This window comes from Bacteroides ovatus (assembly GCF_001314995.1).
GTDB classification, from domain to species: domain Bacteria; phylum Bacteroidota; class Bacteroidia; order Bacteroidales; family Bacteroidaceae; genus Bacteroides; species Bacteroides ovatus.
In genome coordinates this window covers 3629729-3687399 of sequence record NZ_CP012938.1, presented here as the reverse complement: position 1 = coordinate 3687399, position 57671 = coordinate 3629729, and the positions used below count along the sequence as shown (strand labels likewise).

The 57671-nt window shown below is 37.9% G+C and carries 48 protein-coding genes and 2 pseudogenes (2 of these 50 running past the window's edge); 26 read left to right on the top strand and 24 right to left on the bottom strand.

Annotation, left to right across the window (positions count from 1 at the left end; all coding sequences use genetic code 11):
• From Bovatus_RS14555 to Bovatus_RS14505, 11 genes are all read left to right on the top strand, one after another.
• Positions 1 to 2059 carry the 3' portion of a SusC/RagA family TonB-linked outer membrane protein gene (locus tag Bovatus_RS14555; protein WP_004296571.1) on the top strand. It extends 1022 nt beyond the left edge of the window, so the window shows 2059 of its 3081 coding nt (coding positions 1023–3081); its start codon lies beyond the left edge, outside the window; the stop codon is at positions 2057 to 2059.
• Positions 2060 to 2072: 13 nt separating this feature from the next.
• On the top strand, positions 2073 to 4151 hold the full coding sequence (locus Bovatus_RS14550) for a RagB/SusD family nutrient uptake outer membrane protein (protein ID WP_004296570.1): 2079 nt from the start codon (positions 2073 to 2075) through the stop codon (positions 4149 to 4151).
• A 24-nt stretch (positions 4152 to 4175) separates the two neighbouring features.
• Complete coding sequence (locus Bovatus_RS14545) at positions 4176 to 5240, top strand: DUF4973 domain-containing protein (RefSeq protein ID WP_004296569.1); 1065 nt, start codon at positions 4176 to 4178, stop codon at positions 5238 to 5240.
• A gap of 150 nt (positions 5241 to 5390) precedes the next feature.
• Complete coding sequence (locus Bovatus_RS14540) at positions 5391 to 7259, top strand: hypothetical protein (protein WP_004296568.1); 1869 nt, start codon at positions 5391 to 5393, stop codon at positions 7257 to 7259.
• 50 nt (positions 7260 to 7309) lie between these two features.
• On the top strand, positions 7310 to 9037 hold the full coding sequence (locus Bovatus_RS14535; protein WP_004296567.1) for an endonuclease/exonuclease/phosphatase family protein: 1728 nt from the start codon (positions 7310 to 7312) through the stop codon (positions 9035 to 9037).
• Positions 9038 to 9368: 331 nt separating this feature from the next.
• Entirely contained in the window at positions 9369 to 12080 is a 2712-nt protein-coding gene (locus Bovatus_RS14530; RefSeq protein ID WP_004296566.1) for a glycoside hydrolase family 2 protein, read from the top strand.
• A 98-nt stretch (positions 12081 to 12178) separates the two neighbouring features.
• A complete protein-coding gene (locus Bovatus_RS14525) occupies positions 12179 to 13324 on the top strand; it encodes a glycoside hydrolase family 130 protein (RefSeq protein ID WP_004296565.1) in 1146 nt (381 codons plus the stop codon).
• A gap of 14 nt (positions 13325 to 13338) precedes the next feature.
• The gene (locus Bovatus_RS14520) at positions 13339 to 16269 is read left to right on the top strand and encodes a glycoside hydrolase family 2 protein (protein WP_004296564.1); all 2931 of its coding nucleotides are present in this window, start codon (positions 13339 to 13341) and stop codon (positions 16267 to 16269) included.
• Between the two features lie 11 nt (positions 16270 to 16280).
• Complete coding sequence (locus Bovatus_RS14515; RefSeq protein WP_059365520.1) at positions 16281 to 17384, top strand: glycoside hydrolase family 88/105 protein; 1104 nt, start codon at positions 16281 to 16283, stop codon at positions 17382 to 17384.
• Between the two features lie 174 nt (positions 17385 to 17558).
• Entirely contained in the window at positions 17559 to 19592 is a 2034-nt protein-coding gene (locus Bovatus_RS14510) for a hypothetical protein (RefSeq protein WP_052587852.1), read from the top strand.
• Positions 19593 to 19611: 19 nt separating this feature from the next.
• On the top strand, positions 19612 to 21003 hold the full coding sequence (locus Bovatus_RS14505; RefSeq protein ID WP_004296560.1) for an FAD-dependent oxidoreductase: 1392 nt from the start codon (positions 19612 to 19614) through the stop codon (positions 21001 to 21003).
• A 479-nt stretch (positions 21004 to 21482) separates the two neighbouring features.
• On the opposite strand, the gene Bovatus_RS14500 is transcribed toward Bovatus_RS14505, so the two are convergent.
• Both Bovatus_RS14500 and Bovatus_RS14495 read right to left on the bottom strand, forming a co-directional pair.
• Positions 21483 to 23009 (bottom strand): sensor histidine kinase, encoded by a 1527-nt coding sequence (locus Bovatus_RS14500; protein ID WP_370445263.1) that lies wholly within the window; start codon positions 23007 to 23009, stop codon positions 21483 to 21485.
• A gap of 125 nt (positions 23010 to 23134) precedes the next feature.
• Positions 23135 to 23755 (bottom strand): annotated as a pseudogene (locus Bovatus_RS14495) (ATP-binding protein); the annotation flags it as partial.
• Between the two features lie 138 nt (positions 23756 to 23893).
• Between Bovatus_RS14495 and Bovatus_RS14490 the strand changes: the two are divergent.
• The gene (locus Bovatus_RS14490; RefSeq protein ID WP_004296556.1) at positions 23894 to 25732 is read left to right on the top strand and encodes a recombinase family protein; all 1839 of its coding nucleotides are present in this window, start codon (positions 23894 to 23896) and stop codon (positions 25730 to 25732) included.
• Positions 25733 to 25826: 94 nt separating this feature from the next.
• Here Bovatus_RS14490 and Bovatus_RS14485 read toward each other — a convergent pair whose 3' ends face one another.
• The 16 genes from Bovatus_RS14485 to Bovatus_RS14415 all read right to left on the bottom strand — a co-directional run bounded on the left by Bovatus_RS14485 (position 25827) and on the right by Bovatus_RS14415 (position 34539).
• Positions 25827 to 26084, bottom strand: coding sequence for a hypothetical protein (locus Bovatus_RS14485; protein WP_004296555.1), 258 nt, complete (start codon positions 26082 to 26084; stop codon positions 25827 to 25829).
• A gap of 330 nt (positions 26085 to 26414) precedes the next feature.
• A complete protein-coding gene (locus Bovatus_RS14480) occupies positions 26415 to 26690 on the bottom strand; it encodes a hypothetical protein (RefSeq protein ID WP_004296554.1) in 276 nt (91 codons plus the stop codon).
• Between the two features lie 83 nt (positions 26691 to 26773).
• Entirely contained in the window at positions 26774 to 26998 is a 225-nt protein-coding gene (locus tag Bovatus_RS14475) for a hypothetical protein (RefSeq protein ID WP_004296553.1), read from the bottom strand.
• A gap of 88 nt (positions 26999 to 27086) precedes the next feature.
• Positions 27087 to 27269 carry a hypothetical protein gene (locus Bovatus_RS14470; RefSeq protein ID WP_004296552.1) on the bottom strand — a complete coding sequence of 61 codons (183 nt, stop codon included), beginning with the start codon at positions 27267 to 27269 and terminating at the stop codon, positions 27087 to 27089.
• 37 nt (positions 27270 to 27306) lie between these two features.
• A complete protein-coding gene (locus Bovatus_RS14465) occupies positions 27307 to 27537 on the bottom strand; it encodes a hypothetical protein (protein WP_004296551.1) in 231 nt (76 codons plus the stop codon).
• A 40-nt stretch (positions 27538 to 27577) separates the two neighbouring features.
• Complete coding sequence (locus tag Bovatus_RS25520; RefSeq protein WP_004296550.1) at positions 27578 to 27736, bottom strand: hypothetical protein; 159 nt, start codon at positions 27734 to 27736, stop codon at positions 27578 to 27580.
• A 51-nt stretch (positions 27737 to 27787) separates the two neighbouring features.
• Positions 27788 to 28240, bottom strand: coding sequence for a hypothetical protein (locus tag Bovatus_RS14460; protein ID WP_004296549.1), 453 nt, complete (start codon positions 28238 to 28240; stop codon positions 27788 to 27790).
• 15 nt (positions 28241 to 28255) lie between these two features.
• Positions 28256 to 28462 (bottom strand): hypothetical protein, encoded by a 207-nt coding sequence (locus Bovatus_RS14455; protein ID WP_004296548.1) that lies wholly within the window; start codon positions 28460 to 28462, stop codon positions 28256 to 28258.
• Positions 28463 to 28465: 3 nt separating this feature from the next.
• Positions 28466 to 28684: a hypothetical protein gene (locus tag Bovatus_RS14450; RefSeq protein ID WP_004296547.1), complete on the bottom strand. Its 219-nt coding sequence runs from the start codon at positions 28682 to 28684 to the stop codon at positions 28466 to 28468.
• Between the two features lies 1 nt (position 28685).
• The gene (locus Bovatus_RS14445) at positions 28686 to 28868 is read right to left on the bottom strand and encodes a hypothetical protein (RefSeq protein WP_224440837.1); all 183 of its coding nucleotides are present in this window, start codon (positions 28866 to 28868) and stop codon (positions 28686 to 28688) included.
• Positions 28869 to 28940: 72 nt separating this feature from the next.
• Positions 28941 to 29555, bottom strand: coding sequence for a hypothetical protein (locus Bovatus_RS14440; RefSeq protein WP_004296545.1), 615 nt, complete (start codon positions 29553 to 29555; stop codon positions 28941 to 28943).
• Positions 29556 to 29590: 35 nt separating this feature from the next.
• Positions 29591 to 30664 (bottom strand): penicillin-binding transpeptidase domain-containing protein, encoded by a 1074-nt coding sequence (locus tag Bovatus_RS14435; protein WP_004296544.1) that lies wholly within the window; start codon positions 30662 to 30664, stop codon positions 29591 to 29593.
• A gap of 19 nt (positions 30665 to 30683) precedes the next feature.
• The gene (locus Bovatus_RS14430; protein ID WP_004323044.1) at positions 30684 to 31013 is read right to left on the bottom strand and encodes a hypothetical protein; all 330 of its coding nucleotides are present in this window, start codon (positions 31011 to 31013) and stop codon (positions 30684 to 30686) included.
• Between the two features lie 24 nt (positions 31014 to 31037).
• On the bottom strand, positions 31038 to 31511 hold the full coding sequence (locus Bovatus_RS14425) for a hypothetical protein (RefSeq protein ID WP_004296542.1): 474 nt from the start codon (positions 31509 to 31511) through the stop codon (positions 31038 to 31040).
• Positions 31512 to 32543: 1032 nt separating this feature from the next.
• Positions 32544 to 33131, bottom strand: a complete 588-nt coding sequence (locus Bovatus_RS14420; RefSeq protein WP_004296539.1) for a tyrosine-type recombinase/integrase — start codon at positions 33129 to 33131, stop codon at positions 32544 to 32546.
• A gap of 391 nt (positions 33132 to 33522) precedes the next feature.
• Positions 33523 to 34539 carry a DUF3871 family protein gene (locus Bovatus_RS14415; RefSeq protein ID WP_004296538.1) on the bottom strand — a complete coding sequence of 339 codons (1017 nt, stop codon included), beginning with the start codon at positions 34537 to 34539 and terminating at the stop codon, positions 33523 to 33525.
• 1413 nt (positions 34540 to 35952) lie between these two features.
• On the opposite strand from Bovatus_RS14415, the gene Bovatus_RS14405 reads away from it, so the two are divergent.
• The gene (locus Bovatus_RS14405; RefSeq protein ID WP_004296535.1) at positions 35953 to 36360 is read left to right on the top strand and encodes a hypothetical protein; all 408 of its coding nucleotides are present in this window, start codon (positions 35953 to 35955) and stop codon (positions 36358 to 36360) included.
• 201 nt (positions 36361 to 36561) lie between these two features.
• Here the strand turns inward: Bovatus_RS14405 and Bovatus_RS14400 are convergent, their stop codons facing one another.
• Positions 36562 to 37374, bottom strand: coding sequence for a hypothetical protein (locus Bovatus_RS14400; RefSeq protein WP_004296534.1), 813 nt, complete (start codon positions 37372 to 37374; stop codon positions 36562 to 36564).
• Positions 37375 to 37851: 477 nt separating this feature from the next.
• Positions 37852 to 38031, bottom strand: coding sequence for a hypothetical protein (locus Bovatus_RS14395; protein WP_225483792.1), 180 nt, complete (start codon positions 38029 to 38031; stop codon positions 37852 to 37854).
• 259 nt (positions 38032 to 38290) lie between these two features.
• Between Bovatus_RS14395 and Bovatus_RS25515 the strand changes: the two genes are divergently transcribed.
• The 3 genes from Bovatus_RS25515 (at position 38291) to Bovatus_RS14380 (ending at position 40114) form a co-directional block, all read left to right on the top strand.
• Complete coding sequence (locus Bovatus_RS25515) at positions 38291 to 38452, top strand: hypothetical protein (protein ID WP_154653420.1); 162 nt, start codon at positions 38291 to 38293, stop codon at positions 38450 to 38452.
• A 656-nt stretch (positions 38453 to 39108) separates the two neighbouring features.
• Positions 39109 to 39354 carry a hypothetical protein gene (locus tag Bovatus_RS14385; RefSeq protein ID WP_004296531.1) on the top strand — a complete coding sequence of 82 codons (246 nt, stop codon included), beginning with the start codon at positions 39109 to 39111 and terminating at the stop codon, positions 39352 to 39354.
• Between the two features lie 64 nt (positions 39355 to 39418).
• Complete coding sequence (locus tag Bovatus_RS14380) at positions 39419 to 40114, top strand: hypothetical protein (RefSeq protein ID WP_004296530.1); 696 nt, start codon at positions 39419 to 39421, stop codon at positions 40112 to 40114.
• Between the two features lie 399 nt (positions 40115 to 40513).
• Here Bovatus_RS14380 and Bovatus_RS14375 read toward each other — a convergent pair.
• The 4 genes and pseudogenes from Bovatus_RS14375 to xerD all read right to left on the bottom strand — a co-directional run.
• Positions 40514 to 41437 (bottom strand): annotated as a pseudogene (locus Bovatus_RS14375) (YifB family Mg chelatase-like AAA ATPase); the annotation flags it as partial.
• Between the two features lie 13 nt (positions 41438 to 41450).
• Positions 41451 to 42521 carry a TlpA disulfide reductase family protein gene (locus Bovatus_RS14370; RefSeq protein WP_004296528.1) on the bottom strand — a complete coding sequence of 357 codons (1071 nt, stop codon included), beginning with the start codon at positions 42519 to 42521 and terminating at the stop codon, positions 41451 to 41453.
• Between the two features lie 112 nt (positions 42522 to 42633).
• The gene (locus tag Bovatus_RS14365) at positions 42634 to 44328 is read right to left on the bottom strand and encodes a tetratricopeptide repeat protein (protein ID WP_004296527.1); all 1695 of its coding nucleotides are present in this window, start codon (positions 44326 to 44328) and stop codon (positions 42634 to 42636) included.
• 135 nt (positions 44329 to 44463) lie between these two features.
• Positions 44464 to 45423 (bottom strand): site-specific tyrosine recombinase XerD, encoded by a 960-nt coding sequence (gene xerD, locus Bovatus_RS14360; protein WP_004296526.1) that lies wholly within the window; start codon positions 45421 to 45423, stop codon positions 44464 to 44466.
• Positions 45424 to 45496: 73 nt separating this feature from the next.
• Between xerD and aroQ the strand changes: the two genes are divergently transcribed.
• From aroQ to Bovatus_RS14310, 10 genes are all read left to right on the top strand, one after another.
• The gene (gene aroQ, locus Bovatus_RS14355) at positions 45497 to 45916 is read left to right on the top strand and encodes a type II 3-dehydroquinate dehydratase (RefSeq protein ID WP_004302531.1); all 420 of its coding nucleotides are present in this window, start codon (positions 45497 to 45499) and stop codon (positions 45914 to 45916) included.
• Between the two features lie 38 nt (positions 45917 to 45954).
• Positions 45955 to 47412, top strand: coding sequence for a pyruvate kinase (pyk, locus tag Bovatus_RS14350; RefSeq protein WP_004296524.1), 1458 nt, complete (start codon positions 45955 to 45957; stop codon positions 47410 to 47412).
• A gap of 18 nt (positions 47413 to 47430) precedes the next feature.
• A complete protein-coding gene (locus Bovatus_RS14345; protein ID WP_004296523.1) occupies positions 47431 to 48069 on the top strand; it encodes an O-methyltransferase in 639 nt (212 codons plus the stop codon).
• Between the two features lie 17 nt (positions 48070 to 48086).
• Positions 48087 to 48419 carry a 30S ribosome-binding factor RbfA gene (gene rbfA, locus Bovatus_RS14340; RefSeq protein ID WP_004296522.1) on the top strand — a complete coding sequence of 111 codons (333 nt, stop codon included), beginning with the start codon at positions 48087 to 48089 and terminating at the stop codon, positions 48417 to 48419.
• Between the two features lie 17 nt (positions 48420 to 48436).
• Entirely contained in the window at positions 48437 to 49663 is a 1227-nt protein-coding gene (locus Bovatus_RS14335) for an FtsX-like permease family protein (protein ID WP_004296521.1), read from the top strand.
• 145 nt (positions 49664 to 49808) lie between these two features.
• On the top strand, positions 49809 to 50360 hold the full coding sequence (locus tag Bovatus_RS14330; RefSeq protein WP_004296520.1) for an RNA polymerase sigma factor: 552 nt from the start codon (positions 49809 to 49811) through the stop codon (positions 50358 to 50360).
• Positions 50361 to 50514: 154 nt separating this feature from the next.
• Positions 50515 to 51630 carry a FecR family protein gene (locus Bovatus_RS14325; RefSeq protein ID WP_004296519.1) on the top strand — a complete coding sequence of 372 codons (1116 nt, stop codon included), beginning with the start codon at positions 50515 to 50517 and terminating at the stop codon, positions 51628 to 51630.
• 151 nt (positions 51631 to 51781) lie between these two features.
• Positions 51782 to 55171, top strand: coding sequence for a TonB-dependent receptor (locus Bovatus_RS14320; RefSeq protein ID WP_004296518.1), 3390 nt, complete (start codon positions 51782 to 51784; stop codon positions 55169 to 55171).
• Between the two features lie 11 nt (positions 55172 to 55182).
• Positions 55183 to 57129 carry a RagB/SusD family nutrient uptake outer membrane protein gene (locus Bovatus_RS14315; RefSeq protein ID WP_004296517.1) on the top strand — a complete coding sequence of 649 codons (1947 nt, stop codon included), beginning with the start codon at positions 55183 to 55185 and terminating at the stop codon, positions 57127 to 57129.
• A gap of 32 nt (positions 57130 to 57161) precedes the next feature.
• Positions 57162 to 57671 carry the 5' portion of a SusE domain-containing protein gene (locus Bovatus_RS14310; RefSeq protein ID WP_004296516.1) on the top strand. 1131 nt of this gene lie beyond the right edge of the window, so 510 of the gene's 1641 nt are visible here — the first part of the coding sequence; the start codon lies at positions 57162 to 57164; the stop codon falls past the right edge of the window.

Sequence of the window (57671 nt, the reverse complement as noted above, 5' to 3'; positions counted from 1 at the left end):
TGACAAAAGCCTTAAGGATTATAATACAAACGCACATTTCAGAAAATGGACGTACCGTATGAATGTGGATATTGATATTACGAAAACGACTCTGTTAAAGGTCGGGGTATCCGGTTCTTTGCGTAAGCAGAATGATACAGGTAGTGGTACAGATAATTTGTGGACTGTATTGATGGGATATAATTCCATCATGATGCCGGCAGAATATTCGGATGGAAAAATTCCGGGATGGTCAGATAAGGATGATAATATGAATCCTTGGGTAATGACTACACAATCCGGATATAATGAAAGTTGGAAGAATAATATTCAAACCAGCCTTACGCTGGAACAGAAACTGGATTTTATAACCAAAGGATTGCGTTTTGTAGGTAGATTCGGATATGATACGTATAACTCCAATTGGATTAAACGTTATAAATCTCCGGCTGCTTACAAGGCCGACCGTTATCGTCAACCGGACGGAACATTGAATTTCACGAAAATCAGAGACGAGAAAGTGATGTCGCAATCTTCCAATTCGGAAGGAGAAAAGAGAGAGTTCTTTGAATGGGAATTGCACTATAGTCGTGCTTTCAAAACTCATCATGTTGGAGGTGTACTGAAGTATACGCAGGCTTCTAAGATTTTTACTCAAAATATAGGTACAGACTTGAAGAATGGTATTCCTTATCGTAATCAGGGAATAGCCGGACGTTTCAGCTATAACTGGAATTATCGTTATTTTATTGATTTTAATTTCGGATACAACGGTTCGGAGAATTTCCACAAAGACCATCGTTTCGGATTCTTCCCGGCTATCTCCGGTGCATGGAACTTGGCTGAGGAACCATTCATGAAAAAGATTGCCGGAAAATGGTTGAATATGTTGAAAATCCGTTATTCTTATGGAAAGACAGGAAATGATGCTTTGTATGAAGGTAATAAAAGAGTCCGTTTCCCCTATTTGTATTCGATAGCAACCGATAATAATGTTTATCATTTTGAAGATATTGGGACTGGTGAAAAATTGTGGAATGGAAAATATTACTCAACAGTGGCTTCTCCTGCTATTTCGTGGGAAGTTGCTACTAAACAAGATTTGGGTATTGACTTTTCTCTCTTTAATGACAAACTGACCGGAGAGATTGACTACTTTAAAGAACGTCGTGACGGTATCTATATGACTCGTTCTTATATCCCTTACGAAGTGGGAATTGATAATGCTTCGAAAGCAAATGTCGGTATTGTAGAAGCAAAAGGATTTGATGGTCATTTTGCATTCAAACAGAAACTCGGTAAGGTGAATTTTACGTTACGTGGTAATATTACTTACAGTAAGAACAAGGTGATAGAAAAAGATGAAGAGAACACCATTTACGAATATAAGCTAGCCCAAGGGCATCGTGTCAATCAGGCAAGAGGACTTATTGCTCTGGGATTGTTTAAAGATTATGAAGAAATCAGAAATAGCCCGAAGCAAACTTTTGGTGAAGTGATGCCCGGTGATATTAAATATAAAGATGTCAATGGTGATGGTATAATTGACTCACAAGACCGGGTAGCTATTGGTGCTACTACTCGTCCTAACTTGATATATGGCTTTGGCTTTTCGGCCAAATGGAAAGGGTTGGATTTCAATGCTCATTTCCAAGGAGCAGGTAAGTCGTCTTTCTTTGTCAAAGGTACAACTGTCTTTATGTTCCAAGGTGGTGATGGCTGGGGAAATGTTTTGAAAGAAATGGCAGAAAGCAACCGTTGGATTCTGGGTGAGAATGAAGATCCGAATGCAGAATTCCCCCGTCTGACTTATGGTGATAATAAAAATAATTATCAAGAGTCTAATTATTGGTTGAGAGATGGCTCTTATCTTCGTCTGAAGACATTGGATATCGGCTATACCTTTCCGAAAGCTTGGGTTAATAAGATTCATTTGAATCAAGTACGTGTTTTCTTTATCGGAACCAACTTGCTGACATTCTCTTCGTTTAAATATTGGGATCCGGAATTGGGCAGTTCGGACGGAAAGAAATATCCGTTGAGCAAGACGCTTTCGTTAGGCGTATCAGTTAATCTATAAACAAGAACAGAATATGAAGAAACTTATAATAAATTTAGGTTTTATATTAGGAGTGAGTACCATGGTTGTCGGATGTACCGATTATTTGGACTCAGACTACCTTTTCGAGGAACGTGTTAACATTGAAAATGTGTTTCAGAGTAAGGACTATACCAATGAATGGTTGGCAAAGGGATACGCTTATATGAATCACGATTATCTGCAACAAGTGAACAGCAAGAAGAACACTAGTTTCAATTTTGCAGATGATATGTACTACATAGATTTGAATTATGTAGATTGGAAGGGTGGAAACTATACGGAAAAAGGATTAGGTAGTGGAAACAGTTTGTATATATGGCAGGCCGCTTATCAAGCGATTCGTCACATTTCCATTTTCATTCATAATGTGGATGGAAATAAAGAGCTTACTGAAGCTGAGATTACTGATATGAAAGGACAGGCTCATTTCCTGCGTGCATATTTCTATTGGATGCTGATTCGTTCATTCGGTCCGGTGCCCATTGTCCCAGATGAAGGGGTCGATTATACGAAAGAGTATGATGATATCGCTTATCCTCGAAATACGTATGATGAATGTGCAGATTACATTGCCGAGGAATTGGTGAAGGCGGCTACGATGTTGGACGACGAGCGAGACGTACAAAATATTGTGCGTCCTACACGTGGTGCAGCATTGGCACTTCGTTCACGTGTGCTTTTATATGCAGCAAGTCCTTTATATAACGGACAAGCACCATCAGAGGTGATCGATGCATTGGTTGATAAGAGCGGGCGTAAGTTGCTGTCTGATACATACGACAATCGGAAGTGGGCAAGAGCTGCTGCTGCTGCTAAGGATGTAATGGAATTGAAACGGTATCAATTGTATGTTGCTTATAAAAGAGAAAGTGATGATATGGCTTACCCGACAACTATTACTCCGCCGGACGATAATGGAACTTTCCATTCTCAGGATTGGCCTTACGGTTGGAAAAATATTGATCCGTTCGAATCATACCGTTCTTTGTTTGATGGAGAAGTGGGTGCATACAATAATGACGAAATTATATTTACCAGAGGTGTCAATCAGGGTGCTGAGAATATCAGGGTAATGGTTATCCATCAGTTGCCCCGTTCACAAGGAGGCGGATATAACTGCCATGGCATGACACAGAAACAATGTGATGCTTATTATATGAAAGATGGTAGCGATTGTCCGGGTATGAATTCTATGTATAAGGGTATGGAAGGATATACCGACCCAAGCCGTTACAATGAACAGCCACGTGTTTCAGGGGTGGTTGAAACGTCTGAATTGTCTAATTATCCTGAATTAGGTCCATTGGGAAAAGGTGTTTCTAAACAATATGCGAACCGTGAACCTCGTTTCTATGCATCAGTAGCCTACAATGGTAGTGTATGGCATATGTTGAATGCAAGTGCAGAGGATAAAGAAGAAACGAACGTTCCTATTTTCTACTACAGAGATGCTCAAGATGGTTACAAAGCAGGTACCAATTATTTGAGTACAGGTATTGGTATTAAGAAGTTTGTACATCCGAAGGATTTAGCAGATTCTGAGAAATCGTATGACGTAAGTCGTGTAGTTCAAAAGTACGCTCCGGACATTCGATATGCAGAGATTCTGTTGAATTATGCAGAAGCACTGAATGAGGTCGAGGGTTCTTATGAGATTCCTTCTTGGAATGGCGAGACTATGTATACTATCACACGTTCGGCAACAGCTTTAAAGGAAGGTATTCAGCCTATTCGTATTCGTGCTGGATTGCCAGATTATGAGGTGTACGATGATGTAAAGAAGTTTCGTTTTAAAGTAAAACGAGAACGTCAGATTGAGCTATTTGCGGAAGGTCATCGTTTCTTTGATATTCGTCGTTGGTGTGATGCTCCAGTTGAAGAGGCTCTTCCCATTTATGGTTGTAATATCTATTTGACTTCGGAAAATCCAGATAGTTTTCATACACCGATAGAAGTCGCTTCGTTGCCTACTATGTTTACTACGAAGATGTGGTTTTGGCCAATCCATCACAATATAATGAAACGAAATATGTGGATGATTCAGAATCCGGGCTGGAAAGATCCGGAATAAACCTACTAAATTTGGATAGAAAATATGAATAATATATGTAAATTATTGATTGGCATGATGGCGGCAGTATGTTGCACTTCATGTAACAATGAGTGGGAAGATGAACAATTCAAACAGCTGGCATCTTTCAAAGCAGAGATTAATAATGAAGGAGTAACTTCTACTTATGTACGCTACAAACCAGGAGGAGTGGTGACTTATCAGCTTCCGGTTTTGTTGAGTGGTTCAACCATGAATACACAGGCAAGAACTATTCATGTAGCACTTGATAAGGATACTTTGGATGTGTTGAATCAGGAACGTTTTGGTGAACGCCGTCGGGAACTTTTTTACCATTTGTTGGATCAACAATACTATTCCATACCGGAAACTGTAGAAATGCCTGCAGGTGAATCTGAAGCACTGTTACCTATTGATTTTACGCTAGGAGGGCAGAACAATGCGAAACCGTTGGATATGTCGGATAAATATATTCTACCATTGACTATTCAAGACGATCCATCTTATAACTATCAGGTGAACAACCGTCTGCATTATCGGAAAGCATTGTTGAATATCATTCCGTTCAATGATTACTCCGGTTCGTATGATGGTAGCCTATTAAAGATTTTTTTGGAGAATCAAAAGGATAATTTCATGTTAGCTACCCATAAAGCTTATGTGTATGACGAGAAGACCATTATGTTTTATATGGGAGTTCGTGATGTGAATTACATGGACCGTAAATACTATAAATTATATGTAGAGTTTACAGATGAACCGCTGAATGAAGGAAGTGAGTTGAAGAAGAAACTGAGATTATGGACCGATAACGGGGGAGAGGATGGCAATAACTTTAAAATTCTCTTGCTGGGCGAAGGAGACGACAAATTTAAGGAAGCTCCTTATTATACGATTGTCGAAGAGAATGATCCTGTGAAGCCTTACTTGAAGCATATTTATATCACTTTGTCTATGGGATACTCATTTGAGGACTATACACTTAGCCCGGGTAACCGTATGAAGTATAGAGTAGAAGGTACATTAAGTATGCAACGTGACTTGAATACGTTGATTCCGGACGAAGACCAACAAATCGAATGGAATTGATGGGTTGTTGATTGATGAATATAATATTGAGAGGCAGTGTTCAAATTTGGGATTGGGTACAGCCTCTCAAGTTTTTTAGAACTATAAAACAATTTATTAATGGTTTAGTCAGCTCTTTTGGGATAAGGAGCGTAATTAATTTGTTTACATATGAAAAACTACAAAATTCTAAAGAATATTTATATATGTCTGGCTTTGTTGTCAACTGTTTTATTAGTTGGTTGTTCGAAAAGTGATGAAACCCCAGCCCCCGAGGAACAGCCTTTAGGCAAAGGAAAAATAACGTTTAATGTGCATACTCCCGGGGCATTCCTTACAAGGGCAGTAGGTGTAGGTGACGAAAATGGAGGCACTAATGACAAAATAGCCTTTTATCAATTTAGCAGAGAAGGTAAGTATGAACAAAGGTATGTCTTAAATTATGCAGCTGCTTCTGTAGGTGCAAACGGTGATACAAGGTCATATACTGTTGAATTAACTTCTTCGACTGGAGGAGAAAAGAGATTCATCATTGTGGAGAGTGAGAATGAGAGCAATTTCCCTAATATGAGTGCAACAAATACAATCGATGAACTACTAAATAGCAAAACTGTTGCCGAAAGTGGTAAGTTGAATCCTCCATTTGTTATGTCTAATGTCAAAACAGATGGTAAGGAGTATGTAACAGTTGCCGATGTAGAATCTTCCAATAATCAGGTTGATGTAAAACTTAAAAGACGTGTAGCTAGATTTGATTTGTTGAATGATCCAACAGAATCGGGATTAGTGATCGATAAGGTATATATTAAGAATAGATACACTCAAGGATTCATCGGTGACGTAAGTGGTAATGCAGGCAATATATCTTCTGATGTTTTGGAAATACCGGCAGCTGATTTAGCTAATGACGGAAAGAGTTTCTATCTTTATCCGACTCAGTTGACTTCAACTCTTGAGCAGAATGAAAAAACAGTTGTATGGGCTACCACTAAACTTGCCAATACCAATACGGAAGGGCCGACTCTTTATCTGAATCTTACTGCTGATATCAATGTGGAGGCCAACTATCTCTATCAGCTTAATACGAAAAAGATAGCCGGTTCTACAGGCTTTGACATCTCAGTAGAAGAATGGAAAGACGGTACTTCAATTGATTGGGTGACGATTGAAGACGGAATCTCTGTAATGGATGACAAGGCTACTGTCATTGCTGGTACAGATATTAAAGGGACTTATGTAAAGATTGCAGCTGACGCTACAATGCCATATACTATAAAACGTGTCGTTACAGATTATAGCTCAGCAGCATTGGACGCTGCGTATGACGGAAGCCTACCTAAATGGCTTACCATTTCTTCATCTACTAAAGATGCAGGTAGCGGTCTTTATCGTCATGAGATTATTTACACGGTGACTGCACATCCTGAGAAGACAAGTCAGTTTGCTATCACACATCTTAACGGAGCCGTTTCAGATGAGAACTTGTTGGTAATCGGGTTTGCCGATCCGTATCCAGGCACTCCGCTTCCTTGTCTATCGTGGGAAGAGAAGCTCTATTCGCCAGTGCACTGTCGTCAGTCCACCTATCTTGTCCATAATACAGTAGATAAGGCTTATTTCTGTGGAACTGAAGGATATACGTTTAATACTCCTATGAAAGGTAAAACGGGTAATGAGGGGGCGAAGAATCTTTGTCCCGAGGGTTGGACAGCATTGAATGATGCAGAGGCAAAAGATTATATTTTGTGGGTAGGACAGCATCTTAAATCACAAGTGGCAGAGGCTTTATATACTTACTGTTGGTTCGATAAAGACGATGAGGCTACTAATTTGCGTATATTGGGGGGATACCCATACGATAGAGCTACTCCCAATGTGAAAGACTTAGCTTGTTATGGTACGTGGCCGAACGTAGCTTGGGTGAACATCAAACTGCCAGGTCTTACTATAGCGGGACAGACATTTAACGATGAATGGACAGTGAAGAAGGATTACGGAATCCCCTACAGATGTATCCGTGATAAAGCCGGTTGGGAATAATTATATGGATTCTTGAAAGGATATATATTCAATGATTAAATTTGTAAGAAATGCTAAAGAATACTTTATTTGTGATTCTTCTAATGATTTCCAGCTTATTCACGGCTTGTGCTGAAGGATATGTAAGTGATGTGCAGAAGGAGGATGACACAAAAGAAATACGTTTCAGTCTGAATATGGAGGGAGGGCTAACGATGTCCTCCACCAGGGCTTCTGTGTCTTTGGACGGAATGAAATGGAAAATATTCTGTTTTGACGATCAATATAATTATCTGTTTGACAAAACAGGAAGTATAGGGGATGCAGCAAATGAAATAAAGGTTTCTGTAATTAAAGGCGTCGTTTATCGATTCCTGTTTTTGTGTACCACAGCTGATAAATTCCCAGAGTTGGCTTCCGGTAAGACTTATTGGGATTTAGAAGCGTATGCTCCTCAATTGCCGTTAGCTGATCCGATGGCGATGCTTGTCAGTAGAGGCAATGAAAAAGATGGTACACTTCGTGTAGCTGCTGCGTCTGCATCGGTGCAGGTTACTCTTGCTCCGCGTGCATCTAAGATCGTTTTGCAAAAGGATCCGGATACAGCTTCGGATATTACAGTGAATTCCGTGACTTTTGCGGATGCCGCTTCTTCTGTTCCTTATGTTCATATCGAACCTCAACATTACAGTGAATATGAGAATCTTCCGGTAGCAACCCGAAAGACCTATCAGTGTGTACCCCAAGAGGATGTATGTTATATGCTTCCGGATATGTGCGCCGAAACCTTTGGAGTGAATGCTACGCTGCATATCACTCATCCGATTTCTGGAGAACAGGACGTACGGGTAACGGTACCAGTGGGGCTTGCGTTGAATGTAGGCAGTGGAAAGACTTACTATATTGAAATGTCTGCTGATGCAAATGGAAAAGTTGCTGCTACTTGGGCAACACGTGTAGCACCCAAAACGTTGAAACTTGCTACACAAAACTTATGGGGTAAATCGACTTCCGTTGTGTTGGATTACTTCAATAGAATTGATGTGGACGTGCTTTGTGCGCAGGAATGCAGTAATCTCTCCGAATCTGATATACAAGCACAGGGGCTTTACGTTCATACTCACTCCAACAATAGGCAGGGAAAATGCAGCATTATATCACGTTATCCTTTCTCGGGGATTACACCAAACAAGTATGGTGTTTATATCGACTTGGGTGATGGCATTGTTGTGCTGGTGATGAACTGTCACGGTGCTTTCTATCCTTACGGTCCTTATCAGTTGAATGGTATCGCATATGAAGGATATGAAGGTACGGACGATGTTGACTATGTAGTAAAAGTCAATAAAGAAGCCCGTCAAGGCATGGTGGACAAACTGCTGGAGGATTTTAATTCGTCTACCACTCCTTTTGTTTGTCTCTCGGGTGACTTCAATGAACCGTCATGGCTTGACTGGACGGAAGGTGCCTTGAAAGCAGAACTTGCTCCTTACGTTGTTCAGTGGCCTACCACCCGTTCTTTGTGGGAAGGCGGCATAAAAGGTGATGCTTACCGAACGATACATCCGGATCCTGTGACGCATCCGGGATTCACATGGACGCCGCGCCCGAGCGAGAAGGACACCAGAGACCGATTAGATTTGACTCTTTATACCTTGTCTCCCAACACGGAAGTGAAAAGTTGTCAGGTGATAGGAGAGAAGACAGAAACGTCGGATATCGTTCTTCCTAATTGGGGGCCGTTTGAAAATGTATTCGATCACCGGGGATTACGGACAGAATTTGTCTTTACGAAATGACGGAACGGTGCACCGGAATTAGTGAGTCTCCAGACTGTTAATTATTGAGGTCTCGGGTATTAATACCTGTCGTGTAAGGTATTAATATCCGAGAATTCAGCTATTAATAGCTAACATGCCAACTATTTGTAATGGATAAACCAATGATTAACTAATGTCTTTTTGTCTGTTGCTAGATAACCTTCAAATAGGCAATATATGGCAGTTTGGGACTCAAATTTCATTTATTGACTTGTTTTTAGCATGCCGGACAGGTAGAAAACACTATTTTTGTCCTCATCCGTTTTAGACTTTTAAGATTATATAAACCAATAAATTGTAACGTACGAATATGCACAACATTGCTAAAACCTTTTTCCCGATTTTATTATTACTTTTTGCTGCAGTAGTGACAGCACAGAATGGGAAGAACAATGTCGGAAATGCGCAACGCATCTGGCTTGATTCTGAAATTGGTCATCAGGGCGACTACCAGTGGAAAATGATAAAAGCTGGAGATGCAACAGATCCCGGAGAAAAGATTTCGTTATCCAATTATGCAACTGCAAATTGGATGCCGGCCATCGTTCCCGGAACAGTTTTGAATTCTTTGGTGTATAACCAAAAATACCCGGAGCCTTATTATGGAATCAATAATAAGATTGAATCTAAATTGATACCGGATATTTCTGAAACCGGACGTGACTTTTACACCTATTGGTTTCGGACAGATTTTACAGTACCGCAGTCATTCAAGGGAAAGACTGTCTGGTTACAGTTGGATGGTATCAACTACCGGGCAGAAGTATGGGTGAATGGTAACTTGTTGAGCACAATGAACGGTATGTTTATTCAGGACTATATTGATGTTACGGATTTTGTGAAAATCGGAGGAAAAAACGGACTGGCTATAAAGGTCTATCCGGTAGATGTTCCCGGAAGTGCGAAGCCGAAATCCTGGGGAGCAGCCGGCGAATTTCATAACGGTGGAAACGGTAACATTGGTTTGAATACTACCATGTTGATGACGGTAGGTTGGGACTTTACCTTTATGGACGGTATCCGTGACCGTAATACAGGTATATGGAAAAATATTTCCCTCTATGCTACAGGCAGAGTAGCATTACGCCATCCTTTCGTTAAATCTGAATTGCGAAAACCTGATTATGACCAGGCTCGTGAGACTGTATCGGTTGAGATTATCAATCCATCGACCAGTAATCGGGTAATCAGTTGCAAGGTGAAGGGTGAAATTGTGGGTGAAAATATCACTTTTGAAAAGACCTTCCGACTGATGCGTGGAGAAGAAAAAACAGCAACCTTCTCCCCCGAAGAGTTCCCGCAACTGATTATTAACTCTCCAAAACTGTGGTGGCCTGTCAATAAAGGACCACAAAACTTATATGACCTGAAGCTGACAGTATCAGTTGATGGCAAAGAATGTGATTCTGTGAAAACAAGATTCGGTATTCGTGAAATTGTCTCGGATAGAAAGACGCCAGATAAATCACGTGTCTTTTATGTGAACGGTAAACGATTGTTTATTCGTGGTACCAACTGGATACCGGAAGCAATGTTGAGAACTTCGGATGAACGTACCTATGCAGAATTGCGGTACTCCCGCCAGTCCGGTGTCAACCTTTTAAGAATGTGGGGAGGCGGAATTGCAGAGTCTGATTATTTCTTCCAATTGTGTGACGAATTGGGATTGTTGGTATGGCAAGAGTTCTGGATGACTGGTGATACTCGTCATCCGCATGATAAGGCTCTCTATATGAGTAACGTGGAATCTACCGTAAAACGTATTCGTAATCATCCTTCTTTGGCTTATTATGTTGCTTCTAATGAGAGTACAGAAGTTACCGGTACTCCTGAATTACTGAATAAACTGGATGGTACACGTGGCTTCCAGATGCAGTCCGAATGTGAAGGAGTGCATGATGGCAGTCCTTACAAACAGGTAAATCCGATGCAGCATTATGAAAATACGGCCTCTCCCAGAGGAAGCCGTGTAGACGGATTTAATCCGGAATACGGTGCACCTACTCTTCCAACTGTGGAAATCCTCCGAGAAATGATGGATGAAAAAGACCTTTGGCCTATCAATAAGGAAGTATGGGATTATCTGGATGGAAATGGTTTCCATCTGATGAGTACTATGTATACAGACTTGGTGAATAACTACGGAAAATCATCATCCATTGATGAGTTTGCACAGAAAGGGCAATTGTTGGGAGCTATTAATTCGAAGAGCATTTGGGAAGTATGGAACTACAATAAGCTGGATTATGGTGATCGTTTCTGTTCCGGACTTTTGTTTTGGTATCATAACTGCTCTATGCCTCAAGTGGCTTCCCGTATGTGGGACTGGTCTCTGGAACCGACAGCGTCGCTTTATCATACTGCCAACTCTTTAGAACCATTACATGCACAGTTTGACTATCTTAAGAATACAGTGTCTGTAGTGAATGATTATTATCGTGAATTTAAGAATTATAAAGTGATAGCACAGGTTTACGATATTAACAGCAAGAAAGTATTTGAAGAATCAGCAGTGGTTAATCTACCCTCGGATGGAGTGGTAAACGATGCGTTGACTATTCGTTTCCCGGAAAACATATCTCAAGTTCACTTTATTAAACTGATTCTGAAAGATGAAAAGGGAAAAGATGTTTCTTCTAACTTCTATTGGCGTTCTAATGACAAATATGAAGGAAGCAAAACTTTGACCGGTCCGGCTGCTTCAGGTTTTGAAGATTTGAGTAAACTGAAGCAGGCAAAAGTGAAACTTACCTATAAAGTAAGAGAAGATGATAACAATTACTTTGTAGATATTACTTTGAGAAATACCTCCGGGCAGATTGCTTTCTTTAATCAGTTGCAATTCCTGAATTCAAAGATGAGTCCGATACGTCCGTCATTCTATACAGATAATTTCTTCTCCCTGATGCCGGGTGAAAAGAAAACGGTGACTATTGAGACTGCAAAAGGAAAGCTGAAAGACGGCGCTGTATTGGCACTGAAAGGTTGGAATATAAATAAGCAAGAATATAAACTAAAGTAATAAGAGTAAGGTTGTGAATTGGTTCTACATTCTTTATATCAGGAGTGTAGAATCAATTACGTGATAAAAAACATTTTTAACTATAAAAGAGAACTAAGATGAAACTGAAACTTATCATTGGCATAGTTGGTATATTATCTGCATGTGGATTTACCAATGCGCCTTCTTTAGATACTAATCAGGAGAAACAGGATAATAATTGGGTGATCGGGCCATTCTTGCGTCCTGAAGGAGTTAATCCTGTCATATCACCGCAGCCTACAGAGTTTTATTGCCCGATGCGTAAGCAGCAAGTTAAGTGGGAGGAAAGTGACACTTTTAACCCTGCTGCTACTGTAAAAGATGGGAAGATTGTCGTGCTTTATCGTGCAGAAGATAATTCGGCCCAAGGTATAGGTAAAAGAACCTCACGTGTTGGTTATGCTGAAAGCAAGGATGGGATTGAGATGAAAAGGCTTGATAATCCTGTTCTTTTTCCTGCTGAAGATAATTTTAAAGATCAAGATTGGCCGGGTGGTTGTGAAGATCCTCGTGTGGCTATGACCGAAGACGGACTGTATGTGATGCTCTACACAGCATGGAATCGGAAAAAAGCACGCCTTGCAGTAGCTACTTCCCGAGACCTGAAGAACTGGACAAAACACGGGCTTGCCTTTGATAAAGCCTATAATGGTCGATTTAATAACCTTTTCTGTAAATCGGGGTCTATTTTAACAAAATTGAAAGGAAATCAATTGGTCATAGACAAAGTTAATGGCAAGTATTTCATGTATTGGGGAGAACATGCTATATATGCTGCTACTTCTGATAACCTGATTGACTGGTATCCGGTTTTGGATGAGAAGAATGAACTGATGAAAATCATACAACCTCGTAAAGGACATTTTGATAGTTTGTTGACAGAATGTGGCCCTCCGGCTATTCGTACTAAGCATGGCATTGTTCTCGTGTATAATGGTAAGAATAGCGGTAAAACTGGAGATGCTAACTATCCTGGCAATGCTTATTGTGCCGGACAGCTTTTATTGGATGGTAACGATCCCTATAAAGTATTAGACCGTTTGGATAAGCCTTTCTTTGCTCCCGAAGCTCCTTTTGAGAAGAGCGGACAGTACAAGGACGGAACAGTATTTATCGAGGGACTTGTTTATCACAAGAAGAAACTATACCTCTATTATGGTTGTGCGGATTCACAGGTGGCGGTAGCGGTATGTGATGATGTGAAGAAATTGAAAACAAAATAGTAGATTATAAGACGATGAGAATAAGGCTGAATACATATCTTGCTTGTGTAATTGTTTTTCTGTGTGCTTCTACAGAATGCATTTATCCACAAAAACTAAAATGGAATTTTGGTTTATCTCGTAAACAGAGTTCCGAAGTGATACCTCATTCAAAACATTCATTTCAGACAGCTAAGCCTAAAAAAAAAGTGGTAGAGCCCGAAGAATTGAGTCCGCTTTCCGATTGGGAGTACCAACTCTCCAAAGGCTGGGAAATGATAGAAGGATATAAAGCTAGAGCAGCTGAAAAAACGGTATTTGCACAAGATTTAGGTACAAGCGAATGGTATTCGGCAACAGTTCCCGGTACAGTATTAACTACGTTGGTGGATCAGGGCGTATACCCTGATCCCTATTGGGGGCTTAACAATTTATTGATTCCTGATACGCTTTGCCGGATGGACTGGTGGTATCGCAATTCTTTTAGTATTCCTCGTAGTAAGAAGGGAGAAAAAGTGAAGTTGATTCTGAATGGAATCAATTATAAAGCGGAGATCTGGTTCAATCATCAACTATTAGGAACAATGGTTGGTGCTTTTGAGCGAGGTATTTTTGATATAACTCCTTGGGTGGATTATGATAAGAAGAACCTGTTGGCCATCCGTATTCTTCCGCCTAACAATCCCGGTATTCCTCACGAAGCAAATAAGAAAGAAGGAATCGGCCCCAATGGTGGAGCATTGTGCTTAGACGGTCCTACTTTTATCTCTTCAGAAGGCTGGGATTGGATTCCCGGCATACGCGACCGGAACATGGGTATTTGGCAGGATGTCAGAATCAAATTTGGAAATGAACTGGAAATTGTTGATACGCATGTAATTACGGATCTGCCTTTACCTGACACTACATCAGTCAATTTTATCGTTCAGACGGAGATTTATAATTCTTCTAAAACGACTTGTACTGCCAATTTACATTTTAATATAGGAGATGTGTCTGCTGTTTATCCGGTTTCTTTGAATGCAAATGAAAAAAGGATGATTAAACTTACTCCTCACGAATGTAAGGAACTGCAAATGAAGAATCCACGTCTTTGGTGGCCGAATGGATATGGAGAACAATATTTATATAAAGCATCTTTGAGCCTGATATCACCCAATAAAGATACTCTTGATGTCAAAAAAATGCGTATCGGTATCCGTGAGTTGGAATATGAATTGTCTGCGTATGAGGATAACTCTCCTGTGGTGCGGTTGAACTATAATCCAACTGCTGCTTTGCAGGATGGAAAACCCGTTTTTGATGCTGTGAAACGTAAAAAAACGGATAGTAAGGTCCGCTATACGAATTATGATGGAGAGTTTGTCCCCAATTTATTGAAACCGGTTTCTTCACAGGGAATAGAGTTGATAAAGGATTCACTGATGAAAGAATACATGGTTATAAAGGTGAACGGACAACGAATCTATTGTAAAGGAGGTAACTGGGGCATGGATGACGGTATGAAGCGTGTTTCCCGGGAACGATTGGAACCTGCCTTGAAGTTGCATAAGAATATGAATTATAATATGATTCGTAACTGGACGGGTGAGAGTACGGAAGAAGTATTTTATGAGCTTTGCGATGAATACGGAATGTTAGTGATGAATGATTTTTGGCTTTCAACAGACGGATTTAATCTTAATCCATTAGATAATTGCCTGTTCATAAAGAATGTGACTGAAACGGTACGTCGTTTCCGTAATCACCCTTCCATCGCTTTATGGTGTGCACGTAATGAGGGTTTTGCTCCGAATGAACTTGAGTACATGTTGGCCGCTACTTTAGCTAAAGAAGATGGCAGCAGGCATTATACAGGAAATTCCCGTTCATTGAATAGTTCAGGAAGCGGACCTTGGCGTTATCAGTTTGATGCAGGCTGGTACTACCGTTCTTTAGCTGGAGGATTTCGTTCGGAAGTGGGTACTCCTTCTCTGCCTACGGCTGAAACTGTTCGTGAGTTTATGGCGGAAGAGGATACATGGCCCATTAGTGATGTTTGGTATTACCATGACTGGCATAATCATAGATATGGTAGTAAGACTTTTAGTGAGCTTTATAAGGAAGGGGTGGATCGTAAACTAGGACGTTCTGATAACTTGGATGATTTCTGCAAGAAAGCACAATTGATTAATTACGAAAGCCATCGGGCCATTTTTGAAGCATGGAACAGTAAGATGTGGAATGATGCTTCCGGGGTATTATTGTGGATGAGCCATCCTGCATGGCCCAGTATGGTTTGGCAGAACTACAGTTCGAATGGGGAAACAGCTGGTGCTTATTATGGCGCGCAAAAAGCATGTCGTCCTCTTCATATTCAGATGAGCCTTAATAGTCAACATAAAGTGGATATTATTAATACTACACTGAAAGAATATCGAGATTTGAAGGTAGGAGTTACTGTTTATGATAAAGTAGGCAAAAAAATACGCTCTTTACAACATAAGGTAGGACAAGTGACAGCCAATGCGCTGACTTCTGTAACACAGTTGGATGATATAAAAGGACTTCCTGATTTCTGCTGGGTAAAGTTGGTGTTGACAACTAATAACGGAAAGTTGCTGGATGATAATGTTTATTGGCTCAATCAGAAGGAATGGGACGGAAAGGTCTTGGCTAATTTACCAGTTTCTTCGGTAAATGTTTCGGTGAAGAACTTCACGAAAAAGACTAATCATTATGAAGGCAGGCTTATTGTGAAAAATCCGGGACAATACTTGGCCGCTGCAATAGCATTGACATTAAGGGATGCAAAAACTGATGCGGCTGTTCGTCCGGCTTATTTTGATGATGGATACTTTTATCTGATGCCAGGAGAATCTAAAGAAGTTTGTTTTCAGGTAGATTGTAAGGAGGGAGTTGATAAACTGCTTTTGCGGGTAGATGGATATAATGTTGAACTGAAAGATATATTGTTGAATAGATAAAGAAAAATATTATGAGTAAGAAATTCTTGATTTTGTTATTTTTGATTCCTTTTCAATTGATGTTTGCTCAGAAAAGTTTACTGAAGGACTTTCCTGAAGGATATACCCCAGAAGAGATAGGCAAACGAATAGCATATCGCTTTTTAACAGAAAAACACGCGCTTCATGTTGGTAAATGGATTGGCTATCCAGAAACCTTCTATTGGAGTGGCGCCTTGCGATATGCTGATGGAGCGAAAGACAAGGAGCTTATTCAACGTTTACAAGAAAAGTTTGATTTCTTGTTTACCGAAGAGAAGATTTTACAACCTATTATGAATCATGTTGATTTGAATATGTTCGGTAGTCTTCCTCTCGAATTCTATTTGGTGACGAAGGATCTGAAATATCGTTATTTAGGTTTGCCTTATGCCGATTCGCAGTGGGAGCTTCCGAGAAATGTGAAACCGCATGAAAAGGAATGGGCGGAAAAAGGTTATTCTTGGCAAACACGTTTATGGATTGATGATATGTATATGATTACCATTGTACAGACACGTGCCTATAAAGTAACGAAGGATAAGAAATATATTGACCGTGCTGCTAAGGAGATGGTGATGTACTTGGATGAGTTACAACGTCCGAATGGCCTTTTCTATCATGCCCCGGATGTGCCTTATTATTGGGGGCGTGGAAATGGCTGGATGGCTGCCGGTATGGCGGAGTTGCTTCAGTGCCTGCCTAAAAAACATAAAGATCGTGCACGCATTATGGAAGGCTATCTCAAAATGATGGAGAGCCTTAAAAAGTATCAGAATCCGGAAGGACTTTGGAATCAATTGATTGACAAGTCTGATTGTTGGACTGAAACTTCTGGTTCAGCAATGTTCACTTTTGCCTTTATTAAGGGGGTTCAAAATGGATGGTTAGATGCAGAAGCTTATGCTCCGGCTACCCGAAAGGCGTGGATGGCTTTAGTGCCATATCTCAATGAAAAAAATCAGGTGGGCAATGTCTGTGTAGGAACGAATAAAAAGAATAGCAAACAATACTATTATGACCGTCCGTGTCGCACTGGTGATTTTCATGGACAGGGACCTTATTTGTGGTGTGCTGCTGCCCTTATGGAAAAATAATCGTTTCTGTATGGAGCTCTAGTTGAGGCTTTGGAGGGGATTTTTGCCAAATTGGATAATTTTTTTTATTTATAGCCCAATTTGTTTTATTCAATGTGGAGGATGTTCTTTAACTTTGCCTTAACAATTTAGTACAAATAGAATCAGGCGGGCTGATTCACATTAATGTTTTATATGAGTTTGAAATATTTACTTTGTGGGATGGCTTTTGTAGCATGTGCTACTATTGCTAGAGCTTTTAATAATGTGCCGGAATCGATTTCTGCATCTATTTTCTTGAAAGTTCCAGGGAATGACGCGAAGCGTTATCCATTGACTTTTCAGAAGTCTCAAAATAATAACGGCACTTATTATTTGGAGAATTCGGAAAAGATGCCGTTGACTGTGTCTCAAAACATAGTAGATGGTGATGATGGGTTACGTATTAGTGTGTCTATTACCGCATTGGAAGATATTTACTTTAATTACAGTCAGCAGGTGGCAACAGATTTCCGTCATAACGATTGCCTATTCTATATGCCGGGGTTCTGGTATCGGCGTAATCTGCGTTCGCCCAAGGAAGCCCCTTCATTTCATACTTCAGACAGTTGGATTGTAAGTGAAGACAGGTTAAGCGCGCCTCTCACCGGGATTTTCTGTGAGAAGAAACAACGTTTTATGACTGTCAACAGACTGGATAAATTTGTAAATAGCACGTTGGCTACCCATCGTGAAGGTGAGATTATTCTCTCGGATAAAACTTCTTTGGGATATACCGGATTTGAAAATAAGGATGGGGTTGCTACTCTTTCTTTCGGTTTTCCTTATCGGGAGGCTCCTAAAAGTTATATCCGTAAATTGACATTAGCTCCGGCTGTAACGGCTTATCAGCATCTTAAAAAAGGAGAGACGATTTTGTTGACTTGGCAAATTACTGAAGGTGAAGCTAAGGATTACTCTGATTTTGTGCGCCATACTTGGGAATATTGTTATGATACATATTTGCCTAAGCCTGTAGATACTCCCTATTCAGTTGAATATATGAAGCAGACTCTTAGCCAATTCTTTGTAAGTAGTTTTGTAGATAAATATCCGTTGGTATATAATTCGGGCATACATCTTAGAACAGATGCGTGTACAAGTAATGGGCAGGCAGAGGTCGGTTTTATAGGGCGTGTTCTTCTGAATGCATTCAATGCCTGGGAATATGGTTGGGAATGTAACCGGGAAGATTTGAAGGCTAACAGCGCCCAAATATTCGACAGTTATTTGAAGAATGGTTTCACGGAAGCAGGTTTTCTCAAGGAATCGGTAAATTATGACAAGAACTTTGAGGATCCTGTTCATAGCATCCGTCGTCAGTCAGAAGGGCTTTATGCAATCTTTCATTTCCTGGCTTATGAAAAAGAAAAAGGTCGTAAGCATCCGGAATGGGAACAGCGATTGAAAAACATGTTGAACATGTTTCTGCAATTGCAAAATGCTGATGGTAGTTTTCCACGAAAGTTTCGTGATGACTTTTCGATTGTAGATAAAAGCGGAGGAAGTACTCCTTCGGCTACATTACCTTTAGTCATGGGATATAAATACTTTAAGGATAAACGTTACTTGGATAGTGCTAAGCGGACTGCGGATTATTTGGAGAAAGAACTGATTTCTAAGGCCGATTATTTCTCGTCTACTCTTGATGCGAATTGCGAAGATAAAGAAGCGTCACTTTATGCTGCAACTGCTACCTATTATCTTTCATTAGTTACTAAAGGGGAGGAACATAAGCATTATGCTGATCTGACGAAGCAAGCCGCTTATTTTGCATTATCGTGGTATTATTTGTGGGATGTTCCTTTTGCTCCCGGACAGATGCTGGGTGATATTGGTTTGAAAACACGTGGCTGGGGAAATGTTTCGGTAGAAAATAATCATATTGATGTGTTTGTATTTGAATTTGCCGATGTACTTCGTTGGTTATCGAACGAATATAAAGAATCCCGTTTCTCGAACTTCGCAGAAGTGATTTCAACCTCTATGCGGCAGTTATTGCCTTATGAAGGACACATGTGTGGCATTGCCAAAGTGGGTTACTATCCGGAAGTTGTTCAACATACCAGTTGGGATTACGGGAAGAATGGCAAAGGATATTATAATGACATTTTCGCACCCGGATGGACTGTTGCTTCTTTATGGGAATTATTTACTCCTGGGCGTGCCGAGATTTTTATGGAAAGGTAATATAATAAATTAATTTGTAATGACATCAAGAAGAGATTTTCTTAAAAAAGCTGGGTTGATTTCTGCTGCTTTTGCAGTTCCCGCTCTTAATGTGAATGGAAATACCACACAATCCAAGATACGTTTAAAGAATACCAAGATTGCAGTGGATGATCGGTGGGATGTTATTGTAATTGGTGGAGGACCTGCTGGATGTACTGCTGCGATTTCTGCGGCCCGGGAGGGAGCTAAAACTTTGCTGATTGAGGCAATGGGACAACTTGGCGGTATGGGAACAGCAGGTATGGTTCCGGCATGGTGTCCGTTTTCTGACGGCGAAAAGATTATTTATCGAGGCTTGGCGGAAAAGATATTCGAGGCATCAAGAAAAGGAGTGCCTCATGAGAGAAAGCAAAAACTGAATTGGGTGAATATAAATCCTGAATATTTGATGCAGGTTTACGATCGGATGGTCGCTGAATCGGGGGCAAAAGTCCTTTTCTTTTCGAGGGTTGCTGCTGTTGAGATGTCAGCTGATGATACGGTAGATGCTATCATCGTAGCAAATAAATCCGGGCTTGTTGCATTCAAAGCAAAAGTCTTTATTGATGCGACGGGAGATGGAGATGTGGCTACCTGGGCAGGTGCTTCATTTAAAAAGGGAGGTGAGGATGGTATACTGCAAAGTTCTACTTTGTGTTTCTCGTTTGCTAATGTCGATAGCTATAACTACAATCTCATAGGTCCTTCATTGCATACGAGTAACAAAAATAGCCCTATCTTTGACGCGATTAAGTCCGGAAAATATCCATTGATAGGCAGACATTTCAATAGTAATCTGATCGGTCCGGATGTGGTACAATTTAATGCAGGACACATTGATAATGTTGATTCGACCGACCCATGGGCTACTACGCGGGCGATGGCTACCGGTAGGCAAATCGCTGAACAATACTTGGAGGCACTGAAAGAACTTCAGCCTAAAACTTTTGGTAGTGCTTTTGTTGTAAAGACTGCCTCCTTGTTGGGGGTTAGAGATAGTCGTCGGATTGAAGGGGATTATACGTTTACTTTCCAAGATTGGCTGGAGCGTAAAACATTTGAAGATGAGATCGGACGTAATTGTTACTATATTGATGTTCATAAACCGGGGCATAAAGAGACGCGTTACAAAAAAGGCGAATCTCATGGAATTCCTTATCGTTGCTTGACTCCTAAAGGTATGAAGAATCTATTGACCGCCGGACGCTGTATTTCTACTGATGAAGAAGCTTTTGGAAGCTTACGAGTGATGCCACCTTGTCTGGTGACTGGTGAAGCTGCCGGAATGGCTGCGGTACATGCTATCAAACAAACAAAGAATGATGTTCATAAGATTGATGTAGGTTTTCTACGCAAAAGATTAAAAGAAGAGGGGCAATATTTCTTATAAATACATTAGGGATGAATTTTATGGGATGTTCCTCTTGACAAATCCTTTTAAATGTTGTATCTTTATAGTCTGGAAAAGAGCTTAAACCTTGTAAATAACAGATAAAAGAATATGAAATTGATGACTTGAATGGTATAATATTATAACAAATCTGGACGTGTTCCCTAATAAATATTGGGAAGGATATACCGGATATAGGCAAAAAGGCTGCAAATTTTATGAAATTTGCAGCCTTTTTGTTGTAAAAGATGGATTTATAAACTCGGAAATCCAATGGCAGAGTTTTTAATAAACTCAGATACCGTTCTTAATAAACTACTCAAAAGTTTATTAAAAACGTACTATTTGTTTATGTGGAAATTTGTTTGTTTTTTTATAAAATCTTAAATTGGCGTTTAGAACATTCTTTGTTGAAGATAACTATACTTTACAATTTGAAAAGTAATCAAACGAAACAACAGCTTTCCTGTTGGCTAAATTTATACATGAAGTTCCAGAACGAACCGTGTTCCTTTCGTATAATTCGTATCCAGTGTCAGGCTTCCGTTCATCTTGGCAGCAATTAGTGAACAGATCGGTAATCCTAGTCCATCTCCTGTAGTCAGGTCTTTCACTTCTGTGAAAGGTTTGAAGAGATTTTCCTGTTGCTCTGCCGGAATTCCAGTTCCTGTATCCGTAACGATGAATTGGTGCGTGTGCGCTCCCCGTTTCTTGAATTCGAGACTGATACGACCCTGGTCGGTGTAGAAAGCGGCATTTTTCAGTAAATAGAGAAGAATGCGTTCCAATTGTTCCTTGTTTGTCTTTACCTGAAGTTTTGGTGCATTGACTGAAGATGTGACATCCTGTTTTATGTATTCTTTAACTTTATCCATCACATTCTCACAGAAAGTTCCCACGTTGATTTCACTTAGTTCATAAAACTCGGTTAATGAGTTTTCCAAAGATGACAGTTCTTGAATGTCATCACTGAATTTCTTCAAAGCTGCGACTTGTCCCTGCATTTGGGCCGCTTCTTGAGGAACCTTTTGTGACAGTTCTTCGGCTGAAGTAGCCAGCGTATTCAGGGTAGGCTCCATTTGCGAAGATATATTCTGTATGAATTTGGTTTTTAGTTCATTATGTTCATTGGCAATTTTTACACTTTTCTTTAATTTACGATTGTTGGCGATGAATCGTAGCAATATCACAGCCAGTATTGCCAGGCCGGCTACCAATATGACTGCCAGCACACAGAGACCTATGATTATATATTGCTTGGCAGATAGTGAGTCGTCCTTTTCCTGTATGGTCAGTTGGCTTTCGTCATATTTTCTCTTCAGTACATTTAGTTCGTCTTGTGCGGTTAATGCTTTTACCGAGTCTGTCCAGACAATGAAACTTTCGTAAGTGCGTTCCATCAGTGGAGCATTATTGCCTTTTCGTGCAATATTGATAAGATTCTTGTAGCAATCGCTCACTTTGGCGTAGTCCTTCTTTTCCTTATATTGGTTGATAAGTTTGCGGAAACAGGCATCGCCTTGTGTACTTTGGTTGAAAGTATAGTAATAATTGGCTTTTGTATACAACAGTACCTCCGTTAGGGAGTCATTCTTTGCAAGATTAGCCATTTCTTCCAGTTTATCCAACTGAGTCTTTGCTTGTGCGGGATTTTTCAGTGCGGTGTACATCTGCAATCGTTCCTTGTTTATAAGGAAACGCAGGTCATAAAAGACTTTCTTTTTATTCTGTTCTCCGGTCCATAGAAGCTGCTCCATGTCACGGCAAAGCTCGAATCCCTCTTTGTAAAAGTTCTCTCTGACGTATAAAGCATTAGCCTGAACGCCACATTCTATTGCTTGTGGATAGTTTTCGCGGCTTGCAAATGCTTCGTATGCTTTTTTGAATAAGTAACGTGCTTTGATGTAATCTTTTTGATTAAGACTGCTTTGTGCTTGTTTTTTTAGTTCTGTGGCTCTGTCTTGGGGAGTTTGCGCATAAGCCATTATGCTCAAACAAAATATCATTAAAAGACTTGTTATCGACGTTTTCATATTTATTGCATATTTGTTTGTCACAAATGTAAAACAAATATATGAAAAAAGATAGTGTTATCGATGAAATAATTCTATTCTGTTTCTATTCATTATTATTATCCTGCCCAGTTCTCTCTGTCGAGATTCCGATAGCTGATGGCTTCTGCCAAATGACTAGGAAGTATTTGTTCTACTCCTTCCAAATCAGCGATTGTACGGGCAACTTTTAAAATCCGGTCATAGGCTCGGGCAGACAAATTGAATCGTTCCATTGCGTTTTTTAGCAATGCGAGTCCTTTCTCATTCGGTTGAGCATACATTGCAAGCAATTTGCTGTTCATTTGTGCATTGCAATAAATTCCGGCATATTCGGTGTATCGTCTTTCCTGCAGTTGACGGGCTTTTATCACTCGTTGCCGGATGATATTGCTCGGTTCTCCCTGCCTTTGATCGGAAATCTTATCAAAAGGTACAGGAACGATCTCTATTTGAATATCAATCCGGTCTAATAATGGACCGGATATCTTATTCAAGTACTTTTGGACTTGCCCGGGACTGCATACACACGCTTTTGTCGGATGGTTATAATATCCGCAGGGACATGGATTCATGGATGCGATCAGCATCAGATTGGCCGGATAACTGATAGTGCTTTTGATGCGGGAAATGGTGATTTGACGGTCCTCCAATGGTTGGCGCAATACTTCTAGCACTCCTCGGTTGAATTCCGGTAACTCGCTATTATTAAAATACTTGCACCATTGTAGAAACTTTCTTATCTTTGCGAGAGGTAAAGACTATTATCTGTGCTATTATATTGCATTATAGATAGTTAGCTAATAGTCTTGATTGCAATAATATTAAATGTAACAGATATGAGAGCTGCATTTTTGATTAGGTGCTCAACTAAGAAGCAAGACTATGAGCGACAGGTAAATGACCTAACTAGACTGGCTAAGAAGTTTGGTTATACGTCAAGTGATAATATGATATTTGGTGAGCATATCACTGGTAAAGATGATGCAAGTAAGAGAGATAGGCAGTCTATTCAACGTCTAAAAGATGCTGCTATTAATAAGGAATTTGATGTCGTTTTAGTGTCGGAAGTTAGCCGAATGAGTCGTGACCCTATGTCGGGTCGGTTATATGTTAGACAGCTTATCAACATGGATATTCCTGTGTATTTTAGGGATATTGATACTTGGACTATAGACCCTGTAACTGGCAAGAAAGTTAGAGATGCTGAAACTATTATAGGTGCTGCCTTTGATGCTGCTTGGAAATACATAAAGAGTATGAAAACACAAATAGCATCTGGTAGACGTGATGAACTGGATAACAATCAAATGAGTATAGGACAGCCCTTCTTTGGTTATAAAAGATATGGTGGTAGAGATAAGGGTAAGAAGAATAGTTGGGTGATAAATGATGATGCCGCTAAAGTTGTGGTAGATGTATTTGAAGAATATGTTAAAGACGGTGCAACACTGAAATCTACAGCTTTGGCTATTACTGCCAAGTATGGTGAACAATTTAATAAGAAATTCAGCATAGGGACTATAGAGCATATTTTAACCTTTGAACCTTATTGTACTGGTATAAAGGTTGTATCTCTTACTGACCCAGATACAGAAGATGTAGATGAGTTTGAAGTCGAGATACCTACTATCATAACTAGGGCTATGTTCGATAAAGCCACCACTAAGAGAGCTACAAATAGAACTGCTAGAACTCCTTATCCAAAACAGGCTACTTATATATTGAGTAAACTTCTTAAATGTCCTATCTGTGAACACTCATTAACTCCACAGAAACGTGGTGGAGATAAGGGGGATAAATATAGATTGATGAATGGGAAGGTAGCTATTAGGTGGTCATGTATGTCGGGTATCAATAATGCTACAGATTGTAGTAGTCGCATTACAATTAGTAATGAGAAATTAGAAGCTATTATTTGGGGCTTAGTTAAACAGGAGCTAATAGGATTTGCCAATTTGAATGATGAAGATAGAGTAGCTAAGGTGGAGGAACTTACCGATAAAATAACCAATTTGGAAATGAATATAGCCAACTTTACATCTCATATATCCAACATGGATAGATTGATAGAAAGAGCTTATAGTGCTTATATGGATGCTCCGGATTCTGTAATGGATATAGCTAAAGATAAGTACTATAAAACCCTAACTAAGTGTGAGAATGAGAGAGCGGAGTGCAAGGATAAGATAGAAGCTTTAAGTGCAGAGAAGTTAAGATTGGAGAATATGAGGACATTCTTCAACCAACCTACTTTACCAAAGGATGCCATTGAGAAGGCAGAATCAGACCCTATTAAAATGAGGAACTTAGTAATGGAACTAATAGACAAGATATATCCTTATAGGATTACAACCTATGTATCACCAGCTACTAATAGGATAATGAGGAATGGTATAGTTTTATTGGAAGTATATACTATAAATGGAATTTATAACGTACTATATGACGGTAATCAGAGGAATAACAAGGTAGCCTATTATATTAGTAGTGTTTATGCTACATTTCAAAATGGAAGGAATAAGTTTGATGCTTATGATACTGGAGAGTACTTTGTTATCTCTCATGCTACATTGGTGACTGAAACAGAAGATGTAGATATGTTAGTAACCTTTAATGAACTGATAAAGATATGTATGCAGAATGGTTGGGAAATAGATTATACTTACAAGATGTAATATTTCACTGAATATAATTATTAACTAGTAAATGTGGTTGATTAAATTGAAAATGAGGTTGTGTCAAGACATTGGCACAACCTCACGAAAGATGCTATTGGGCGTTTAATGCAGCTAAAGCTGCTTCTAAAGCTTCTTTAGACATGCCACTCAATAACTGTGCTTGACTTGAATGTTTCAGTTCTGTACAGTTCTTAATCCATTCACTGTAAACTGCTATTCTTGCATCACACCAAGAAACAAGGTCGGAAGCTGTTGCTCCCTCTTTATACCACATTCCATAAGTTCTATGCATTTCTGCACGTTTACGTTCTTCAGCACTCTTTACATTAGCATTTTCCAAATTTGACATAGTTTTAATTATTAAGTTAATAATACATTTATTACCAGCAAACCTTACTGGATATTCAGATTATAAGCTAGTAAATTAACTATTATCTGGAAATGCGTTGCAAATGTAGTATGAAATTTAATAACCTCAAAGGAATAATAAGGATTTCTTGTATGATAATTAATTCTTATATAATAATTGATTTATACGTAATATTGTATCTAGCCTATCAAGTATTATCTAAACAAGTTATTTGAATGGCTAGGTAATAATACTACTATTCCCTACTAGTAGGGTCAAGTACATAGGGATTTACTAGTGGAAGGTAGGATATATAGGCATACAGAGACTTTATATCCTACGTTTCTCATCATATCCCAGATTGTGGAACTTCTTAAACATCTCCCAAATGTAGCCAATAAATCCAATTATGATGAATGGTAGGAAAGGCAGAAGAAGGCTACTCCAACCATAGCCCAAACACAGCCCTATAATTACGCCTATAACATATAAGGCTGTTATAATTCCGCAACCTATCATTACCCCTCTTCCTCCTGCCGTTGCGTATTTAATTGGAGCATTAGGGGTAAAGAAATCTGGTTCTTTATTCTCTGATTGATTATTCATAGATTAGTTATATTAATTAATAATACGTGTTATGTTTGAAATAAAGTTACTGATTATTAACCTATTAAACTAATGCAAGAATGTTAAGTATTGTTACTAAGTTGTTCATCTGCTTGTTCGTCTTCTTTGGTAGATTCTACATCTTCCATAGAATCAAACCAATCTTCCCAGTCTTCCCATGTACAGAACGTATCTGCTATTATTACTTCTCCAGTTTCTAAATTTGTGTCATAACGTCTAGAAGGAGATACACATTCATGTTTCCATTTACCTATTATCTCCACATAAGGACCTTTCTTCTTTGCCATAATTATTTATTGTTATTATTCATAATCATAAGAGCTGCTGTACCAAATCCATACTTATTAAACTTCTCATAAATTCTTCTTATTAATATCAGAAAGCCATTGGACCGTGAGGCATATTCCTAAGTTCCTCTAAGCTATTAACTCCAAACATTCTACATAGTTCCTCTAAAGTGGGTGGAGTTAAATCACAGGGCTCAATGAAAGATTTGTCTACTGCAATTCCTAATTCTTCCATAATATCCCACATCTCACTTGCTGTCATTGTTTCCATACATTCAATACTCTGCTGTTATCATATTCATTCATAGTTATTCATCTGCCTGTTCGTCTAGCATATCATCATCTAACTCCTCATGTATAAAAGCCAATATTTCACCTGTTATAGCATCCTTAACACATTTGAATCCGGGGGCTATTTCTTCAACTATCTTCTCACATTTAATATTGCACCACTCGGGTATTGTTTTATCCTCACTTCCCATTATCATTGTTATTAATAGTAGCCGCAGTAGGAACTCCAACTGCTGTACCAAATCCATACTTATTAAATCTTCTCATGAACTCATTTAAGATTTATAATTATAATACCTCCATAAAGATTTCTAGTGTAAGCTTTGCATCCTTATCATCTAAATTATCAAGGAACTTCTTAGGGTCTTTCCAAAACTCTTCTCTTGATAATCCATATTCATCCAATACCGAGTTAATTGCGTCTCTCTTGTACTCTGCTGTTATCATATTTATTCATTTTAGATATAGTTACCGGAGTGCCAATTATAGTTGACCATTTCAATAACCATTACGTTCCTTATCTATAATGTGATACATCTTCTCAAATGTAATTCCTATCGCAGACATATCATAGCTCTTAATAACTCCTTCATTAGAAATTACTCTCACTTGTAACGTGTCTTTGTCTGATTTATGAGATGTTATGTGGTGAGTACGCTTCTTATCAAATTCTGGAGTAAATATATCTAATTCATTTCTGAAATGGGAATTATTAATATAATCTACTATGTAGCTATAATCGTTAATGATTTGGCATAGTTCTATAAAGTCTTGGCAACAATAGATAGATTTCTCATAATCTTCAAACATTAACTTAAAGCTATCCACTGTATATTCCTTATTGGCATTATAAAACTTTATTCTTGCTATAACTCCTCCGTCTGATAAATCAGATAATTTAGTTATTCGTCTTTGTGGTCTGCTTATCCACATTTCTTCCATTAAATCCATAGGTTGCTCCTTCTACTAATCTCTATATATAATATCATCAATTTGAGGTAAGCAATTATTAAGATATGCATCTGCCATTTGTAGTAGTGCTTCTTCTCGGCTTATAGATACAACTTTTAATTGACCTGTATTGTATAGATGCAGTAAATGGTCTAACAGTTGCCTATCTACCTTAGATACTTCTGTCAACCCTAATTTATTCATTAATTCTTCAATAGTCATCAATTAATCCTCATATATAATACCGTCAATCTCTGGTAAATATCCATGTATAATACCTTCTGCTTCTTTTATGAGTACCTCTTCATAGCTAAAGTAGATAGACCTACGCATATAACCATGATTATATCTTTCTACTAAGCTAGTGAGTAGTATTATTTCAGCTTTAGATATTTCTTTAGGATTTACACCTAACTTTACTATTAAAGTCTCTACTGTCATCATATTAACAATTACTACTAGGTGGTATATAATCATCTGGTACATCATGCGGTTCACGTGGGTCTGGGGCCATCCATATCTTATCTACACTCCACATCTTCTTACAAGCTTCTTCTTCAGTCATCTCTCCTGCTTCAACCTTAGCATAAAGGTCGTTAAGCAATTCGTTATACTCACTATTACTCATTTCTATCATAATTCATTCCTCCTATTAGTGTAGTTCCTATTAATGGATATATGAGATATTTATCTGTTAATATTAATCCCACTCTGCTATAAGGAAATTCCTTCCCCAGTCTCCACCCCATACCATTTCTTCACCACATTTAGGACAATGCTTTTCATCCCAAACTTCTAACTGATTATTACCACAATGAATACATTTGATATTAAAATCATCCATAAAACTATTATACTTCACATCATAGTGACAATCATTACAATGAATAATTCGCTTCTTGCCTTTTCTTACCATTTTAACTATATCTTTAAAAGTTAAATAGTATTTCATGTGTGGTAATCTCTTATCAATATCTGTCAAATTCTGAAAGTCTATTTCTATTTGATATGGAATTTCAGAAATAACCTGTGATGAACAGTGATTGCACTTTTTAGCTTTCTCTCTTTTGCTATATTCTACCAATTCCTTATTGTTGTAATCCTCACCATAGACTGTTACTAGGTTAACATTATCAAGTTCACTTTCTTCATCAAACTCAGACATACAATCCTCTGTTGCAACCAAAGAACTCTGTATTGTTTGACAAGCCTTACAAATATAGACCTCATAATAATCTCTAAATCCACAACCAAAATGTAGTACTGGTGTTGTGTAGCCGCATTTAGGACATTCATATTGTTTTACTTCTCCCATGTCTCTTGTGTATAATTGTGCTATAAAGATAATGATTATTCTTCAATGATATTATCAGCTATCTTCTTAAATACATCACCTGTCATTAGTCCACCACTTGCAGGTAATCCAGCCTTATTAATAGATACAATGATACTATACTTAGGATTATCAGTAGGGAAGTAACCACAGAACTCTACCGCATACATATCCTTAGTACTATCCTCATTAGTAGATAACGAACTAGTTCCCTGTATACCTGCAACTACTACCTTATCAGACTTGGCAGGTTGACCTAATCCGTCAGTAATATTAAATACTAGAGCTTTCTTCAAACTATCAATACTAGCCCTACTAGCTATTTGGGGATTAATAACTACTACACTATCCTTATATAGTTGAGGCTGTATCATCTTCCCATTATTGGCGATAGCATTATAGAAGGTTAGTATTTGAATTGGCGATACATGTTGATTGTAACCGATACTAGACCATACAAAGGCTGTCTTAGTCCAGTTGTTATCTTTAGGAGTTACAAAGTGTGCAGGCTTTAGATTGGCTATTCCATTGATACTATCCGGTTTACCATAGCTCATATTAGCTAATAAATCAAAGTATGCTTGGGGATTATTAGCAAATGCTTTCTCCATAGTCTTATAAATAGCAATATTGGAACTAGCTGCCAATCCTTCCTGTACTGTAAGCTCACCATATCCCCCTCTATGCCAATTATGGTCTTTAAGCTCTCTGCCATGAACTTGGTAGATACCATTTCCAGTATCAACCTTATTACTCAACTTCACCTTACCAGTTTCTAAAGCTGCCAATAACGATATTGGGTGCATCAGACCAGTAGACTGCCATACAGAGAAGTTCTCACATGATTGGTAGTTCGTACTGTCTTTCCTAGTAAGTCCAACCAGAGCTTTTATTTGCCCTGATTGAACTTCCATTACTATAACCTGCCCAGATTGGGCATTTATCTCTGACAACTTGCTTTCCAATATGGCAGTAACATTAGTTTGTAATGTACTGTCTATGGTGGAAATAGGTGCTGTTACTTGCTGTCTGGATTGGCAAGAACAAAGTACAACGATTAATATGGTGCACTTTAACAATATCTTTTTCATACGAGCATACCGTATAAATTTATATACAAATCATAGTAATGGATGCAGGCGAATATTGATTATTCAAGGCACTAACAATAACGGGAATGCCACAAAATACATTCGTACTCTGTATCTCCTTTGCAATCATAGAGATGTGAGGTTCAATTCCCAATAGGTGAATTGCTTTTAGATTATCCTCATAATCAATTAATAAGTGCACATCATAGTACCCTAATTTATAATTGCTTAAAACAAATCCCATTTTATAAAAATTATCAAATTCCTTTTTATCTCTTGGCTTATATTCAACGCCATGCTCCAAACATTTCTGCTTGAAATTGATAATAAATGTTTGTAAACGATTCATACTCTCATTCATTTACGATTATAGTTACTTCAAATCAGTTAATTTTACTAATTCGTCACCAGTATTAAGCCATAAGGCATAAGAAAATCTATTAATAGTTTGGGAAGCACAGAATTGATAATATTCTTGCATTTGTTTCTCATTAAAGAAGTGACAAGCATCCATAATGTGCATAGCGGCATCAATATAGGTGTACATATCCGTATCTATAAGCCTATAATATTGCCTTATATGCTTTTGGCATGAATTAAATATTGCATCCAAAATAGTCATGGCAGTTACATCTCCTTGCTTCTCATTTAAGAAAGTAACTTGCTGACTAATATCTGTTATAAATTCTTGGGTATTGGTATGCGGTATGCCAATTAATATATTTTGTTGTGGCAGAAAGTCTGGATGTCTGAAACGTGATGTTATGACACTGTCTATTACATTTCCCTCTTCCAGATTGATTATTATGTCACTTCCTTTTAAAGTTACCATTAATTTGCGATACATAATTCCATTTATTTATGTTTGTCCTATTTATTCTTTATGTAGGCATATAAGAAGAAACCTGCAATAACAAGTATGACTATTATATGTAATGCCACACTACCGTTACTGTTAAAATCTGCATAGTCTGACATCCTACCTCTGCTTAATAAAATTATCAATGAATACATAATCTTAAATTTTAATAGTTCTGTATGTTAGTTGCTATTCAACCTTTCATAGTGAAGGGTATATAATCTAAATAATCCTTGTTAAAAGGTTGAATATAATTCTGTGGATTCATTCTACTATCTGATAATAGAACTGAATAGGTAAGTAAGTAGTATGTCTGCTTCTTATAGATATTGATTTATACTTCCCAATTCTCCCCAAGAAAGTAGTTAATCATAGTATTTAAAGTACTAGAGAACCGATAGCATATAATTGACTGCTATAATACTTTATTTTGTCACAAATATAATAATTACTTAGTTTATTTGCCCAAAGATTTTAATATAAAAATGCCTAATCTCTGGATTTAGTAAAGATTTTAACTGTCTACATACTGTTTGAGAGGTAGGGACTAGTTGTAAATATGCCTGTTCCATAGTCTATTATTAGTTGTATCTAGTTCCCAATAGATACAGTTCTACATACAGAAAGGCATGGGAACCATTGTACACCTCATTCATCAGGTTCTTGCAAAACCTACCATACAAGATATAACAACAGTTACCCATGCCAATAATATTACAGGCTACTCTACTGGAGTAGAAAGTAAACATCAGCACGGGCATTGTTGTTACTGTCTCTGTATGGTTTCAAATTTGCAAGATTCGATGAATAGAGACAATAACAAAATGCCTTTCGTTAATATGTCCTCCTATTTCTAGGATTGGCACAAAGATAATGAAAGGTATTTTATTCTGCAATTAAATGTATCTGTTAAAATGAGAGTTGAGAGCTATTTCTACTCTGAATATCCATAAATTGAGACAGAACTATTCAGAGTATAAATAAGTAAACTCCGATTCATTCTGTCTCAAATCTCAATTATCAGAAACTAAGACAGTCATAGGTATTTAATAGTTCTTCCTGTCTCAATCCTAAGTATCTTTTAGTAATTGATACACTGGAATGATTGAATAGCTCCATGAGCTTAACAAGTGCAAGTTCTGAATTATCACTGTTCATATTATAAACCTGTCTACCAAAGGTCTTCCTAAGAGAATGGCAACTGAAATTGCCTATATGCAACTTGTATTTCTTTTTAATCTCTTTCAGCATGACATTGATTCTCTGAACTGTGTACACTGTCCCCTTCTGACTTATCAATACAGGAGCATTTATACCAACTGGATTTATATGCTCATAACAATCTCTGATATGTTGCTGTAGCTGCATATTAATCCTAATTGTCCTTTGCTTTCCTGTCTTAATCTCTATAATGGTAAATTCTTCTGCATCTAGTATCTGATTCCACCTCAAAGCAAGAATATCAGAAATTCTTAGACCTGTGAAGCAACCCAAAGCGATAAGAAGTGACATCTTATAATTATTATCCCTTGCCAATTTTCTTATTAAGTTCATCGCTTCGCTCCATTGCAGATAATCTGCTGTTGTACTTGAATATTTAAGTGACATAACGTTCTGTTTTATAGTGAAACTAATATAAGTGAATATTAATTTTAAACTGGAATATCTAACTTGCTGATTACTAGTTAAACATTCACTAATAATAGAAGTGAATATTATACTACTGGCTAATAATAGAGAAAGAGTACCTATATATAGTATATAGATACCCTTATTAGTTCTTCATGTACTACTTCATTGTAATAATCTTGTATATAGTCCAAACAATCATCAAGAAGAATACAACAGGTGAAATTGCACACATAACAAGTAACAAGATAATCCAAGATATAACGACTAATAACGCTTGTAACATAATCTTTTGAGTATTAATAGGTAATGAATAATCAAGGGACACCCTTATTATATGGATGCCCCTTTTAAGTACTCTGTAATACCACTAACTAAGAAACCATTGATACTTGTCATCACCATGTAAAGCGGAACATATACCCGTTGCAAGTTCTGTAGCATTATAGGCTCTATCCAAGAATGAATCTATATAGCTACTCTTATTTGCACCTGTGAGCAAGTTGTAGAACTTCCACATAGACAAATCATTCCCCAAGCTGCCAAAGTTCTCATCATTGATATATGCTTTAGCCACATTGTTAACCTGTGTATCAGTAAGCAACATTTTAGGTATATCCTTTTGATAGCCTTGCGGTAGTGATTGATAAAGTCTCATTCTTCCAAGTAGTTGGCAGAATTGATGCTCTGTCATACTGGTATTGCCTAAAGACTGCATCAAATGTATGTGTTTGGCTGCATCGTATTTGTGGAACATTTCCAATACCGCTTGATATAAATCCCTTGTATTGGTAACTTCCAAGCAACTAAGATAACCGTCCGTAGATACACATAGATTTGTACAAACCTTACAAGTAAAGCCAATAAACACTTTAAACCGCTCTGCACCTTTCTTTGAATAAAGATTGGTATGGTTATAAGCTCTGACACCACCAATAGTAAGTGTTAGCCTGTTACCGTGCACTGTCTCATAGATAGTAGGAACTTCAATAACAAAAGCACATCTTTCGTAGTAGATAGTCTTGTCACTCTCTAATAACTGATTGGCTGGTTTGTGTATTGCTTCGGGAATCCTACCTTTGATTACATGAGAAACACGAATATCTGGCGATTCAATTTGTTCACCGCTAAAGAATGTATTGGTTGCATCCTGTACCGCTTCAATGAAAGCCACATGAGATAATGTAGCTTCGTTGTCCTTTGCGAATACGGGTATAATACAATCATTCCTTAGATGTTCCAAACTGGCTTCAATCGTATTAGCTTCAATGAATAGAGGTCGTTTCTGCTTAATAATTGGCTCTTCAATTATTACCGCTTCTTCCGCATATTCACCAAAGTTTCTACCAGTTCTTTGTACTGGCATAATCTGTAATGTTGATTCCATAATCTGTAATTTATTAAGTTAATATTAGAAATTCCTCTGTCTGAAAGCTAAGCAAGCCACAATCAGTATTAATAATCCAATAAAGAACTGTGGCATTAAGACTACTGGCACAATTAGAATTATTCCAAACGTCAATAAAATCTTTAAATTCTCCATACGCATAATAATAGATTAGTAAATAGTGTATTTAAGGACAAAATGAGGGCTTGACATGAAGTACTATTCATTCACTTTCCTTTGTGCATCTTTATATGTAGACATATACAAATCGTTGATAAGTCCGCACATTTCAGAAGTTCAAAAGGTTTGTGGGCTGAATAGCAATTCATGTAATCCTTTCATTTTTCCTAATAATGGGTAAGGGGGTGTAGAGTAGTTACACCGCTATAGAGTGCATAATATATACCTCATGCTCACTGTCTGACTAATAAATCCATTTTATCAAAGCATAGTATCTCAATAAGATGGATTTTCTAAAATTAAAGAGAGGGGAATAATAGTAGGTATTCTATCTATATGCCCAAATAAGTACTGTGTTTTTTATTTTGATTTAGAACAGTTTGGCTTAGTTCTTTTCCAATAAATGTACTATATTTGTGTGTTAGATATTAAATGAATTCTTATTACATAAGGGAAAGCAATAAATGAAACTAACAGACAAAAGATTGTGGTGGTTTGAAGGCATAATGTTAATATGCGGTATCTTATCTTCATATTTGTATGCTTTGAATTTTGGTATATGTATTTCACAAATACCAAGCATTGTTGTATTCTATACATTAAGTTGTTTACTAGGTAGTATAATAGCTTGGAAAGTTTATAAAAATAATGGTGTTTGGAAACTGCTCTGTTACGTTTTCTTGTTCTCCACCATTATATATTGTACTATCGACATGATACTAAGAGTTGTATATCCCAATCCCTATGGAAATTTATTTATGTTATTTGCAAACGGACTTCTTTATTGGTGCTTGTGTTCCATATTTCCAATAATTATTCTTGTATTTGGGGCTAAAAGAATCTTAAGGCTATGAAACTAACTGATAAAAATATCTGGAAGTATGAGGGTATAATATTACTTTGTTGTATAATTGCGATGTTACTTCATCCTCTTTCATTCATGGAAATTACTTGGCTGATAGAGGGTTCTGTTATTCCAACCTATCTATGCTCATACTTATTGGGTAGTATTATTGCATGGTTATTTTACAAAGGCAATTCTTGGTGGAAGTTGGCTTTACTTACATTTTTCTCCATAAACATTTTGTTCACATGTTTAATGCAAATAGAAGTCTATGACTGTGGGGATGCAATGACATGGCTCATGTTTACAACAATGAATATTTTTAATACATTGCTATCTGCTGTATTAATATGTGGGTGTTGTTACTATATCCAAAAACGATATAATATATGGAATTAACGGGTAAAAGATTCTGGATATTAGGATTACAATTGATAGTTATTGTATCAATCCTGTCATGTACAACAAAGAAAATAAGCTCTCCTGTTGCTTTAGGGAATATATTTACACCTGCGTTTTTTCAAACAGAGGAATACTTATCTGTAATAGACTATTTAGGTAAGAACTTGTGTTTACAGGATGAAATGGAACGATATACATACAAAATTTGTGTAAAGATTGATAGTTTGGGATTTGTTAAACAAGCTACGTTAATAGACGTAGTTCAACATTCGCATAATGATTCTATTTTATTATATACACTACTCAATATGCCCCAATGGCAACCTGCTAAAGAAAACGGTAAGAATATTCATTCGTCTGTTAAATTTCTCTTGCACTTATCTCCAAATCACTAAAAATAAGTATGAATTGTTATTTTAGGGGATTAATAGATTAAATATTTCACTTTATCAAAGCATAAACTCCAAATAGAAAACACTTCCTCAATAAAAGGGGCGGGGGTATGAATTTTAAGTATCTATATTTTTGAGTTGGGGATATACATAAAAAGCCCCAAACCCGTTTAATGGTCTGGAGCTTTATTGCTTACAAACTAACTACAGAATAATCTCATAAGGTATATCTTCCTTAACAGGTCGCTTTCTTCCTACTGTACCTGCTTGTATTGACTTCATAAAAGCGTGGATATTCTTGACATCTTTAAATCCATTCTCCTTATACTTCTTATAAATCATACATTCTCTGGATAATGGTTTGTTATTGCCTTCGTTGAAGTCTATCATGTGGTCGAACATGGCAATTAGTTTCTTTACTTGCTTATCTTTAGGCTGGTCTATTATTAAGCCTTTGACCTTTAGAATCAGACAGTCACCAATTTCATCCAATAAATCCAAATCCTTTAACTGCTCTATATACCGACTAATAGTGCTATGTCCCATGTGAATAAGCTCCTTCAATTTCCTTATGGATGATAATTTGATAACATAACTATGCGGCTCTGTTACACTGAATAGTTTTAATATGAATCCTCTTAGCTTCAAATCTAAAGTATTGTAAGTATCGTAGAACTCTCTGCCAATTCTTCTATAATTGCCTGGCTCTACTTGGTTGAATTTGTACATAGTCCAATGCCTGTCCTTCTGTTTGGAATCTATATCACGTATAATAACCTCGCCTGTAGCCCTTAATTTGTCATTGAAGGATAATGTACTTTTACTCTTCTTGTAATTATCCAGTTCTTCCCCTACAAACCCTGCAAGCTGTTTTAATGTGGTATTGGTTTCCAAAGAATCTTTATCTGCTGTCAATAGCAAGGTATAAGTCCTGTACACATCTGAACAGTTTAGATTCTGAATCAGATTATTACTCATAACTGTGTACTCCTTGAATGGAAGTTTCGTGTCTTTCATAAGGCAAACGCTCAATATGGTTAATCAAAATAATCTGATTGGTCTTTAACAAGAATCTCATTTTAGTGGAACTTAGTCTGTTCACTTTCCTTAGTTCGCTTAGCTTCTCATATAAATTATTATTATAATGCCACATATATTATTGATTTATATATCCTACTTATCCCACCTACTGAAAGTTCGTCAGAACTTTACAGTATGGCTGTATGGAGTGTAGTATCTAGGAGTATAGACAGGGGGTGAATAAGCACGCTCCAAAAGGGGATTAAGCACACCGCTAAAGGGGGAATAAGCACACCCTTATAATCTGGCAATATCAATATTTCAGCACATAACTTTGCTGTATTAGCAAGCACATTAGTAGATAGTGATACTAATTAGATGATTAGTTGCAAATACATACCCTGTCTAGTATGCTTACTTATTAACGGTAAAAGGGAGAACCAGTATTACTGTCCTCCCTTCATTAGAAGTTATTCATGTATCATTATTCATCTTGATGTAAACGGTGTAAACCTTGTTATCTCTCTGCTTGCGTCTCTTGGAATATCCATTGAGCTTAGCCCATATTCCAATCATCGTTCTATTATCTGCTATATGGTGGGCTAATGCAAGCTCACGTAACTGTTTGAATGTAAGTTCTGTTTCCTCACTCATTCTTAGTACCATGAATAATTATTAAATAGGTAATCTGGCAAGATAAGGTGGATTGAATCGGTAGGTATATTCAGATATGTTTCAAGTGGGTAATTTAGTAGTTTCAGTGATACCACCCTTATCTCATGTTGGTAGTGCAAAGATACTGCACTTCGGTGAGGTGCCAAAACGCTTCGTAAACTTTCTTAAAACTTTATGTTGAGAGCCTTATGAAGTGAAGATATGCTCTTTTCTGCTAGCTTGGAAACTGATTCGGAACTTGAAAACGAATCTTGCTCTGATTTACGGTGTGCAGGTGAACAGTGCACGTCTTGCCTTGAATTATTTTTCACTTCTGGGCGTATCAGTCGGCAGTTCAAAGCCCGATGTAAATTATTGTGTCTCTGATATGTCACAGTCTCAAATTCCAAGTGCCGGATAGGTCAGCCCACTCATTTGAAACGAATTAGATTTATGGTGGCAAGTCTGGAAGATAAACGGAGCGGTCATTTCAAGATTGACAAGCCGTAGGGAATGTTAGCGTTGCGTATTCACCTCTCCGCTCTCGTCCGCATGGATAAACACACGTGAGAGTGCTTGCAGCCATGAATCTCCGAAAAATGAGACAGAACCGTTCGGAGTGTAATAAGTCAAACTCTCAACAGTTCTGTCCCACTTGCGTTCACCTTATTGGATATTTACAGTATGACAACAGGCAAATTCTAGTTATAAAGACATTGATAGAATGTATATAGATTACTACAGTCTATTAGTATGCTGTATTACTATAAGATACTGTAGTATTATAAAGTATTATAACTACTATGAATATATACCTAGTTCCATACTATCATTCAAGACCATTATGATATATATCTACAATAACACATTAATTTATAGCATAAATTATATTAGACTTGATTGCTTATTTAAAATATATTTGTACATTTGTGGCGTTTCATTTAGAGATACCATAATGGCTTAATTGCGCTTTATGTTCGTTTACTTGTAAACAACTTATGGACTAATACCGTAAGGAACGGCAAGCCTTTGAGTAGATTTAAAGGTTAATTTATTTACCCTAATTAATTTATCATTATGGAGAATCAGAATGAAGCAACTTGTGTAGTGTTAAGTCGTGAAGAATTATTTGATTTGTATGGCTCTTGGTTTGGTAATACTGCAACACCGGCTGATATGGTTTGTTGGTGTGACAGGCAAATCGAGAAGTACGAGGAATGGATTAAGAACTGCAAGGAACTCAAATTAGAGAACCAGAAGAAGCTTCTTAAAGATATTCCAACAGACATACTACAAGCTATTTTAGATTCTTCTACTAATTAATACTACTAAGTAAACACTTTAGGGTATCCATTTGGATACCCTTTCTAGTTAATAGTAATAGGTTATGCTGTACACAAAAGTCCTTGATGAATATAAGATAGATTATGAAGAATATCTCCGAGAAAGGGAAGTAGACTTCTTCGGAATGAAGGATAGATACCTAAAGTATATACAGACCAAAGGAATAGACCATTTCACTTTTAAACCTATAAAGATTACCACCAACACAGGTCATATATATATTATCAGATATAGCTTTAATGCATACTGGAAGCATAAGTTTATACCATTAATTGCAAGATGTTACCGCCAACCGGAAGGCATATATGTAGTGACCTGTCCTAGCACCATTATTAAAATAGGTAAGAACGGTGCATATATACCACATTTCTTTGATAGATATAGAGATAGGATTCTTAAACGTAAACATGGCAATAAACTAGATGTTATAATGAAATTCTTCGAGAATGAAGCGCGTTTCAGTGTAGGAGCAATGATACGGTATGACAAATATCCCGATAACTACATATTCGTTTTTGATAAATTCATAACACTAGGTAGTCCACTAGAGGATGTTAATATATTTGAGATGAGAACTTTAATCAGCTTAGATATGCTAAAGGAAGTGCAGAAGGATATATGTAATGAACTTGTAGAATCCAATATTAAAGGATTAGAAGAACATATTAAAGATGAGGATAGGAATAAAGATGAACTTCTTCGCACTTTATTAGAGCTACCCAATTATAAAGAAGTATAGCATATATAATCAGAATCAAACATAATCTTGCTATATTATCTCACATAATATAAGACATATATGGGGAACTTAGATTTCGTTGCTATTGATTTGGAAACAGCTACTTCTCATAGAAACTCTATCTGTGAAATTGGTATTGTAAAGAACTCTATAGTAATTGAGAGTAAACTAATACTAGGTTGAAATTGTGAATATTGGAGTTGAGAGGGTGCTCTAGGTCGGAATTTACTTTTCTTCTTCAAAGGAGACAGCAGGAATTGAGATGAGAGGCTGACCGATTGTGAGGCTTTGTTGGGCTTGCATCGGTGCGGAAACTGAATTTTACTGGATTGAATGGTTGTTCTGTCTGATTAAATAGTTGATATATAACAATATACAATGGTTAAATAGCTTTGAGAATAGTTCATCTAAAAAAAGTACTCCATTATGTGCCAGACTGATTTCTCCCGGTTGTGGAAAACTACCTCCACCAACCATCGCCACTTGGGAAATTGTGTGGTGTGGGTCGCGGAATGGACGTTGGGAAATCAATGAGGACCCGCGTTTCAGTTGTCCGGCAACTGAATGTATCTTGGTGGTTTCTAAACTTTCACCCAGTGAAAGAGGAGGAAGAATGGAAGGAAGGCGTTTGGCCATCATTGATTTACCGCTGCCCGGAGCGCCTACCATTATTAAATTATGTCCTCCGGCTGCCGCAACTTCTAGTGCCCTTTTTACATTCTCTTGTCCTTTTACGTCTGCAAAATCCAGGTCACAGTTGGTCTGCTGTTGATAGAATTCTTCCCGTGTATTGACAACAGTCGGCTCTAATTCGCGTTCATTATTGAAGAACTCGACGACCTCCTTGATATTACTGACTCCATATACTTTTAATTGATTGACAACAGCAGCTTCCCGTGCGTTTTGTTGGGGAATGATTAGTCCTTCGAAACCATCCTCGCGAGCTTTGATAGCAATGGGAAGCGCACCTTTGATAGGTTGGATGCTTCCGTCCAGACTTAGTTCGCCCATTAGCAAATAGTGGGAAAACTTCTCGGAAGAGATTGTTTCGCTAGCTCCTAATAATCCGATGGCAAGAGGCAAGTCATAAGCTGAACCCTCTTTACGGATGTCGGCTGGTGCCATATTGACTACTATATTGCTAGTGGGCATTTTATAACCATTCACCAGCAGTGCGGAGATAATACGTTGATGGCTTTCTTTGACCGCAGAATCCGGAAGGCCGACGAGATAGAACATACAGCCGCGCGAGCTGTTAACTTCGATTGTGATGAGTGTTGCATCAATCCCTTGAACAGCCGCTCCGAATACTTTAATTAACACGTTTGATTATTGATTATTTTTTCTTCTTATTGTCTTGTTTTTCCTTTTCTTCAGCAGCAGTGACTACTTCCTCAATTTTCTTCTTCAATTGTTCTCCTTTGAGGTTTTTCGCGAGAATCTTACCGTCTGCCGACAGAAGAATGTTGCTGGGAACTTGCTTGATGGCGTATTGTTTGGCTACTTCGGAATTTAGTCCGCCAAAATCACAGACTTGCTCCCAATTGAGCGTATCACGTTTTATAGCATCCTGCCATTCTTGTTTATCCATATCAAGGGAGATACCGAGCATGGCTATATGTTTGTTCTTCTTATATTTCTGATAGATCTCTTTTAACTCGGTATTGCTTTGGTGATTGGAAATGCTATCTCCCCATGAAGCCCAAAAGTTGATTAACAAGTTCTTTTTCTTGAAATCTTCTGATGACCGGGTAATTTTCTCTCCTTTTATGTTAGATAGACTGAAGAAGGGAGCATATTTGCCTGTTTCTGTTTTCTCTGACAGTGAGATGGCTTCGTTGAGCTGTTCAATATACAGCTTGTCTTGCAATATTCCTGTCATGACTTCAATTAGCTTCTTTATTTTGTTGAAATCGGGCGAATCTTTCTGAACAAAGTATTTATCCAACAAGTAGAGGCTGACAAAAGAAGAATGATGCTTCATGATGAATTCTTCTGCTTTTTGCTCTAAATCTTTCTCGGATGGGGTAGGCAGGCTATTTAGTTCTTTCTGAAAGTTTGTAAACTCTTCATTATATATATTACCATTGATATCCAGATATTCCGGGTGATTGATATCTCCTTTTATTTTGATCTGATTTCCTTTGTCAAGGAAGATTGGATATTCTGTCTGATTGTCAATAAGTAAAAAGGCAGAAGTAATGGTGTCTATTGAAGCTGTATAAGAGAATTTATCGTTCTTCGCGAAAATGGTATCTATCCGGTCGAATGATTCGTCCATTCCATACAGATAAAGCGTATCTGTGCCCAGGCCTTTGATTTCCCCGGTTATGCTAACCTTCTTTGAAGATTTACCACAACTGCATAGACAAATGATTATGAGGATTAAAATGCTACTCTTTTTCATTGCTTTGATTTCTTTTCTGCGAAAGTACGGTTTTTACAGATAAAAAAAAAGAATTGCCCGTCATTTATAATGACAGGCAATTCTTAATATTTAAAATAGAGTGGTAATTCTCTTATTTAATGATGTTCATGAAATCTGCATTTGTGAAGAATTTAGCAAATTCCAGGTCAGTAGCTGCCTTCTTAGCTAATGAAGAATCTTTAGCAACTGCGCTCTTCAAGCTGCTTGTTACCATAGAAGAATTATTAGTTCTAGCACCTAAAACTGCCATCAGGTAGTCAGTGTAAGCATCAGGTCTTTCTACGTTAGCCAATGTATTTTTAGCTTTGTTGTAGTCCTTAGCAAGGATTTGAGCCAAAGCAGCACTGTTAGTCTTAGAGTCACCGAATGAGTTTACTGCTCTTTCATATTGCCCTTGAGCGATGTACAGGTTACCCATAGATTCGCCAAGTTCTTTTGTGCCGGCAGCTTTACCGAAGTATGCTTCTGCAGCAGCTTTGTCACCCTTCATCAAAGAGATCAAACCTAAGTTCATGTTAACTTCAGGAGTAGCATTAACACTGGCAGCTTTCTTGAAGTAAGATTCAGCTTTGTCAATGTTACCAGCCTGGTAAGCTAATTTACCCAAGTTGTTGTAACCACGGTAATCGTTCGGGAATTGTTTGGTAGCTTGAGTATAGATAGCTTCTTGTTTAGCAGGATCGCTAGTCAGTGTAGCAGCATACAGCAATTCTTCTACATTCAGTTCAGAAGGATTAGAAGAAGCCAGTTTAGTGATTTCTTCGTCAGACTTACCGATGATTTCATAGTTCAAAGTCAAACGAGAACGACGCAACTGAGGAAGAATAGTGTTAGCCAATTCTTTGTATACAGCGGAGATGTTTTTGATTTCGCTTTCTCTTTGAGCAGGATCTTGGTACATTGCAATAACGCGGAGGATCAACTCTTTGTCTTGGATGTTAGATTTAGAAACCAGTTCTTGGAAACCTTCCCAGTCCTGTGCAGTATATTTAGCATCGATCGGAGCGTCGATTTTTGCTTTCTTCAGGTCTTTGCTCAACATCTTAGTTGTGTTGTCTTCGCGGTTTTCAGCAAGAGTAGTATTCAAGCTTACACCACCATCAGGAGAAGCGTATGCAGAAACTTCGATGTTGCTGATCTTCTTGTTAGCAGCTTCGTTTACGTTAGCTACTTCTTTGTTGAATTCTTTAGCAGTCTTCAACTCGCTGGAACGAATGTTAGCTTGTTGGATCAAGAACATGATGTTAGCATCGTGTTTTTCTTTGATGATACGTTGGAAAGCGTCTTCGCCCAATGCAGGGTTAGCGTTACCTAATGTATTGTTTACTAATTCAGAAGTAGAGATTACACCATCAGCAATTTTCACAGCAGGAATAGTAACTACTTTCTTACCGATAGTAGCTTTGAATTCCAGGTACAATTCAGACTTAGCCATTTCCGGAACATAGTCGAAAGACGTTTTCATAGTGTAGCTACCGCCCATCTTGTAAGAGATAGTCTGGTCGTTACCTTCCACTTTTTCACCTTGGAAAGTAGCTGGTTGGCCTTTAGCTTCGCCGCCATTCCATTTCAAAACCGGAGTAACTTCTACAACCGCTTTCTTGTTGAAATACTTTTCAGGAAATTTACCATTGATGGTCGCAGGAACTTTACCACCTACTGCCTCCAGCACTTGCGGAGTAACAGTGAAGTAATCAGCTGATAATTCACCCATTTTTTTGCTGCAAGAAGAGAATAATGCAACAACCATTGCCATGAGTAAAGGCAAGTACAACTTCTTAGTCATTTTAGGTATAAATTAAATGTTTGTAATTGAAATATCGTCTATTTGCCAACCTCCTTCTGCTCACACAGAAAAAGTAACGCAAAGATATTAATTCTTAATATAATTATATAGATAAGGGGGCGATTTTATCATAATTTAATGAAATAACTCCTCTTTTTCTTTCCGGTACTTGATATTTCGCGGGTGATGCTCAATAATCTCACTACGAAGCATGTTGCGGTCAATGTGTGTATAGATTTCCGTTGTCGCAATAGATTCATGTCCGAGCATGCATTGAATGGCTCGCAAATTGGCTCCACCTTCCAGTAAATGAGTGGCGAAGGAATGCCGGAAAGTGTGCGGACTGATGTTTTTGGTAATGCCTGCTTTTTCCGCTAATTCTTTTATCATGTGAAAGATCATAATCCGGGAAAGTCCTTTACCTCTCCGCTGGCTGACGAAAACGAAATCTTCATGCCCTTTTTTTACTTCAATTTGATTACGGTCTGGTATGTAAAGTTTTATTTCATTAATGGCTCGTGGAGAGATGGGGACGAGGCGCTGTTTGCTTCCTTTTCCTTCTACTTTGATAAAACCTTCATCAAAATAAAGGTCGGACAGCTTGAGGGTGACAAGCTCCGATACGCGAAGTCCGCAACTGTATAATGTCTCTAAAATAGCTCTATTTCGCTGTCCTTCGGCTTTGCTGCGGTCGACGGCGGAGATGATCCGGTCAATTTCCTCCACGGTCAGTACTTCAGGAAGTTTAAAGCCTATTTTAGGTCCTTCTAATAACTCACTGGGGTCTGCTTCCAGGTAGTCTTCAATAATGAGAAAACGGAAGAATGATTTGATTCCTGATAAGATGCGGGCCTGTGAACGGGGGTGAATGCCAATATCGTGTAATCCGGCTGCAAAATGTTGAAGATCAGATAAACATACGTCTAGTATCCCTACCTTTTCCTGCTCCAAAAAGTTTATCAGTTTGTACAGATCCGTAAGATAGGCATCCAGCGTATTAGGAGATAAAGACTTTTCCAGTTTGAGATACTGCTGATACTTCCTGATTATCACCTCTTGTTGTTCCTTCTTCTTCTTTTTTTCGTTGATTTCCATTTCTTTTTTCTACCTTTGCACCTTGAAATATTGTTCTTTGGATACAAAGGTATATAAAAAACAGGATTGCGCGATGAAGATACAAATTATTAATGGCCCGAATATTAATCTGTTGGGTAAGCGTGAACCTTCCATTTACGGAAGCGTTACATTTGAAGATTACTTGGTTGATCTTCGCAAAAGATACGTTGACGTGGAGATCGGCTATTTTCAATCGAATATTGAGGGTGAAATGATAGACTGCATACAGCGGGTAGGATTTGATGTGGATGGCATCATTCTGAATGCAGGTGCGTATACACATACTTCCATAGCCTTGCAGGATGCTATTCGCTCTGTGACGTCTCCGGTGATTGAGGTACATATTTCCAATGTGCATAATCGGGAGTCTTTCCGACACGTATCGATGATTGCTTGTGCCTGCAAGGGAGTGATTTGTGGCTTTGGGTTGAATTCGTACCGTTTGGCCTTGGAAGCTTTGTTAGATAGATAATAAATAAGGTAATATAATATATAATAGGTAGAAAGACTATGTTATTGAAACAGACTAAAATTGTGGCTTCCATCTCGGATAGACGTTGCGATGTGGATTTTATAAAACAGTTGTTTGAAGCTGGGATGAATGTGGTGCGTATGAATACAGCGCACGCTAGCCGTGAAGGTTTTGAAGCTTTGATTGCAAATGTACGTGCTGTGTCCAACCGTATTGCGATCTTGATGGATACAAAAGGTCCGGAAGTTCGTACGACGGCTAATGCAGAACCAATTCCATATAAGACAGGTGATAAAGTAAAGATTGTAGGTAATCCGGATTTGGAGACAACCCGTGAATGTATTGCTGTTTCATACCCGAACTTTGTGTCCGATCTGAATATCGGTGGTATGATCCTGATTGATGATGGTGATCTGGAACTGGAAGTTATTGATAAGACTAACGATTATTTGTTGTGTGAAGTCAAGAACGATGCTACTTTGGGAAGCCGTAAGAGCGTAAATGTTCCGGGTGTTCGCATTAATCTTCCGTCATTAACGGAAAAAGACCGTAACAATATTCTTTATGCTATTGAAAAGGATATTGATTTTATCGCTCATTCTTTTGTACGCAATCGTCAGGATGTGCTTGATATACGTGAAATTCTGGATGCTCATAATAGTGATATTAAGATTATTGCTAAGATTGAGAATCAGGAAGGGGTAGATAATATTGATGAAATTCTGGAAGTGGCAGATGGTGTAATGGTGGCCCGTGGTGACTTGGGTATTGAAGTTCCACAGGAACGTATCCCGGGAATCCAGCGTGTATTGATTCGCAAATGTATTTTGGCAAAGAAGCCGGTAATCGTGGCTACTCAGATGCTCCATACGATGATAAATAACCCTCGTCCGACTCGTGCGGAAGTGACTGATATTGCTAATGCAATCTACTATCGTACAGATGCATTGATGTTGAGTGGGGAAACTGCTTATGGTAAGTATCCGGTAGAGGCAGTGAGAACAATGACTAAGATTGCTGCCCAGGCTGAAAAAGATAAATTGGAGGAAAATGATATCCGTATTCCATTGGATGAGAATAGTAATGATGTTACGGCATTCCTTGCTAAACAGGCAGTGAAGGCTACCTCTAAACTAAAAATACGTGCCATTATTACTGATAGCTATAGCGGACGTACTGCCCGCAATCTGGCAGCTTTCCGTGGAAAGTATCCGGTGTTGGCTATCTGTTATAAAGAAAAGACGATGCGTCATTTGGCTTTGTCTTATGGTGTGGAAGCTATCTATATGCCGGAATTAGCTAACGGACAGGAGTATTACTTTGCAGCATTGCGCCGTTTGTTGAAAGAAGGTCGTTTACAGCCTTCTGATATGGTTGGTTATTTGAGTAGTGGTAAGGCGGGAACGAAAACATCATTCCTCGAAATTAATGTAGTGGAAGATGCTTTGAAGCATGCAGAGGAGACTGTATTACCTAACAATAACCGCTATCTGTAATTCGTAAAGATTTGTTTTATGCAGGAAACCGAATCAATAGACGAATATATTTTGCAGCATATTGATCCCGAGAGCGATTATTTAAAGTCGCTCTACCGGGACACACATGTAAAACTGCTCCGTCCTCGTATGGCTTCCGGGCATTTGCAGGGACGGATGCTGAAAATGTTTGTAGAAATGATTCGGCCCCGTCAGATATTGGAAATAGGAACGTATAGTGGCTATTCTGCCCTTTGTCTGGCAGAAGGTCTGGCCGAAGGTGGAATGTTGCATACGTTTGAGATCAATGATGAACAAGAGGATTTTACCCGTCCATGGTTGGAAAAATCACCATTTGCCGATAAAATTCGTTTTTATATAGGTGATGCTTTAGAACTTGTTCCGTGTTTAGGTGTTACCTTTGATATGGCTTTTATTGATGGTGATAAGCGTAAGTATATTGAATATTACGAGATGACGTTGGCGCATTTATCTGCAGGCGGATATATCATTGCTGATAATACTTTGTGGGACGGGCATGTTCTCGAACAGCCTCGCAACACGGATGCACAGACGATTGGTATTAAAGCCTTCAATGATTTGGTGGCGGAAGATGTGCGAGTGGAAAAAGTGATATTGCCTTTACGTGACGGATTAACGATTATAAGAAAAAAGTAAGATAAAAGAGTAGATTTATGGAAACAACCAGACAGAATAAGATATCTCGCCTGTTGCAGAAAGAGCTAAGTGAGATATTCCTGCTTCAAACAAAGTCCATGCCGGGCACATTGGTCTCTGTTAGTGCAGTTCGTATCAGTCCTGATATGAGTATTGCCCGTGTTTATCTCAGTGTTTTTCCTTCGGAGAAAGCGGAAGAGATGGTGAAGAATATCAATAACAATATGAAATCCATTCGCTATGAACTTGGAACTCGTGTGCGTCACCAGTTGCGCATCATTCCCGAGCTGAAATTCTTTGTGGATGATTCATTGGATTATATTGAGAAAATAGATTCATTGCTGAAGTGAAATAATTCATTGCAGAGGTGAACTTTCCTTTTTATATAGCCAGGCGTTATCTTTTCTCAAAAAAAAAGCATAACGCTATTAATATCATATCCGGTATTTCCGTATGTGGGGTAGCCCTTGCTACACTTGCTTTGGTTTGCACTCTTTCCGTTTTTAATGGTTTTCAGGATATGGTCGCTAGCTTTTTTACGGCTTTTGACCCGCAATTGAAAATAACAGTTCGTGAAGGAAAAGTCTTTGATGCGCAGGATAAACGGATTCGCGCTGTTTGTGCACTTCCTGAAGTGGAGGTGTTTACAGAAACACTTGAAGAAAATGCAATGGTGCAATACAAGGATCGGCAAGCTATGGTTGTATTGAAAGGTGTGGAGGATAACTTTGAAGAACTGACTGCTATAGACAGTATACTCTATGGCGCAGGTGAATTTGTTCTTCATGACTCTATTGTGAACTACGGGGTCATGGGAGTGGAACTGGTTGCGACTTTGGGTACAGGTTTGGAATTTGTTGATCCTCTTCAGGTTTATCTACCCAAGCGGAATGCCAAAGTGAACATGGCAAATCCCGGAGCTTCTTTTAATCGTGATTACCTGTATTCTCCGGGTGTCGTATTTGTTGTGAATCAGCAAGAATATGACGGGAAATATATTCTGACTTCTCTCGATTTTCTTCGCCAGCTTCTGGATTATACAACAGAAGTCTCTGCGATGGAATTGAAATTAAAGCCTAATGTAAATACTTCATCGGTACAATCTAAAATAGAAAACATATTAGGTGATGATTTTGTTGTTCAGAATCGTTATCAGCAGCAGGCAGATGTTTTCCGTATTATGGAGATAGAGAAACTTATTTCCTATTTATTTCTGACCTTTATCTTAATGATTGCCTGTTTCAATGTAATTGGTTCTCTTTCCATGTTGATTTTGGATAAGAAGGATGATGTAGTAACTTTGCGGAGTCTTGGAGCTAGTGATAAACTCATCTCCCGAATATTCCTCTTTGAAGGACGTCTCATTTCTCTTTTTGGCGCTATTTCCGGTATTGTCCTCGGCTTAATCCTATGTTTTATCCAACAGAAATTCGGTATAATTTCATTGGGGGGCGGTGGCGGAACTTTTGTTGTAGACGCCTATCCTGTCAGTGTTCATGCTTGGGATATGGTACTTATTTTTATCACCGTTTTGGCAGTCGGATTCCTTTCTGTATGGTATCCTGTACGTTATTTAAGTAAGAGACTTTTATAGCTAAATGGTAATGTTTTTATTATAGCCATTTTTCTATAATTGATAACTTTTAATTCCTTTTTATGGTGTTTTATTTTCGTAATTGATACGATACTGCTATATTTGGCTCAATTTTGTTAATTGGAAATAATCTATAAATACTTCTGTGAAACTTGAGAATAATGAAATATGTAGAATAGTAGACGGCGATGAAATTGCTTTCAATCGTTTTATGGAGCATTATTCTTCGCGTTTATATCACTATACATTTGCGCTACTTGGCCAGAAGGAGTCAGCTGAAGAGATTGTGAGTGATGTTTTTTTTGAAGTTTGGAAAAATAGAAAAAGTCTGGCTGAAATTGGCAATATGAATGCTTGGATCCAGACAATCACCTATCGAAAAGCGATTTCTTTTTTGCGGAAGGAAACTGGAAAGTATGAATTGTCATTTGATGATATCGAAGATTTTATTTTTGAGCCGGTTCAATCTCCAGCCGAGGAGATGATTAGTAAGGAAGAAATGGCTAAAATTAATGACGCCATTCAACAACTTCCTCCCAAGTGTAAACATGTCTTTTTCTTAGCAAAAATAGATGGACTTCCTTATAAAGATATCGCAGATATGTTGAACATATCAGTGAAGACTATCAATAACCATATTGCTTTTGCGTTAGATGAAATTGCTAAAAGATTGAATCTGAAATCTCGCAAGAGCTAAGTTTTTACTCTCCTGCTTATTAATGCCTTATTTTTTCACATAGCTAATCCTACTTTTATTTGTTTTCTAAGAAAAATGAAAAAAAATCATTTTTGACTGGGAGATTTTTTTTTTAGTTGCGTCTTTATCTATAGAACAACATTAAAAAAGGATTATGAGCTTGAAAGAATACCATCGTCTCGCAGATTTATTTAGTAAATTGAATTCTCAAGAAAATATTGAGGATGATTTTACTTCTATGCCTGATGCAGAGAAATTGAAATTCTTTTGGCAAAATTGTGCGCAGGAAAAGATTGATCCATCTTCTATCATAGAGAAGACTCAACGAAAGATGCGAAAAGATGCTATGAAGCGCAGAAAGAAATATTTCTTAGTTGCTTCAGCTTCTATTGCTGCTTCCTTTTTGATTTGCATTTCAACTATTTATTTTTTGAATCAGAATGGAAGTGGTAATTTAGACTTCCAGGCTATTGCTGAAGAAATGGATAGCCAATCTGTTGAGGAAGTGACTCTTATTACTTCCAAGGAACAGCTTAATTTGGATGAAGATGCTTTCATTAAGTATTCGAAAGAGGGGAAAGTTGCTGTCAATTCACAAGTGATAAAAGAGAATGAAGAGAAAACCAAAGAGGAACAAGAATATAATCAGCTACTTGTTCCTGCGGGGAAAAGGGCTAGAGTAGAATTGTCTGATGGGACTCGGCTGGTCGTTAACTCTCAGTCAAAAGTGATTTATCCTCGTTGTTTTAAAGGAGACATTCGTAAAATCTATGCCCAAGGAGAAGTTTTTCTGGAAGTTGCGCATGATAAGAAACATCCTTTTATAGTGGAGTCTGATGATTTTAAACTGCAAGTGTTAGGAACGAAGTTCAATATCTCGAATTATAAAGGGGGGGCAACTAATATTGTATTGGTGGAAGGTGCGGTAGAAGTTACTGATAAGAATGAAAAGAAAGCACGCTTGAATCCTAATGATCTGTTGAATATAGCAAATGGTACAATTGCTTATCAGAAGCAAGTTGATGTAGCAGAGTATATTAGTTGGGTAGAGGGGATCATGCTATTGAATGGTAATGATTTGTCGCAGATCATTCAAAGACTAAGCATCTATTATGGTATATCTATTCAATGTGATCCAATTATTGGTAAAGAAAAAGTGTATGGGAAATTAGATTTGAAAGATGATATAGACGAGGTGATTGAATGTATTCAGCAAACCCTGCCATTCACAATCGAAAAAAGTGATACTAGTATATATTTAAATAAATAATTTTTTTAATTAATCTTTTAATATGTTTGCCTATGAAGAACAGACTGCTATTATGACAAAAAAAATCGGATAAATATTGCCGTATTTACCCGATAGTAATTCCCTAGTTAAATCAATAAATCCAAAATTGTTAACCTAAAAAGAAATTTTTATGGTAAAGAAAACTATTTTTCTACACTTAAAGAAAAGACTTAAGCTTTTTTGCATTATAAACGTCTTTTTTATGATTCCATTCTCTTCATTCGGTACTAATTCTATTAGTTGGAATTCCGAAGAAGATTTATTCTCAGTACAGTATGAGAATGTTACAGTTAAAGATATTTTAGATTATATCGAAAAACATAGTAAGTATATTTTTATTTACTCTGCTAATGTTCAGAAAAATCTGAATAACAAAGTCTCCATTTCAGTTTCCAATAAGAAAATAGATGCTGTATTAAAAGAGTTGTTCTCAGAGACAGGACTGAATTATAAGATGTCGGGGAGACAAATTACTATTTCGGTGCCAGAAGCTCCTAAAGTACAACAAACTGCACAACAAAAGGGTATTAAGGTAACAGGTAACGTTTCAGATGAAAAAGGTGAGCCTTTGATTGGTGTAACAATCATTTTGAAAAATGATTCTACAGTACATGCGTTGACAGACATGAATGGTAATTATAGTATTATTGTTCCTGAAAGAAAATCTGTACTTTCTTTTCGTTATATTGGTTTTGTTCCTAAAGAAGAGGTTGTTAATAACCGGAAGGTTGTTAATGTACAAATGGTAGAAGATGTTGGTCAATTAGATGAGGTTGTAGTAGTTGCCTATGGCGCACAAAAGAAAGAGTCTGTTGTTGGTTCTATCACAACGATTGAACCTGCTAAGTTAAAGGTTTCTACTACTCGTTCAATAAGTAATAATCTGGCTGGTACGGTTGCCGGTGTATTAGCTGTGCAACGTTCTGGTGAACCGGGATATGATAACTCTTCTTTCTGGATTCGTGGTATTAGTACGTTCCAGGATGCCGGACAAAACCCATTGGTTTTGATTGATGGTATAGAACGCGATTTGAATAATATTGATCCTGAAGAGATAGAATCTTTTTCTGTGTTGAAAGATGCTGCTGCAAGTGCTGTTTATGGAGTGCGGGGAGCTAATGGTGTTATTTTAATTAATACGAAACGCGGACAAGTTGGTAAACCTCGTGTGACTGTAAAGGCTGAATTTGCAGCTACACAGCCGGTTAAACTTCCTGAGTATTTGGGTGCAGCGGATTATATGCAGGTTTTGGATGATATCTTGATGGATACAGGACAACAACCTAAATATACAGATCGTATTGCAAAAACTCGTGCAGGGTATGATCCTGATTTATATCCGGACGTGAATTGGATGGATGCAATTGCAAATGATTATGCTTCGAATCAGCGTGTAACAGTAGATATTTCCGGTGGTACAGAGACATTACGTTATTCTTTTGTTGCTGCTGCGTATAATGAACGTGGTATTTTGAAACGTGATAAAAGCTATGATTGGGATCCTACTATTAAATTACAACGTTATAACGTGCGTTCTAATGTGGATTTGAAATTAAGTCCTACTACGCAATTACGTTTTAATATTGGTGGATATTTGCAAGATAGAAATTCTACAACGAAAGATATATCTCAAATTTTCCAGAAAGCGTTCGTTGCTGTTCCTCATGCTTTCCCTGCACAATATTCCAGTGGGCAGATACCGACAACAGAGGAGCCAAACGTTTGGTCATGGGCTACTCAAAGTGGATATAAAAGAAAAAGCGACAGTAAGATTGAAACACTGTTTTCTGTAGAACAAGATTTGAAATTCCTGCTTCCGGGATTGAAAGTAAAAGGAACATTCTCATTTGACAGGTTTTCTTCGGGTACTGTTTCTCGTGGAAAGACACCGGATTATTATGTGCCTGCTACAGGACGTGATGATGAAGGTAATTTGATTATAGCATCAAAATCCAATGGTACTAATTTCCTGGATTACTCAAAAAGCGGTGATTATGGAAATAAGAGCGTATATATGGAAGCTACTTTGTCTTATGACCGTACATTCGCCGAGAAACATTCCGTTGCTGCAATGTTATTGTTTAATCGTCGTAATTATGATGATGGAAGCAAGTTGCCTTACCGTAATCAGGGATTGGCAGGACGTGCATCTTATACCTATTCGGGTAAGTATGTAGGTGAATTTAATTTTGGCTATAATGGTTCTGAAAATTTTGCCAAAGGCAAGCGTTATGGCTTTTTCCCTTCAGGAGCCATTGGTTGGATTGTATCGGAAGAGGCATTTATGCAACCATTGCGTAAAGTCATATCTAAATTGAAATTGCGTGCATCCTATGGTCAGGTAGGTAATGCTAATTTAGGTGGACGCCGTTTTGCATACCTCTCTACAATTACCGATGACTATGAGACATTAAACATGTATAAATGGGGATTGGATAGCAGTTATGGCTTAACTGGTATGGCAGAAGGCGAGTTTGCAGTACAAGATTTGACATGGGAGATTGTTAATAAGATGAATTTGGGGGTTGAGCTAGGTTTCCTGAATGGTATGATTGATTTGCAATTAGACTATTTCGATGAACGCCGTAAAGATATATTTATGCCACGTGAGTCTGTTCCAATGACAGCTGGATTTATGAAGCAGCCTTGGAAGAATTTTGGAAAAGTGACTAATCAGGGTGTAGAAGTTTCTTTAAATGTTAATAAACAGTTTGGCAAGGATTTATTTGTCAGCTTAATGGGAACATTTACCTATGCTCATAATGAAATAACAGAAAAGGATGAACCTAGTGCAGTAGTTGGTACTAACCGTGCTGAAACAGGGCATCCGGTAGGGCAATTAACTGGCTATATAGCAGAAGGTTTGTTTACGGCAGACGACTTTGAAGACGTAAGTACAGGTAAACTGAAAGAAGGAATTCCGACTCAAAGTTTTGTAGGTAAATTACGTCCGGGGGATATCAGATACAGAGATGTCAATGGTGATGGTAAAGTGGACGTATTTGATAAATCTCCAATCGGAGGAACAAAAGATCCGGAGATAGTATATGGCTTTGGACTGAATATGAAATATAAGAATTTAGATTTTGGAGCTCTCTTCCAAGGCATAGGTCGTAGTTGGAATATATTAGGATCAAGTATTATTCCGGGTGCCAATAGAGGAGTGACAGGCAATATGTTTACTAATGCAAATGATCGTTGGACTGTAGACAACCCAAGTCAGAACGTATTTTATCCGCGTTTGGATGATGGTATAAATAGTAATAATAACCAATCCTCTACGTGGTGGCTGCGGAATATGAGTTTTTTACGTTTAAAAAACATTGAACTTGGTTATTCTTTACCAAAGAATTTGTGGAGAAATACTACAGTTATATCAGGCATTCGTCTTTTCGTGAGAGGAACAAATCTTTTAACATTCTCAAAATTTGATTTGTGGGATCCGGAAGTCGAGAATACTACAGGGGCTGCGTACCCAATTATGAAATCGTTATCTGCAGGTTTTGAAATTAAATTCTAATAATAGGGCATATGAAAAATAGCATATTAAAATTTATAGTATTAAGTATTATTACGACATTTGCTTTTTCTTCTTGTTCTGATTATCTGGATAAGCAACCGGATGACCAGTTGGACTTAGAATCAGTATTTGAGAATAAAAAGAATATGGAACGTTGGCTGGCATATGTTTATCGCGGCCTGCCTGAATATTATACTTATGATGGTCCGGATGCCATAGCTGATGAACTGATTCCTTCGGTTGGTTGGGAAGCGCAAGGATTTAAAGCCATTCAATATCAAAAAGGTAACTGGACAGCAGACAATCCCGGAGTAATTACTTATTGGAATACTTATCCTAAATATATCCGTTCCGCTTATTTGTTTATCAAACATGCTCACCCGCTGGAGGCTGTACCGGCTGAAGAAGTGGACTTTATGAAAGCTGAATGTCGTTTCTTTATAGCTTATTATAATTCTATGATGGCTATAGCTTATGGTTCAGTTCCCATTATTCGCGAGGCTAGTGAAAGTACTTCGGCTGATGATTTGATGTTGAAACAAGAGCCGTTTTATAATGTAATTGATTGGGCGGATCAAGAAATGTTGGAAGCCTCAAAACAATTACCTGCCACTCAAACTGAAGATAAGAAATATGGTCGTGTAACTTCTGTCGGGTGCTTGGCAATGCGTGCGCGTATCTTATTATTTGCTGCAAGTGACTTGGTGAATGGTAATCCTGCATTGGCGAATATAAAAAACATTGATGGAACCCCTATCTTTAATTCTACACATGATCCGGAACGATGGAAAAGGGCAGTGGATGCTTGTAAACTGGTTATAGATGAGGCGGAAGCATCTGGCTATCATTTGCATTATGAATATTTGGATAACGGTGATATTGATCCTTTTCTTTCTTATCAAAATGCAGTGATGAAGAGATGGAATGAAGCCAACAGAGAATTACTGTTTGTTCGTACAATGGATTCCGGTGGATGGTATGATAAAAACTGTATCCCACGTGGTTTGGGTATTAATGGCGTGGGAGCGATCGGAATAACTCAATCTTTGGTTGATGCTTTTTTCATGAGAAACGGTCAAAGACCTATTATAGGCTATAATTCGGATGGCTCTCCTAAAGTTAATCCAGATGCTAATTATTCAGAGACAGGCTTTAGTACGCAAAAAGAGACTTATTCTACAAAGTGGCAGTATGGGTCTTCAGAAGGAGATCGTAATAAAGATGAAAATGTAGTTGTAGACGCCAATACATATAAAATGTATTGTGATCGCGAGCCTCGTTTTTATATTTCAGTACTGCATAACGAACAATGGCATATTGGTGGTAAGAGAAATACTGACTTTTATATGGATGGTAAAGACGGTGGTCCCTCTCACGACGCTCCATGGAGCGGCTATCTGGTACGTAAGAGAGTAGACCCATCTGCAAATCCCAAAGAAGGCAGTGGAGATTATAAAAACCGTCATGGTGCATTATGTCGTTTGGCAGAGATCTATTTAAGTTATGCTGAGGCGTTAAATGAATATAGCATTGAGAAGGGCACTTATACTGCTAATCAAAAAGAGATTCTGAAATATGTCAATTTGATTCGTGAGCGTGCGGGTATTCCCGAATATAGTGTTTCAGCTGAAGAAGGCAAGATAACAGCCCCATCAGATCCTGTAGAAATGCGCGAGTTAATTCGTCAAGAAAGGCGTGTGGAATTGAATTGTGAATCTGGACTTCGTTTTAATGATCTGCGTCGCTGGAAATTAGCCGAGAAAGTATTGGATGGTGATTTTTATGGCATGAATGCTTATATTAAAGTATCCGATGCGGACTATAGAAATAAATATTATACTCGTACAGTATATCAGACACGTAAATTTATAAGCTATTGGTGGCCTATTCCACAGGACGATATTGATAAGAATTGGAATTTGGTACAAACTCCTGACTGGACCGTCGGAAACCAATAAATAGTTATAATATTAATATATTGAATATAGATATGAAAAACGGATATATATTTAAGAAGAACCTTTTACGGTTCTTCTTCCTGACACTTGCTTCGTGTTTCATGGTAGCATGTAATGATGATGACGATACTACTGATTTGCTCGATAATCGTACAAGTTTAGTCCTGACTCCTTCTGATTATGAAATAGAACTCAAGGAAGATACCCCGGATGAGGTTGCATTGACGTTAAACTGGACGGAAGCTGATCCAATAGGCTCTGACTATTATATCTCCTATCTTTATAAAATGGATCTGGAAAATAACAGTTTTGGAACAAACACAATGATAAGAGAGTATATTGATGATGATTTTTCTAAAAGTTATACTCATAAAGAATTGCAAAGTTTATTGGTGTCAAAGTGGAAGCAGCATCCTGGTGATTTAGTAAAGTTACAAGCCCGTATTATCGGTTCTATAGAAGGCCCAAAGTTTGTAAAACCGGAAGTTTCTACAGTTACTATAAAAGTAAAGATGTATTCTGAAAAGACCTTTGTTGCAGAC

What these genes read in the sequence shown, in the direction of transcription:
- Bovatus_RS14550 (WP_004296570.1), top strand. Translation starts at nt 2,073, where the DNA reads ATGAAGAAACTTATAATAAATTTAGGTTTTATATTAGGAGTGAGTACC.
- Bovatus_RS14545 (WP_004296569.1), top strand. Translation starts at nt 4,176, where the DNA reads ATGAATAATATATGTAAATTATTGATTGGCATGATGGCGGCAGTATGT.
- Bovatus_RS14540 (WP_004296568.1), top strand. Translation starts at nt 5,391, where the DNA reads ATGAAAAACTACAAAATTCTAAAGAATATTTATATATGTCTGGCTTTG.
- Bovatus_RS14535 (WP_004296567.1), top strand. Translation starts at nt 7,310, where the DNA reads ATGCTAAAGAATACTTTATTTGTGATTCTTCTAATGATTTCCAGCTTA.
- Bovatus_RS14530 (WP_004296566.1), top strand. Translation starts at nt 9,369, where the DNA reads ATGCACAACATTGCTAAAACCTTTTTCCCGATTTTATTATTACTTTTT.
- Bovatus_RS14525 (WP_004296565.1), top strand. Translation starts at nt 12,179, where the DNA reads ATGAAACTGAAACTTATCATTGGCATAGTTGGTATATTATCTGCATGT.
- Bovatus_RS14520 (WP_004296564.1), top strand. Translation starts at nt 13,339, where the DNA reads ATGAGAATAAGGCTGAATACATATCTTGCTTGTGTAATTGTTTTTCTG.
- Bovatus_RS14515 (WP_059365520.1), top strand. Translation starts at nt 16,281, where the DNA reads ATGAGTAAGAAATTCTTGATTTTGTTATTTTTGATTCCTTTTCAATTG.
- Bovatus_RS14510 (WP_052587852.1), top strand. Translation starts at nt 17,559, where the DNA reads ATGAGTTTGAAATATTTACTTTGTGGGATGGCTTTTGTAGCATGTGCT.
- Bovatus_RS14505 (WP_004296560.1), top strand. Translation starts at nt 19,612, where the DNA reads ATGACATCAAGAAGAGATTTTCTTAAAAAAGCTGGGTTGATTTCTGCT.
- Bovatus_RS14500 (WP_370445263.1), bottom strand. Translation starts at nt 23,009, where the DNA reads ATGATATTTTGTTTGAGCATAATGGCTTATGCGCAAACTCCCCAAGAC.
- Bovatus_RS14490 (WP_004296556.1), top strand. Translation starts at nt 23,894, where the DNA reads ATGAGAGCTGCATTTTTGATTAGGTGCTCAACTAAGAAGCAAGACTAT.
- Bovatus_RS14485 (WP_004296555.1), bottom strand. Translation starts at nt 26,084, where the DNA reads ATGTCAAATTTGGAAAATGCTAATGTAAAGAGTGCTGAAGAACGTAAA.
- Bovatus_RS14480 (WP_004296554.1), bottom strand. Translation starts at nt 26,690, where the DNA reads ATGAATAATCAATCAGAGAATAAAGAACCAGATTTCTTTACCCCTAAT.
- Bovatus_RS14475 (WP_004296553.1), bottom strand. Translation starts at nt 26,998, where the DNA reads ATGGCAAAGAAGAAAGGTCCTTATGTGGAGATAATAGGTAAATGGAAA.
- Bovatus_RS14470 (WP_004296552.1), bottom strand. Translation starts at nt 27,269, where the DNA reads ATGGAAACAATGACAGCAAGTGAGATGTGGGATATTATGGAAGAATTA.
- Bovatus_RS14465 (WP_004296551.1), bottom strand. Translation starts at nt 27,537, where the DNA reads ATGGATTTGGTACAGCAGTTGGAGTTCCTACTGCGGCTACTATTAATA.
- Bovatus_RS25520 (WP_004296550.1), bottom strand. Translation starts at nt 27,736, where the DNA reads ATGATAACAGCAGAGTACAAGAGAGACGCAATTAACTCGGTATTGGAT.
- Bovatus_RS14460 (WP_004296549.1), bottom strand. Translation starts at nt 28,240, where the DNA reads ATGGATTTAATGGAAGAAATGTGGATAAGCAGACCACAAAGACGAATA.
- Bovatus_RS14455 (WP_004296548.1), bottom strand. Translation starts at nt 28,462, where the DNA reads ATGACTATTGAAGAATTAATGAATAAATTAGGGTTGACAGAAGTATCT.
- Bovatus_RS14450 (WP_004296547.1), bottom strand. Translation starts at nt 28,684, where the DNA reads ATGATGACAGTAGAGACTTTAATAGTAAAGTTAGGTGTAAATCCTAAA.
- Bovatus_RS14445 (WP_224440837.1), bottom strand. Translation starts at nt 28,868, where the DNA reads ATGAGTAATAGTGAGTATAACGAATTGCTTAACGACCTTTATGCTAAG.
- Bovatus_RS14440 (WP_004296545.1), bottom strand. Translation starts at nt 29,555, where the DNA reads ATGGGAGAAGTAAAACAATATGAATGTCCTAAATGCGGCTACACAACA.
- Bovatus_RS14435 (WP_004296544.1), bottom strand. Translation starts at nt 30,664, where the DNA reads ATGAAAAAGATATTGTTAAAGTGCACCATATTAATCGTTGTACTTTGT.
- Bovatus_RS14430 (WP_004323044.1), bottom strand. Translation starts at nt 31,013, where the DNA reads ATGAATCGTTTACAAACATTTATTATCAATTTCAAGCAGAAATGTTTG.
- Bovatus_RS14425 (WP_004296542.1), bottom strand. Translation starts at nt 31,511, where the DNA reads ATGTATCGCAAATTAATGGTAACTTTAAAAGGAAGTGACATAATAATC.
- Bovatus_RS14420 (WP_004296539.1), bottom strand. Translation starts at nt 33,131, where the DNA reads ATGTCACTTAAATATTCAAGTACAACAGCAGATTATCTGCAATGGAGC.
- Bovatus_RS14415 (WP_004296538.1), bottom strand. Translation starts at nt 34,539, where the DNA reads ATGGAATCAACATTACAGATTATGCCAGTACAAAGAACTGGTAGAAAC.
- Bovatus_RS14405 (WP_004296535.1), top strand. Translation starts at nt 35,953, where the DNA reads ATGGAATTAACGGGTAAAAGATTCTGGATATTAGGATTACAATTGATA.
- Bovatus_RS14400 (WP_004296534.1), bottom strand. Translation starts at nt 37,374, where the DNA reads ATGAAAGACACGAAACTTCCATTCAAGGAGTACACAGTTATGAGTAAT.
- Bovatus_RS14395 (WP_225483792.1), bottom strand. Translation starts at nt 38,031, where the DNA reads ATGAGTGAGGAAACAGAACTTACATTCAAACAGTTACGTGAGCTTGCA.
- Bovatus_RS14385 (WP_004296531.1), top strand. Translation starts at nt 39,109, where the DNA reads ATGGAGAATCAGAATGAAGCAACTTGTGTAGTGTTAAGTCGTGAAGAA.
- Bovatus_RS14380 (WP_004296530.1), top strand. Translation starts at nt 39,419, where the DNA reads ATGCTGTACACAAAAGTCCTTGATGAATATAAGATAGATTATGAAGAA.
- Bovatus_RS14370 (WP_004296528.1), bottom strand. Translation starts at nt 42,521, where the DNA reads ATGAAAAAGAGTAGCATTTTAATCCTCATAATCATTTGTCTATGCAGT.
- Bovatus_RS14365 (WP_004296527.1), bottom strand. Translation starts at nt 44,328, where the DNA reads ATGACTAAGAAGTTGTACTTGCCTTTACTCATGGCAATGGTTGTTGCA.
- xerD (WP_004296526.1), bottom strand. Translation starts at nt 45,423, where the DNA reads ATGGAAATCAACGAAAAAAAGAAGAAGAAGGAACAACAAGAGGTGATA.
- aroQ (WP_004302531.1), top strand. Translation starts at nt 45,497, where the DNA reads ATGAAGATACAAATTATTAATGGCCCGAATATTAATCTGTTGGGTAAG.
- pyk (WP_004296524.1), top strand. Translation starts at nt 45,955, where the DNA reads ATGTTATTGAAACAGACTAAAATTGTGGCTTCCATCTCGGATAGACGT.
- Bovatus_RS14345 (WP_004296523.1), top strand. Translation starts at nt 47,431, where the DNA reads ATGCAGGAAACCGAATCAATAGACGAATATATTTTGCAGCATATTGAT.
- rbfA (WP_004296522.1), top strand. Translation starts at nt 48,087, where the DNA reads ATGGAAACAACCAGACAGAATAAGATATCTCGCCTGTTGCAGAAAGAG.
- Bovatus_RS14325 (WP_004296519.1), top strand. Translation starts at nt 50,515, where the DNA reads ATGAGCTTGAAAGAATACCATCGTCTCGCAGATTTATTTAGTAAATTG.
- Bovatus_RS14320 (WP_004296518.1), top strand. Translation starts at nt 51,782, where the DNA reads ATGGTAAAGAAAACTATTTTTCTACACTTAAAGAAAAGACTTAAGCTT.
- Bovatus_RS14315 (WP_004296517.1), top strand. Translation starts at nt 55,183, where the DNA reads ATGAAAAATAGCATATTAAAATTTATAGTATTAAGTATTATTACGACA.